Raw genomic sequence first — 57,671 nt, forward strand, 5'->3', positions numbered from 1 at the left:
AAGATTGGATCATATTTTGTCATAAAAAATGCCCTACAATCGTTAGATTTCTTGTCTAACAATTGTAGGGCACTTCATTAATTATAAATCTACTAAGCATTTTTTAATGGAATCCAAAAGTTATGTTGATCGACAGTAAAATCGATATCAAAATTATGTTGACCTAGTTCTTCACCGTCCATTTGCCCATGTTCAGGAACAAAACTAGTTAGATGATAAGTCTTTGCTTGAGTATGCCAGACATTTTTATCTTTCAAGTGTGATCCATTGGTGAAAAGCTCCGTAAATAATTTAATGAATGTTAATCCTGAGATTTTATGAACTACAACTAAGTCCAATTTTTGATCAAAGGGTGTCGCTAAAGGATCAATTGCAACTCCGCCACCAAAGTAAGGATGGTTGGTGGCAGAAACAATATAAGCATCATCAAAATGGTGAATTTTATTATTAATCGTCACATTTAAAGGAAAAGAGTCTTGATTTTTGATAACTGTTACTAGACTTGAAACATATGCTAAAGTACCTAATTTTATCTTATTCAATAAATCTTTTCTTTTGGAATGATTAGTTTCATAAACTGTAAAAGCATCTAGGCCAATACCAATATTATTTAAGAAGTAACGTGTAGAGTTCTTTGATGTAGCCTTGCCAATATCAATTATTGATGGTGTATTCATTGCAAGAATTTTTTGTATTAGTATTATCGGATTTTGTCTCTTAATTTTAATGCCACGGCTGAAGTCATTGCCGGAACCACAAGGTATATAACCTAATGGATTATTGGGATTATTCGAAGATTTAATACCATTTAGTGATTGATTAAGAGTACCATCACCACCAAGAACAATAATTCTTTCGTAGTTAGTTAAATTATTAGAAAGAGTTTTAGCAATCCGTACGCCATCACCATTTTTACGGGTTACATGAACTTGATATTTTATATTATTATTGTCTAAATAACGTTGGATCCTTTTCCAGGTTCTTGTAGCCTGTCCGTTTCCAGCACGTTCATTTAGAATTATTTCTAGTTTACTAACTTTTGCCATTAAACTTTCCCCTCAAAAAAACAACTATGATTCCATTAAATCATAAATTATCAATATGAGTAAATAAAAAAAAGCAGACGTAACAGTCTGCTTTTTGAATGATTAAATTGAAGTTGAAATCAACATTGGTAAGATCACAGGATTTCTAGCTGTACGTTTGTACAAGAATTCTTGAAGACCTTCAATGATTATACGTTTCAATACTGCTTCGGTAACTTTGTTTTCCTCATCATCGAATGCGTTCTTAATTAAATGGAACACACGCTTTTGTGCTTGATTGATCAATTCCCCAGATTCACGCATATATACAAATCCTCTGGAAAGAATATCAGGACCAGCTAAGACAATATGCTTTTGGTAGTCAATTGTTGCTACAACAACAACCATACCTTCTTCTGAAAGAACTTGACGGTCGTGGATAACAACGTTACCAATATCACCAACACCTTTACCATCAACGTAAACGTCTCCAGCAGGGAAATGACCAGCAACCCTAGCTGAATCACTTGTAAGAGCCAATACATCACCATTTTCAAGTAAGAATGAATGATCCATAGGGACATCGCACAATTCTGCCAATTCAGTGTGAATCTTTAACATTCTGTATTCACCGTGGATTGGCATGAAGAATTTAGGTTTCATAAGTCTAAGCATCAATTCTTGTTCAGTTTGACCACCGTGACCTGAAGCATGAATGTTATTTACTTTACCGTGAATAACTTCTGCACCAGCTTCTGAAAGTTGGTTAATCAGGTGGTTAACACTAATTGTATTACCTGGGATAGGATTACTTGAAAAAATAACTGTATCTCCCGGTTGAATTGTTATTTGACGATGAGTACCGTTAGCAATTCTACTCAATGCTGCCAGTGGTTCACCTTGTGATCCTGTACATAAAATTAATGTTTCATTTGCAGGAGTGCGATTTAATTCATGTGGATCAATGATCATTTCATCAGGAATATTTAGATACCCTAATTCACGACCATTAGCAATTGCTTGTTCCATACTTCGTCCGAAGACCGCAATCTTACGTCCTTGTTGCATCGCCGCGTCGACGGCTTGAGAAACACGATAAATATTTGATGCGAAGGTTGCGAAAATAATTCGTCCTTGAATTGTTTCAAATATTTGGTGAATAGTTAATCCAACGGAACGTTCGGACTTTGAAAATGTTGGTATCTCAGCATTTGTACTATCAGATAGCAAGCAAAGTACGCCTTCTTGTCCTAATTGTGCCATACGTTGTAGATTTGGAGCAGGTAAGCCAGCAACAGGAGTTAAATCAAATTTAAAATCACCAGTTTCAACGATGATACCTTGAGGTGTATGAACGGCAACACCTAATGTATCAGGGATAGAGTGAGTAGTTCTAAAAAATGAAACACTAAGTTTAGGGAACTTGATAACAGTATCCTCATTAATAACGTTCATTTTTGTTGATTTAACAAGACCATGTTCTTCCAACTTACCATTGATTAATGCACAAGCTAATGGACCGGCATAAACAGGTATGTTTGGAAGCTGTTGTAATAGGTAAGGGATTCCTCCAATATGATCTTCGTGACCATGGGTAATAAATAATCCCTTGATTTTATCCTGATTTTCTACTAGGTAGCTATAATCAGAAATTACGTAATCAATACCTAGTAGTTCATCTTCTGGAAATTTAATTCCGGCATCAATAATAACAAGTTCATCTTGATATTGAACACCGTACATATTCTTTCCGATTTCGCCAAGGCCCCCGATGGCAAAAACGGAAACTTCATTATTTTTAACTTTTACGGTCATTAACTAAAACTCCGTAAGCTTATAACTTGGACTTTGTTGTTCGTATTCAAGATGCTTCTCATCTAATTCTTGAATAAATTCAATATGGTAGTCCGTATTTTTTTCAACTGCTTGACGCACTTCAATACTTGAGTTGGCATCAACATAAATTGATTTTGTAGATTCTCGACGGGGGTTATCTAGTTCACTTTCTTGATATAAAACTTTATAAATCACTTATAATTTCTCCTTTAATTAGACCACATGTAAGTGGTTATTTTTACTTTAAAATCAACGCAACAAGTCAGTTACGTCTCAGCATTTTCCAGTCCATTTGGTTGAAATATCAACAGTTAGCATAATTTTAACATATATGCAGGTCTAAGTATATTGATAAGAGCACTATTATGAGAGCACGATAGTACTTGGGTCTAGTTCAAATGGTGCCTTTTTATCGATCTTGTCATAGTATAAATGTCCGTTTAAATGATCAATTTCATGCTGGCATACGATTGCGGGGTAATCTCTTACACGTAATGTTTGTGGATTGCCGTCGAAATCATCGTAATTAATAGTAATACGATCTGCACGTGGTACAAATCCAGGAATATCTTTATCGACTGATAGACAACCTTCACCTTCAGACAATGCAGCTCTTTGAACTGAGTTTCTAACAATCACTGGATTAATTAGTGTGATCTTTAGAAGTGGTTTTTCGGGATCTTCTTCGTTAGGTACAAGAACAGAAGCCATCATTTTTGACACACCGACTTGAGGTGCTGCCAAACCGACACCAGCACGTAATTGATGCTTTTCGGCAAACTTTTCATCTTGACTGTTGATAAGATATTCCATCATATCGTCAGCTAATCTTTTGTCTTCATCACTTAGTGGGAATTCCACCTTTTTAGATACTTTTCTTAAAACTGGATCGCCATCACGGACGATATCTTTCATTAAATACATAACTTCCTCCAAAATATATTGATGAATATAGTAAATTAAATAATACAAGTACTTACATTATAAATTAATTTCCAGAAAATTTTGAGTAAATCGAAGAAAAACTTTTTTACAAGCATCATTTTACTGTATTTGGAATATAATGAAACAAAATAATACTGTTCAGGGGAAAAAGGCTATGAATAAGAAATTGTTTTTGCTTGTGGGAGAAGCAATATTTTTCATTTTATTGTTGATGGTTGTATCAATAAAGACACAAGCTTCAGTTATGGATGGTCCTAATTTAGGTAAGTATATTTATGAAGAGCATGAAGTTCTTACGCAGGGTCAATATTCTAAAGTCAATGATATTAATGATCAATTGCAAACTGGAAAAACACCACAGAGGTTATATATAGTTATTCTGGATAACGATCCTGAAAAGCCTGACGGAAGTGACAATATGTATAAATACTTAGGAATTAAGTCAGACGATTATTATGCATCAAATATTTTACAAAAATGGCAAGATCAGGATGAAAAGCAGTCAGGGGATTATGGCCGTGCATCTGATGATGATTTTAGAGATAACATGTTGGTTTTGTACCGTAATCAAGGAAGAATTGGCTTTGTTGGGAATTCTCAAAATTATATAACTGATTATAAATTGTGGAAAATAACTTTTGGTAAAATGCACGGTATAAAATCCAACAATCAAATAGATAGTTTTATGAACATATCTAATAGTTTAGTTAAACCAATTTTATACAGTGTAAATGTAGAAAACGCCAGTAGCTCTCAATGGCGTGATGTAGAAGGAGAATTTATTGCCGGGATAATAATTGCTGGTGTTATTTTTGCAATATTATTTCTGTTACTTCTTTTTGCTTCAAATCCAGCTGGAGCAGATTATTCTCCAGATAGTTATGATAATGGATTTTACGATGGATCAACTTTTTCAAATTATCAAAATAATGATCGAAAATGATATTTTTTAAAATTTTTTATTTTAAGAACAAAGGTAAATTAATATCCTTTGTTCTTTTTTTCACATACAAATTGTTAGGAAAATTGGTTAATAAAATGCTAAAATTTAATTTGTATGTTAGCGCTATCAAAAAAATATGGGAGGCTTTATTATGAAGCTTATTGATTATGGTGTTAGGGATGACGAAAAAGTATACATTGAAGAGTGGTCAAAAGAGAACAGTACAGAAGTAAAAATTGTTCAAGAACTGCTGACTCCTGAAACAGTGAAATTAGCTAAAGGTTTTGATGGTATAGTCGCATATCAACAATTACCATATGATCCAATTGTCTTTGACAAAATGAATGAATATGGAATCCATGTAATTTCTTTGAGAAATGTTGGAGTTGATAATGTCCCATTTGATGCACTTAAGAAGAATAATATTAAATTGACTAATGTCCCAAGTTATTCACCAGAGGCTATTGCTGAATACTCAGTTACGGGATTAATGGCTTTGCTAAGAAATATGAAGCATATGATACGCAAGGTTGATAAATACGATTTTGAATGGGCACCAGATATCGGAAGAGAATTGAATCAACTTACAGTCGGAGTGGCAGGTACAGGTAGAATTGGCCGTGCAGCAATTAAAATATACGAAGGATTTGGTGCTAAAGTAATAGCTTTTGATAAGTATCATAATGAAGACTTGGAAAAGCGTGGCATGTATGTGGACACATTAGATGAATTACTTAAACAATCTGATGTGGTAACACTACATTTGCCTAGTCTTGGTAAGGGAAATACAGTTATTAACGCAAATTCTATCTCAGAAATGAAAGATAATGCTATTGTCGTTAACACAGGCCGTGGTGATTTGATCAATACACAAGACTTGTATGATGCTGTTGCTGAAGGAAAGCTCTATGGTGCGGTATTAGATGTTTACGAAAATGAAGTAGGAATTTTCAATACAGACAGAACTGATCAAGAATTGGAAGATAAATTACTTGAGAAACTCATTCAGAGTCCAAGAATCATACTTACACCACATATTGCTTTTTACACAACAAAAGCTGTAAAGAATATGGCAACAATTTCGTTGAATTCAATGGTAGATGAGTTGAATACCGGCACATCAAGCAATGAAATAGATTTAAATAAATAGTTAAGATTTTCACAAACTTTTCTGAAAATTTTTTTCGTGAAAACCTTTGAATTCCCTTGTTTTTTAATACATCAATGGTAAACTAAATTTATGTGAAAGCCCTTACAGATTTACAAGGGTTAGTTTCTTTATGAAAGGACTGTGGAGAATGGCAAACGAACCAATTGTTGATTTTGAAGCAATTAAAAATGATTTAACTAATGTACCGAAGCCTATTCAAATTTTAAATGAAAACGCTGAAGTTGTAGATAAAGCTGCATTCGATTCATTTTCTGATGATGACTTAGTAGAATTTATGAAGAAGATGGTTTGGGAACGTGCATTGCACGAACAAACTATGAACTTCTCACGTCAAGGACGTATGGGATTCTATGCACCTACTGAAGGTGAGGAAGCATCTGAAATGGGTACAGTGTTGGCAATGAAGGATCAAGATTATTTATTACCAGCATATCGTGATGTTCCACAATTAATTCAACACGGGGCCACTGTTACTGAGGCATATCTATGGTCAAGAGGACATGTAATAGGCAATAAGTTCAAGGCTCGTTCAATGATGCCACAAATTATTATTGGTGCGGCATACAACGAAGCTGCCGGTGTTGCCATGGGTATTAAGAAGAATAAAGAAGAAGATGCTATTGCATTTACATATACTGGTGATGGTGGTACTTCTCAAGGTGATAGTTATGAAGGTATGAACTTCGCTGGAGCATTCCAAGTTCCTGCATTGTTCATCGTTCAAAATAATGGATTTGCCATTTCAACACCTCGTAAGAAGCAAACTGCTGCTCCAACACTAGCACAAAAGGCAGTTGCTGCTGGTATTCCATCTGTTCAAGTTGATGGTATGGATATCTTGGCATGCTATCGTGTTGCTAAGGCTGCACGTGATTATATGGTTGCTGGTAATGGACCTGTAATGATTGAAACACTTACATATCGTTATGGTGCTCACTCAAGTGCTGGTGATGATCCTAAGCGTTACAGAACTAAGGAAGAAACACAACCTTGGTTTGATAAGGATCCACTTATTCGTTTAAGAAAAGTTCTTGAAGATAAGGGACTCTGGTCAGAAGAACAAGAAGATAAATTGGTTGATGAATACAAAGCATCATTTAAGGAAGCTATTAAAGAAGCAGATGCTGTTCCAGCTGATAAAGTTTCAGATATGTTGAAACGTACTTTTGAAATTCCAACTCCAGAAATGAAACAAGAAATTGAAAAATTTGAAGCAAAGGAGTCGAAGTAAAGATGGCAAAGAAAACCTATATTCAAGCAATCACTGATGCTCTAGACATTGTCTTGGAAGACGATCCAAAGACATTGATCTTCGGTGAAGATGTTGGTAAAAATGGTGGTGTATTTAGAACCACACAAGGCCTTCAAGATAAATATGGTGAAGATCGTGTTTTCGATACTCCTTTAGCTGAATCAGGTATTTTGGGCTTGGCAACTGGTCTAGGATTGACTGGTTGGCGTCCAATTCCTGAAATTCAATTTATGGGATTCTCTTTTGAAGCAATTGATCAAATTGTTGGACAAGAAGCTAGAATGCGTTTCCGCTTTGACGGACAAAAGACATCACCTGTAACAATTCGTACACCATATGGTGGTGGTACTCATACTGCTGAAATGCACGCTGATAACTTGGAAAGCTACTTCACAGGTACACCAGGACTTCGTGTCGTTATGCCAAGTAATCCATATGACGCAAAGGGACTATTGATTTCATCAGTTGAAAACAATGACCCAGTTCTATTTATGGAAAACTTGAAGTTATATCGTTCTATGAAGGATGATATTCCTGATGGTAAATATACAGTTCCATTGGACAAAGCAAATGTCGTTCGTGAAGGTAATGATATTACTATTGTTGCATATGGTGCTGAAGTTAATGAAGCTAAGAAGGTTGCAGACAAACTTGCAGATAAGAACATTTCTGTTGAAGTTATTGATCTAAGAACAGTATCACCAATCGATACAGAAACAATCTTCAAATCAATTGAAAAAACTCATAAGGTTGTAATCGTTCAAGAAGCACAAAAGATGGCAGGAGTTGGAGCACAAGTTGCTTCAGCAATCGCCGAAGGTGCCGTACTTTCGCTAGATGCACCAGTTGGTAGAGTGGCTGCTCCAAATAGTGTTTATCCATTTGCTCAAAGTGAAGATTACTGGATTCCAGGTGCAGATGAGATTGAAGAAAAAGTAAACGAGATTTTAAATTACTAAAGGTTACAGATAGAAAGGAAGGAAACCAGCCATGGCTTACAAATTTAAACTACCAGAATTAGGCGAAGGAATGGCCGAAGGTGAAATTGCTAGTTGGCTTGTCAAAGAGGGAGATAAGGTCAAGGAAGATGATTCACTTGTAGAAATCCAAAATGACAAATCAGTTGAGGAATTGCCTTCACCCGTATCAGGTACCGTAAAGAAAATTGTTGCTCAAGAGGGTGACACCGTAGAAATTGGTGCTACATTAATTATCATTGATGATGGTTCTCCAGATACTGATGACGATGATGATGCACCAGCAGCAGATACAAAGGAAGAGGCTCCAGCTGCAGCACCTGCAGAGGAAGCTAAATCTGCCGCTCCTGCAGAATCAACTGCAGAGGCTACTGGATCTGCAAATAAGGATTATTTGGCAATGCCTTCAGTTCGTCAATATGCTAGAGATCAAGGAGTTGATCTTTCATTAGTAACACCTACTGGTAAACATGGTCAAATTAGTAAGGCTGATGTTGATGCATACAAGGCTGGAGCACCTGCAGCAAGTGCACAACCTGCAGCTGAAGCAGCACCAGCAGCTACAAAGGCCGCCGGTCCAGCAGTTAAACCGTATAAGTCTGATGAGCCTGAACTTGAAACACGTGAAAAGATGAGTATGACTAGAAAAGCAATTGCTAAAGCAATGCGTAGTAGTAAGGACATCGCTCCACACGTTACAAGTTTCGATGATGTTGAAGTTTCAGCATTGATGGCTAACCGTAAGAAGTATAAGGCAGTTGCAGCTGACAAGGATATTAAACTTACATTCTTGCCTTACATTGTAAAGGCTTTAGTTGCTGTAATGAAAGAATATCCAGAATTCAACGCATCAATTGATAACACAACTGATGAGATTGTTTACAAGCATTATTACAATGTTGGTATTGCTACAAATACAGAACATGGTTTGTATGTACCAAACGTTAAGAATGCTGATTCTAAGGGAATGTTTGAAATTGCTAAGGAAATCAGTGAAAATACACAAGCCGCATATGACAATAAGCTTAATGCTAAGTCAATGTCAGGCGGATCAATCACTATTAGTAACGTTGGATCAATCGGTGGCGGCTGGTTTACACCAGTTATCAACCAACCCGAAGTTGCTATTCTAGGTGTTGGTAAGATTGCTAATGAACCATACGTTGATGATGACGGTAATATTGCTGTTGGTAAGATGCTTAAATTATCATTAACATACGATCACAGATTGATCGATGGTGCTTTAGCACAAAACGCATTGAATCTATTGAAGAAATTATTGCATGAACCAGACATGTTACTAATGGAGGGCTAGTTATGGCTGAAAATGTTGTTGAAAAAGATACTGTTATCATTGGTTCAGGCCCTGGTGGTTATGTTGCCGCTATTAGAGCTTCAGAATTAGGACAATCAGTTACAGTTATTGAAAAATCAGATACAGTTGGTGGTGTATGTCTAAATGTTGGATGTGTTCCATCAAAGGCACTTATTACAGCAGGACATAGACTACAACAAGCCAAAGACTCATCCACTTATGGTATTACTACAAGTGATGCAGTTATTGACTTCGCTAAGACACAAGCTTGGAAAGATGAAAAAGTTGTTGCACGTATGACAAGTGGTGTTGAAATGTTGCTTAAGAAGCATCATGTTGAATTAATCAACGGTGAAGCTTATTTAGATAACGACAATCAATTACGTGTTATGCCAAGTGGTCCACGTCAATTCATGGATAATGGTGGCGGTCAAACTATTAAGTTTAAGAACTTAATTTTGGCTACTGGTAGTCGTCCAATTGAAATCCGTGGTTTCAAGTTTGGTGATCGCGTTATTGATTCAACTGGTGGTTTGAATCTTCCTGAAGTACCAAAAGAGTTTGTAATCATCGGTGGTGGATATGTTGGTACAGAATTAGCTGGTGCATACGCTGATTTAGGATCACATGTAACAATCCTTGAAGGATCACCACAAATTATTCCTAACTTTGAAAAAGATATGGTATCAATTGTTAAGAAGAACCTTGAAAAGAAGGGTGTAACAATTATTACTAATGCCATGGCTAAGAACAGTGAAGAAACTGACAATGGTGTTAAGGTTACATATGAAATTGATGGTAAACCAACAACTATTGAAGCTGATTACTGCATGGTAACAGTTGGACGTCGTCCTAATACAGATAACTTCGGTCTTGAAATGACAAATGTTAAATTGTCAGATCGTGGTTTAGTTGAGGTGGACAAACAAGGTCGCACATCAGTTGACCATATTTGGGCTATCGGTGACATTGTTGCCGGACCAGCATTGGCACATAAGGCATTCTTTGAAGCTAAGACAGTCGCTGGAGCAATCTCAGGTAAGAATACAGAGAATGACTATATCAGTGTTCCTGCAGTTTGCTTTACAGATCCTGAGTTAGCTACAGTTGGTATTACTCAAACAGAGGCAAAAGATAAGGGTATTGATGTAAATGTTGCTAAGTTCCCATTTGCTGGTAATGCTCGTGCCGTAAGTTTGGATGCTGCAGAAGGATTTGTTAAGTTGATTGCTGACAAAGAAACAGGCACATTACTTGGCGGACAAATTGTCGGACCTGGTGCTAGTGACTTGATTTCTGAATTGAGTGTTGCTGTAAATTGTCAATTGAATGCAGAAGATATTGCATTGACAATTCACCCACATCCAACATTAGGCGAACCAATTCAAGAAGCAGCAGATATCTTAATTGGTTATCCAACACATATTTAATGTTAATGATACATAAGCGATGCAATTGCATCGCTTTTTTTGTATAGTAGATAGTATGGAAGATTTAATTTGGAACAAAGGGGAGACTACTAATGCAAGAGAACTATAGCTATCCGTTGAATAGCGATTGGAATCAAGATGAAATTGTCAAGGTCATTGCACTGTATAATGCGGTTGAAACAGCGTATGAACGCGGAATCAATCGAGAAGACTTCTTACAAAAGTATCGAACCTTTCAACAAGTTGTTCCTATGAAAATGGAGCAAAAGCAGCTGGATAAGGATTTTGAGATAGAATCGGGATATTCTATTTATCAAGTGTTCAAGCAGAGTCAAAAAACTCAGAATAATGGGAAAGTCAGGATTTATGATGGAAATAACAACTGAAGAGATTGATAAATTTGTTGTGAAGATTTTGAGTGAGGTTGGGAGAAGTTTGATTACCGATACCACAAAAAACAAATTAGTTGATACTAAAAAAAATCGTAACGACTTAGTAACTAATTTTGATAAATCTACTGAAAAATTTGTTGTTTCTATGATCAAAGAGGCATATCCAGAAGCCACAATTGTCAGTGAAGAAGGCTATGGGGACGTTGTTGAGAAGATGGATGGATTAGTCTTCTTTGTGGATCCAATTGATGGTACGATGAATTTTGTTAAACGAGGCGATGATTTTGCCTCCATGATTGGTGTATATCTCGATGGTGAACCTTATATTGGTGGAATTATTAATGTCATGCAAAATAAAATTTTTCACGGTGGACCTAACTATGGGGTATATTGTGATGATCAAAAAATTAATAATCCCGAAAATAAAGTGTTACGTGACGGATTGGTCGATATAAGTGCACCAATGGCACTTAATAATTATCTTAATACTCAGGAAGTCGTTAGAAATAGTAGCGGATTAAGAGTATATGGTAGTGCAGGAATTATTTTTGGACACTTATTATTAGGTAAAGAAGTTATGTACATGTCATATTTAGCCCCGTGGGATTTAGCAGCTGGACGAGTATTGTGTGAAGGTGCAGGTTTAAGAGTCTCAAGTGTTGACGATACCCCTGTAAATATGCTAAAATCACAAGTCGTAATAGCTGGCACGCAGAACGTTGTTTCTGAAGTGCTTAAGACGGTTAAAAATTGTGACTGAACTGTGAATTACAATCACAGTTTTTTTATTGCAAGTGATTATTATTGTCGTTTATGGAAGGAAGAAATACTTTGACTGAAAAAAGAAGAGAAGATATTAGAAATATTGCCATTATCGCCCACGTTGACCACGGTAAGACTACCTTAGTTAATGAAATGTTGAAACAATCAGATACATTAGGCGAACATTATCAAATTCAAGATCGTGCTATGGATACTAATGCCATTGAAAAGGAACGTGGTATCACAATCCTTTCAAAGAATACTGCTGTTGATTACGATGGCAAGAAGATCAATATTTTGGATACACCAGGACATGCTGACTTCGGTGGTGAAGTTGAGCGTATCATGAAGATGGTTGATGGTGTTCTACTTGTTGTTGATGCATATGAAGGAACAATGCCACAAACACGTTTTGTTTTGAAGAAGGCTTTGGAACAACACCTTACACCAATCGTTGTTATCAACAAGATTGATAGACCAGGTGCTCGTCCTGAAGAAGTTGTTGATGAAGTTCTTGAATTGTTCATCGAGTTGGGTGCTGATGATTCACAATTAGATTTCCCAGTTATTTATGCTTCAGCTATTAACGGTACATCAAGTTATGATTCAGACCCTGCTAAGCAAGAGCATACAATGAACCCATTGTTTGACACTATCCTTAAGACAATTCCTGCTCCTATCGATAACTCAGACGAACCATTACAATTCCAAGTTGCTTTACTTGATTACAATGATTACGTTGGTCGTATTGGTATCGGACGTGTGTTCCGTGGAACAATCAAAATTGGTGATAATGTTACAGTTATGAAGCTGGATGGTTCTACTAAAAACTTCCGTGTAACTAAGATTTTTGGATTTATGGGTCTTGATCGTGTTGAAGTTCAAGAAGCTAAAGCCGGAGATCTTATCGCTGTTTCAGGTATGGAAGATATTTATGTTGGTGAAACTGTTTGTCCAGTTGATCATGAAGAAGCACTTCCATTGCTACGTATCGACGAACCTACACTACAAATGATGTTCTTGCAAAACAATTCACCATTTGCTGGTCGTGAAGGTACAGAAGTTACTGCAAGAAAGATTGAAGAACGTCTAAAGAAGCAATTGCATACTGATGTTTCTCTAAAAGTTGAAGATACTGATCAAGCTGGTGCTTGGATGGTCTCTGGACGTGGTGAACTTCACTTGTCAATCCTTGTTGAAGAAATGAGACGTGAAGGCTTTGAATTACAACTATCTCGTCCAGAAGTTATTTACAAGAACATTGATGGTGTAAATAGCGAGCCATTTGAAGAAGTAACTATTGATACACCTGATCAATATGTTGGATCAGTTATTGATTCAATGTCACAAAGAAAAGGTGATATGAAGAACATGGAGAGTACTGGAAATGGTCAAACTCGTTTGATCTTCTCAGCACCTTCACGTGGTTTAATCGGTTACTCAACAGAGTTCCTATCAATGACTGGTGGTTATGGTATCATGAACCATACATATGAAGAATACAAGCCAGTTGTTAAGAATTGGGAACCAGGTAGAAGAACAGGTGCTTTAGTTTCAATTAACCAAGGTCCATCTACTACATATAGTTTACAATCAGTAGAAGATCGTGGACAATTGTTTATCGGTGCCGGTGTTGAAGTGTATGAAGGTATGGTTGTTGGTGAGAGTAATCGTGATCAAGATATCGCCGTTACTGTTACAAAGGGTAAGAACCTTACAAATACACGTGCTTCTGGTAAGGATCACGCTGCTGCAATTAAGACACCTAAGGAAATGTCACTAGAACAATCAATCGAATTCCTAAACGAAGATGAACTTTGTGAAGTAACTCCTAAGAGTGTTAGATTACGTAAGAAGATTCTTAACACAAATGAACGTAAGAAGTATGACAAGCAAAGAAAGATGTCTAAAAAAGCTTAAAACGTTTATCAAATACGAATAAAAAGTAAAAGCTGCTTGATCCGATTGGATTGAGTGGCTTTTTTTGTAAGTCTCGTTTTTTACATCTGTAAATTCATCAGTGGTATAATCTTAGTATTAGATTTTAGGAGTAAAAATGTGAAAAAAATAAGGAAAGTAGATTTATGGATCTTGATCCCATATCTTCTCCTTTTGGGCATTGGCGTTGTTATGGTATACTCTGCCAGCTTTTACAATGCTATGTCAACAGGTGGGAGCTCTAACCAATATTTGATCAAGCAAAGTATTTATGCGATTTTAGGACTATTCTTTTGTTTTGTATTTTTTATGCTTAAAGAACGAGTTCTTAAAAATAAAGGCCTTTTGGGATTGGTTATGGCAATTCTTGTTATATTGCCTTTATCTGCATTGATATTAATCGGAAAGTTTCATCCAAGCAGTAAGATTAATGGTGCGTCTGCCTGGATTCCTATAGGACCGTTTAATTATCAGCCACTAGAAATGGCTAAAATAGCTTTGATTTTATACTTGGCCTTAGTGCTTACTAATAAGGAGTCAAAATTACTTGATAAGCAGTCAGTAGGAACTATTTGGAGAGAGATACAAGTTCCTATTGTTACAGTTCTAATCGTTATTTTTCTTGTTCTGTTTCAACCCGACTTTGGTGGTGCAGCCATATTGGGATTGATAACCTTGATATTGGTATCGTCTTCTTCAATACCTGGAAGATTCATAGCAACATTGAATACTTCATTAATTGTTTTCTTTTCGGCTGTAGTGGCTTTTATCGTTAAAGTTCAACCAGCATCTATTGCTAAGACCTATCAATTTCAACGTTTTATGGCTATGTTACATCCTTTTAAATTGGAACAGACGGCTGGTAACCAATTAGTTAATTCATTTTATGCAATCAGTAACGGTGGATTATTTGGTGTTGGTTTGGGAAACAGTATTCAAAAACGTGGTTATTTGCCTGAACCGCATACTGATTTTATTCTAGCGATAATAAGTGAAGAGTTAGGATTAATGGGCGATTTGGTTGTTTTAGGACTTTTAGCATTGATAGTAATGAGGATAATATTGATGGGTATTAGAACTAAGGATACTTATCATTCATTAGTTTATTATGGTGTTGCGGTCATGTTAATGGCACAAACTGTATTGAACGTGGGAGGATTATTAGGATTAATTCCGCTTACCGGTGTTACGTTGCCTTTTATTAGTTATGGTGGATCAAGTCTACTGATTCTGTCAGCTGCGATGGGAATTGTTATGAATTTAGAAGCAACTGAGATTTTTAATAAACAAGAACAAAGGTGATTTTATGTATAAAAAAGTGGAACGTCAGGCAATGTATGTCTGGGTCTACTCTATGAAGTGGAAAAAGAAGCTTCAAAGATTTGGTACGATTCATTATGTTTCGCCAAAAATGAAATATGTATTGATTTACGTTAATTCCAATCGTGCCGCAGAAGTAAAAAAAGAATTAATTTCAAAAAATTATGTTAAGAGAGTTACGATGGCTCATCGTAAGGAACTTGATGAACATTTTGTACTTAAAAGTGATGCAGATAAACTAGATAATTTAGAGGAGTAGTTATTTAATGAAAGTAGTGTCTGGAAAATTTGGAGGTCTAAATCTCAAACCCGTTCCCGGAAATAATACAAGACCAACTTCTGCGAAAGTTAAGGAGGCCATGTTTAGTATGATTTCGCCATATATGAATTATGGTAATGCTCTTGATCTCTTTGCTGGAACTGGTAGCTTGGGTATTGAGGCAGTTTCAAGAGGATATGATAAAGCATATTTGGTTGATAAAGCCTACAAGGCAATTAGTACTATTAAAGAAAATGTTGAAAAAACTCATGTGGAAGAGCAATTTGTTATAACTAAATCTTCAGCAACCGAAGCATTGAAAAAGTTTTCCGAAGATAATGTCCAATTTGATTTAGTTTTTTTAGATCCACCATATCGAATGAAAATAACGGAACAAATAATTAAGGATATGGTTGAAAATAATTTATTAATGGATGATGCCATTATTGTAGACGAAACTGATTATAATGTTGATCTTGGTGATTTCAGTAAAGTTAGTTTTATTAAAGAAAAAGATTATAAAGATACTAAAGTCGCATTGTATAGATTCGGAGGTTAGTATGACAGATAGAGTTGGCATTTATGCTGGAAGTTTTGATCCAGTCACGAATGGACATTTAGATATTATTCGTCGTTCATCAAAACTGTTTGATAAGTTGATTGTTGCAACGATGACGAATACGTCAAAGAATTATATGTTCACTTATGAAGAAAAGAAACGATTTATTGAGAATGAAATCAGTGATTTGAATAATGTTGAAGTTATTAATGGCAATGGGCAACTAACAACTAAGCTAGCCAATAATTATCACGCTAAGTTTTTAATTAGATCACTTAGAAGTGGTGATGACTTTGTCTATGAATCAGGTATTGCTGCTGTTAATAAGACATTAGACGACGATATTGAAACAATATTTTTATTGGCTGATTCTAAATATGCTAATATATCATCATCGATGATAAAGGAAGTTGCAAAATTTAATGGAGATATTTCTCATCTTGTACCACGCACTGTAGCAACTGAATTGACAAAACGATTGCGGAAGGATTAGGTCAATTGAAATTTAATAAAACCAGAAACAAAATAATTGGTGGCATATTTATTTTTGTCATGGTGATTGCTTTTTTCGTGGTTCCGACGGGTTATTATTTGGAAGTTCCTGGTAGTGCCGAAGCAACCTCGCAATTTGTGAAAGTTAATGGCAAACATGATAAGAAAAAGGGCGACTTTTTATTAACAACGGTTGGTATTGTTCCGGGAACCATGTTTACGATGCTTAAATCGATGGGGAATGACTTTGAAACTATATATTCTCAAGAGGATTTAATGGGTAATGAGAGTAATCAGGAATATTCTCGTGTCCAACAGTATTATATGAAGTCTGCCACGAATAATGCTGTACAAGCGGCCTATTCGGCTGCTGGTAAGCCATTCACTAAAAAATATTTAGGTGTCTATGTTATGGAGGTTATGGATAACTCTAAGTTTAAGGGAAAACTTCAAATTGGTGATACTATAACGTCGATCAATGGATACAAGTTTAAAAATGCTGATCAGTTTATTAAATATGTTAAAAAACAAAAAAAGACTTCAACCATTAAAATTAATTTCTTACGGGATGGTAAGGAAAAATCGGCAAGTGCTGGTTTAGTCAAATTAAAGCAAACCAAACGATATGGATTAGGGATAACTTTGACTGACAATACTGAAGCTAAGGGTAACCCACCTACCAACATCAATGCAGGAAATATTGGTGGACCTTCAGCTGGATTGATGTTCACCTTGCAAGTATATTCACAGATAACTAATAAGAACCTTAAAAAAGGACGTACAATTGCAGGTACTGGTACTATCGCACCGGATGGTACAGTCGGACCTATTGGTGGAATTGAGAAAAAGGTTTATATTGCTTCAGCACAGGGTGCTACGATATTCTTTGCGCCAGATGATCCTGTAACTAAGCTAATTAAAAAGTATGATCCAACATATGTTAATAATTATCATTTAGCTAAGCGTGCTGCTAAGAAGATTCATACAAAAATGAAAATCGTTCCAGTAAAGAGCTTAGATGGTGCGTTAAATTATCTCGAAAAAACTTCAAAATAGATTAAAAGGACTCAGATTAAAAATCTGAGCCTTTTTTTTCGTAATTTTTTAAGAGGTGATAAAAATGAATAAAATCATAGACTATATTATTGATAATAAAATTTTGGTGGGTTTAGTGATCGTCATAATGGGATTCAGTTTATATTATGCTTCACATACTAATAAATCAGCTACTAGTACTGCTGGTTCTGTTAAGGTGGAACAAAGAACGCTTACTGATAGTACAAAACAACCTTCTGAAAGTAAAAAGGTATCTGATTCAAATAAAAAAGAGTTTGCTGTGGACATTCAAGGAGCCGTAAAAGTACCTGGCGTGTATCGTTTAAAGCCTAATTCTATTGTACAAGAAGCAATTGGTAAAGCTGGAGGCTTCATCGATGGTGCAGATACAAAATCTATCAATCAAGCACAACGAGTTACGGATCAAATGCAAATAGTTGTTCCCAAGATTGGTGAGACCCAGAACGTATCAGTTGCTAATGGTGTAAGTAAAGATACTAATTCAAATGATAAACAAGTGAATATTAATACCGCAACTGTTGAAGATTTTCAAAAGGTATCAGGTATAGGCCCTAAAAAAGCAGAGAAAATTATCGATTATAGAACTCAAAATGGTAATTTTAATAATCTAGAAGATTTGACAAAGGTTTCTGGAATTGGAGATAAGACCTTGGATTCACTTCGTGACCAATTAACCATATGATAAAAGATCATTTACTATTTCCAGCACTTGTTAGTCCATTGATCGTTTCAATAGTATTTAATTATAGTTATTCCATAGTTCTAATATTTTTAATACTTATTTTAAGGATTTTATTTCTCAAAAATATAAAATTACTAATTGTGACAGGGCTTATTGGTACTGTATTTGGCTGTTATGCGCATGTATTAAAAGCCGAAGACCATAAACTTAATAATGTCGATTTGATATCGTTATCACCAGATAATTTGAAGGTAAATGGTGATAGTCTCACAGGAACTGGATCTAGTAATGGAGAATCCTTTAAAATATACTATCGTATCAAATCTGAAGAAGAAAAAGAATTTTGGCAAAAATTAGAAAATATTGTTGAAGTTAAGGTAAAAGTAAAATCTATTGATCGAACTAATCGTCCAAGAAACCCTGGAGAATTTGATTATGCTAAATACCTTGAACATAATCGGATTAAATACTCGATCTTTATAGATGATATATATAATACTACGAATAAAAGCGACTTATCGTTCAAAGATAAAATAAATGATTTACGAATACATTTAATTAAAAGATTTTCAAAATTACCAAAATGGTTGAGAATACATGCGAATAGCTTGTTAGTTGGATATAATTCCAACGAAGAACCTGATTTTATGCATAACTTGAGCACTCTTGGGATTATCCATTTGTTTAGTTTATCTGGTCTGCATGTTTTGATCTTATTATCATTAATTAGGAAAACGGGTTCTTTTTTTAGGATAACTAGAGAATTTATAGATACTGTCATGCTAGTAATTCTTCCTATGTATGCAATTCTAGTAGGTTCAAAACCTGGAATTTGGCGAGCGGTGGTTTTAGCCATTGTTGGTATATTGATACATAAATTGGGCTTTAATATAAGTAGAAATGATATGTTTGGAATCACTGTAATAATATGTTTGCTTATTAATCCATACTCGATGATGGATTTGGGAGGCCAACTTAGCTTTCTTTTATCATTTGCATTACTTTACTTGTACAGTGAAAATATTATTGTTAGTACAATCAAGATGAATTTAGTTAGTTTGCCACTTGTAATTTATGTTACATATCAGTTTAGCTGGTTAGTTATATTGACAAATATAATATTTGTTCCCATTTTTACCTATTTTATTTTACCGGTGACGATAATTTCTGCTTTTATTACTGATATTTCTATTTGGAAATATGTAAATGAAATATTTGGTTATATGTACTCAATTATTGATAAGATTGCTAATAATACCAAGTACGAATTTGTAACTGGCACTATTCCATTACTTATAGTATTCACTTTAATAATAATCAGTTTATTTATTGCGGAAAGTAAAAAGATTAGCAAAAAGCTAATGGTTGCTTATCTTCTAATTCTGACTTCGTGTATTTTAATAAATAAGCATCCCATTCAAGGAAAAGTATCTGTAATTGATGTAGGGCAAGGTGATAGTATTTTGATAACAACACCGCTTATACGTAAAACTTATCTAATAGACACCGGAGGAAAGGTAGGATTTCCCAAGAAAAAATGGCAGGAAAGAAAATCATTAAATCAAGTTGATCTTTCAACGATTCCTTATTTAAAACAACAAGGTATTAGTAAAATAGACAGAGTATTTTTATCTCATAAAGACGTGGACCACATTGGTAATTTAAATACTTTAGTTAATAAATTTTTAATTAGGGAAATAAGTTTTGGAACCGGATTGGAACAGAACAAAATTATTTCTGATCTAATTGAGAAAAATAATAAAATAAAATTTACATCATTAAAATCTGGGGATGAGTTTAATGAATCTGGTATTAAATGGAACGTTTTATGGCCTCAAAAAAAATCAATCGGTGAAAATGGTGATTCTTTGACCTTACTAGCTAATATTAATAGTAGTAATTGGTTATTTACGGGTGATTTAGATATTGATGGAGAAAAAAAGATACTTTCAAAGTATGATTTTAAGGTAGATTATTTGAAAGTCGGTCATCATGGATCCAAAACTTCTAGTGGCAATGATTTTATAAAGAAAATTAACCCCAAATTGGCTTTGATTTCTGCCGGAGTTAATAATCGTTATGGTCATCCAAATAAAGAAACCATTGAAACTTTAGATAAAAATAATGTAGAACATATGAATACAGCCGATTATGGTATGATTGTTTGGTATTATTATCCATTCAGTACTGAAAATAGAATATCGACTTTTTTAAAGGGTGAAGCAGTTGAAGATAGCAGAACTAAAACATAATTTAAAAGAAGGAAAAATTGATAATGTATATTTTGTAACTGGTGACGAGCAGGTATTTATTAAAGATATTCAATCAACATTTAAAAATTTATTATTACCTGAGGAAAGGGATATGAATTTTTCGACTTTTGATTTAGAAGATGTATCAATTGACGATATGATAAATGAGGCAATTTCAGCTCCATTTTTTGGTGAACGTAGATTAGTATTTGTCGACAGGCCTTATTTTTTAACATCTGAAAGAGTAAAAACTTCTTTTGATCAAAATGTTGATTTACTTACTAGATATATTCAAAATCCTACTCCTTCCACAATATTAGTTATTTTTGCAACATATCCCAAATTGGATTCTCGCAAGAAAATAGTTAAACAATTAAAAAAAATAGCAACAACCATTGATGCCAGTCAAATGGATAGCCATTTGTTGGTAAAAACAATAAGAGAACTCTTACAGTCAGATAATTACAATATTGATAATGATGCATTAGAGTTACTTATAAATAAGACACAAGGTAATTATTCTCAGATTATCAATCAGATGGATAAGTTAAAACTTTATGCTTTACAATCTAAAAAGATTGATATTAAGGCTGTTGAAGAATTAGTTCCACAAAGTTTGGATGATAATGTTTTTGAATTGATGAATCAAATTTTAAGTAAAAATGTATATCAGGCGGAGGAATTGTATCATCAATTCTTATTACAAAAGATTGATCCAATATTATTGGTTGCAATTATAATGTCGCAATTGCGTACATTGATTCAAACAAGGGTATTAAGTAGTAGAGGTCTTACTGAAGCTACTATTGCTAAAAATTTAAAGATACATCCATATCGGGTAAAGATGACTTTAAAGCAGTCTAAGAATATGAATATTTCTCAGTTAACGGAGATGTTTCATTCAATAGTTGATTTAGATTATCAAATTAAATCTGGTCAAGGCGATAAAGAATTACTTTTTGATTTATTTGTTGCTAAATTCGCATAAAATAAGAAAAACACCCCATTACCATTAATATTTTAGTGGCAGTGGGGTGTTTTAAAGTAAAAAAAATAAGCAACATAAGTCGCTTATAATATTTTTATTAGTTCATTTTTGCAAGTCTTGACTTATCACGAGCAGCTTTGTTGGCTTTGATCAAACCTTTTGACTTAGCCATGTCAATTGCACGAACAGCTGTACGGAACATATCTTCCTTATTGTCAGTGTTGTTAGCAGCTGAGGCTTCAAAGTTCTTGATAGCTGAACGCATTGCACTTCTTTGTGAAGTGTTGCGAAGGTTGGCCTTTTCTTGTTGCTTTACACGCTTGATAGCTGATTTAATTTGTGGCATATATTTCACCTCCGATTACCTAGTAAACTTAAACTCAATACATAGAATTATACCCAATCGATACTTTCAATGCAATAAATAGTTTGGTTTTTTTTGAAAGACTTGAAAAAAAGGGAATAGTGTAGTAAATTATTTAATTGTGTTAACCATGCTCTGTTAGACGATTCACCAACGTTTTGCATAGTGTGGCTAAATTATAAGGAAAAGGTGAATGAAATGGCTATTTCAAAAGAAAAGAAAACTGAAATCATTAAGAAGTATGCACGTAAAGAAGGAGATACAGGTTCTCCAGAAGTACAAATTGCTGTTCTTACATATGATATTAACTCATTAAACGATCACTTGAAGGTTAACAAGAAAGACCACCATTCATATGTTGGTTTGTTAAAGAAGATTGGTCACCGTCGTAACTTGCTTAAATATCTTAGAGATAATGATGTTCAACGTTACCGTGAATTAATCAAATCACTTGGTCTACGTCGTTAATAATAAATCAGTTAGGAAGTTCCCATTGGGAGCTTCCTATTTTTTTTACTTAATTTCATTATTGCATTGTGGTGTGATAGAATAAAATCTAGGTATAGCTCAAGTAGTCCACTTTAGATTAGTGACTTAAAAAAACACATTCCAATATTATGATCTATGCTATTTATATGAAATGAGAGATGAAAAAATGAGCGAAAAAATAAAAATCGTCCTTTTAAGTGGTATACGCGAAAATGGAAAAAACATGTATGCTGTTGAAGTTAATGACGAAATTTACATTCTAGATATTGGTTTACAATATCCAGACAATGATTTATATGGTATTGACGTAGTCGTTCCAGATATGACTTATATCAAAGAAAATATTGATAAGGTTGTAGGGATTTTCTTATCACATGGACACGCTGATGCAATTGGTGCACTTCCATATTTGATTGGGGATTATGATATTCCAGTCTTTGGTTCAGAAATGACAATTGAATTGGCAAGAATCGTTTGTTCAAATGATAAAAGAAGTAAGAAATTTGATAATTTCCATATTATTGATGAGAATACTGCAATTGATTTTGAACAAGCTACAGTATCTTTCTTCAAGACGACGCATTCAATCCCCGGTTCGTTAGGTATTGACGTGAAGACTTCAGAAGGTCAGATTGTGTACACAGGTGACTTTAAGTTTGATCAAGCTGCAGTTTCCACTTACAAAACTGATTATGCTAGAATTGCAAAAATTGGTAGTGAGCGTGTTTTAGCCTTACTAAGTGATTCTGCTAATGCGGAATCTCCATATGAGAATTCCAGTGAACGCGATATTTATGAATACATTCTTGATACGTTTAGCTATCACAATGGTCGTATTATTGTGGCACAAGTGGCTTCAAATATTCAAAGAATGCAACAAGTTATGGATGCTGCTGACAAGACTAACCATCGTGTATATTTATCCGGAACGGATGCCGAAAAGATTTTGAAAACGGCAATGAAATTGGGATATTTGAAGATTCCTAATAAGAACTTGTTAGTAAGTACAAAAGAACTTAAGGATATGGATCAGAGTAAACTAGTTGTCATTGAAACAGGACGTATGGGTGAACCTATCAAACTATTACAAAAAATGGCAAACCCTGCCTCTAAGACTAAGTTCCAAATAGAAGAAGGAGATTTGGTATTTATAGCTACAACTCCTTCACATGCAATGGATACTACATTTGCTAAAACACGTGATGCAATTTATCGAACTGGCGCTGAAGTTAAATCCTTAGGAGATGAGAAACATTCCTCAGGGCACGCTAATAAGTCAGATTTACAATTAATGATAAATCTCTTAACTCCAGAGAATGTTGTACCAATTCAAGGTGAATATAGACTTCTAGATGCACATGCAAGAATTGCGCATGAGACAGGTATTCCTTATCAAAATATTTTCCTAACTAAAAAGGGTGATGTTTTGAACTATGAAAATGGTCAATTTTATTTAGGCAAAGGTGTTAATGCCGGCGATACTATGATTGATGGTATTGGCGTTGGTGACATTGGTAGTATTGTACTTCGTGATCGTGAATTGTTAGCCGAAGACGGTGTTTTCATTGCCGTAGCTACAATTGATCGTAAGAAAAAGAAAGTTGTCGCTAAGCCAAAAATCACTGCTCGTGGATTCGTATATATGCGTGCAAGTCGAGATTTGTTAAGTGAGAGTTCAGATATTATCGTTGATACGATTGTTGATTATCTGCAAAATAGTAAGGACTTTGACTGGTCCGACTTGAAGCAGGGTGTACGTGATAAGTTAAATCATTTCTTATATGAACAAACTAATCGTCACCCGGTAATATTGCCAGTGATTATGGAAGTAAACCAAAACAGACATAGAAAATCCAAGAAATAGGTCGACCGAGGTCGACCTTTTATTATAAAGAGGTATTTTTTAATGGACGACTCAAATAACCTAAGACGCATACTGGATCAAGCTGAAGATGCATACGATAAGGGTAATTGGGATGATGCAACTGATTTATATACACAAGCTTATGGATTGCGACAATCATTTGATATCAATCAAGGATTAGCCGCTTCTTTGTTGAACTCAAAAAGAGCTGATGAGGCGGAGGCTGTAATTCTTGATTATTTCAACTATTATTTGAGTGATCCAGAAGCTGCTGGATTAGCAACTGATATTGTGATAGAGAATAACGATTACTTGTTAGCAAATCAAATGCTTTATTTTTATTCGACTAATCCTTTGTCCACGATTCAAAAATCATTTATAGATGAATTCAAAAGTAGAGTAAAACTCTCTGAAAATCGTCATATAAGGTCCTTTAAACCGCGTATGAAGAAAATCGAAGAAGCACTTAATTCAATCGTTACACAGCCTGTGATTGATCAAATTCAACTAATAAGAAGTCTTAGAGAATTTGACATTGAAAATTACTTAAAAAGTGCAAAAGATTTGCTAGGTAACCCGTTACTCCATCCGCTTTTGAAAAGTGAAACTGTAGAGAACTTATTTAAACTAGGTATTGATGAAAACATCGATATTTCGTTTTATGGAGAGAATAAGCAGTTTAATCCCTCAAAACTTAAACCCATATTGTCAACACGAGTTTATTTAGAAATGTGTGATGAGCTTGAAAAGATTCTTGTAGACAGTGAAAATGAAATTCAACTAGAAAATATGCGCAGTGAGTTATCATTATATGCTGCCATGGTATATCCGTTTGGAGAAGATATCATAAAAACGCCAAGTCTCTGGACAAGAGTATTCCTTTTGCGGTATGGTTTACTCGATGAGTCTCAAGTAGGAGACAATCCGGAGCTTCCAGAGGTTAAAAAATGGATTAAACGATTTGATTCTTTAATAAATACCTTTCAACAGTGAAATAAAATAAACTTTTTTCACATATAGTATTTACAATTTTGACCGCGCCCCGTATAATCCAAAGAGTATATTTTTAGTAGGCGAGTTATACTGAATTACTTTGCTTTCGCCACTGAAAGTAGTATAATTTTTCAGTAAAGAGCCATCTAAAGAACATTTTCTTTGGATTAATCTTATGAAATGAAATTTTAGGAGGATTCTTTGTAATGGCAGAAAAAGAACATTATGAGAGAACTAAGCCCCATGTAAATATTGGGACAATTGGTCACGTTGACCACGGTAAGACAACACTTACAGCCGCAATCACTAAGGTATTGGCTGACAAAGGTTTAGCTAAGGCTGAAGACTACGCTGATATTGATAAGGCCCCAGAAGAAAAAGAACGTGGGATTACTATCAACACAGCTCACGTTGAGTATGAAACTGAAAAGCGTCACTATGCACATATTGATGCTCCAGGACATGCTGACTACGTTAAGAACATGATCACTGGTGCTGCACAAATGGATGGTGCTATCCTTGTTGTTGCTGCAACTGATGGTCCTATGCCACAAACTCGTGAACACATCCTTTTGGCTCGCCAAGTTGGTGTTGAATACATCGTTGTATTCCTAAACAAGACAGACCTTGTTGATGATGACGAACTTGTTGACTTAGTTGAGATGGAAGTACGTGAATTACTTTCAGAATACGATTATCCTGGGAACGATACACCTATCGTTCGTGGATCAGCTTTGAAGGCTCTTGAAGGTGACCCAGAGGAAATCAAACATGTTGAAGAACTTCTTGACATTATTGATGACTATATCCCAACACCTAAGCGTGAAACAGATAAGCCATTCATGATGCCTGTCGAAGACGTATTCACAATCACTGGTCGTGGTACTGTTGCTTCTGGTCGTATCGACCGTGGTGAAGTTAAAGTCGGTGATGAAGTTGAAATCGTTGGTTTGAAAGAAGAAGTTGAAAAATCAACTGTTACTGGTCTAGAAATGTTCCGTAAGACATTGGATCTTGGTGAAGCCGGAGATAACGTTGGTGTTCTTCTTCGTGGTATTAACCGTGATCAAGTTGAACGTGGACAAGTTCTTGCTAAACCAGGTTCAATCCAAACTCACACAAAATTCAAGGGTGAAGTTTATATCATGACTAAAGAAGAAGGTGGACGTCATACTCCATTCTTCTCAAACTACCGTCCTCAATTCTACTTCCATACTACTGACGTTACTGGTGTTATCGAATTGCCAGAAGGCGTTGAAATGGTTATGCCTGGTGACCAAGTGACTTTCGAAGTTGACTTGATTGCTCCAGTTGCCATTGAAAGTGGTACACGATTCACTGTTCGTGAAGGTGGACGTACTGTTGGTGCTGGTGTTGTTACAGATATCTTAGACTAATCTCTTTGATTAAATGTTGATAACAAAACCTTTAAAATTGAGTTGAGACTTATGTCTCAGCTCTTTTTTTATATAATTCTATATAAAAACTAGTTAAAGTATCATATAATGTTAGAGTAATGTCTGAAAAAGGCTTAGAATCAGCGTCAAATATTTACAATATCACCATTTTAAGGTAATATTACAAAGTATGAGATCGTGAAATATACCGGAGGGATAAAATGTCTGCTAAGGCTAAATTTACAAAAAAAGAAAAAAATACTGGTGAATTAAAATTTGAAATTGACCAAGATACAATTAAAAAAGGTTTAGATACTGCTTTTGATCGTGTAAAGAAGAGCTTGAACGTACCTGGATTCAGAAAGGGTCGTGTACCTCGCCAAATCTTTAACCGTATGTATGGTGAAGAAGCACTTTATGAAGATGCTTTGAACAATGTATTGCCAATCGCATATCAACAAGCTGTTGATGAAACTAAGGTAGAACCAGTTGATCAACCACAAATTACTGTTGATTCAATGGAAAAGGGCAAACCTTGGGCTATTAGTGCAACAATTACTGTTAAACCAGAAGTTGAACTTGGTGACTACAAAGGTCTTACAGTTAAGAAACAAAAACGTAATGTTATGAAGACCGATGTTGAAGATCGTCTTAATGAATTACAAAAGCAACAAGCCGAATTAGTTCTTAAAGATGGTAAGGCTGAAAATGGCGACACAGTTGTTATTGACTATGTTGGGTCAGTTGACGGTAAAGAATTCGATGGTGGTAGTGCTCAAAACTACTCACTAGAATTGGGTTCAAATTCATTCATTCCTGGATTTGAAGACGCATTAGTTGGTCACAGTGCTGATGAGGATGTTGATGTTAAGGTTACATTCCCAGAAGATTACCAAGCTAAGGAATTAGCCGGTAAAGATGCTATCTTCAAGACAAAGATTCATGAAGTAAAGACAAAGGAGTTACCTGGATTAGATGATGACTTTGCTAAGGATGTTGACGAAGATGTTGACACACTTGATGATCTTAAGAAGAAGATCCATGATGAATTGAAGGATCAAAAGAAACAAGCTGCTGAAGATGCTATTCAAGAAGAAGCAATTTCTGCTGCTGTTAAGAATGCTAAAATCGACGAAGTACCACAAGCTATGATTGATACAGAAGTTGATAACCAAATGAACCAATACTTAGCTAACTTGCGTCGTCAAGGTATCGATCCTAAGTTGTACTATCAAATGACTGGTACAAATGAAGATGACTTGAAGAAGCAATTTGCTAAGGATGCCGAAGAACGTGTTAAGACTGATCTAGTTATTGAGGCAATCGTTGCAAAAGAAGAAATCAAACCTTCAGAAGACGAAATCAAAGACGAAATCAAGTCACTTGCTGATGAATATAATATGGAAGAAAGTGCTGTTAGAAACGCACTATCAGACGATATGTTAGCTCATGATATTGCTGCTAAGAAAGCAATTGAAATGATTGTTGATTCAGCTGAAGAAAAGTAATTTAGATTATTTAATAATTGAGAGGCCGTGAGGTCTCTTTTTTTGTGGATGTGTTATGGTTTAAGTAGGCGCTGTGGTTGGTGTATTTAGTCTGTATAAACTAATTACTTTACTACCAACCACTAAAATGCTAGACTTTCAAAGTATCGGAACTATTGAAGGAGAAAATGCATATGTTTGATAGTACAGAAACTACAGGTACAATCAGTTGTTCTTTCTGCGGAAAGACTCAAGATCAAGTTAAAAAAATTGTTGCTGGACCAGGTGTCTACATTTGTAATGAATGTATTGATTTATGTAAAGAAATCATTGATGAGGAATTGAAAGATAGTGCACCATTAAATCTAGATAATATTCCAACACCAGTTGAAATTAAGCACATTCTCGATGATTATGTAATTGGCCAAACTGACGCAAAACGTGCGCTTTCAGTTGCTGTTTATAATCATTATAAAAGAATTAATAAGATGGAACACTCAAAAGACGGCGATACAGAGCTACAAAAGAGTAACATTGCTTTAATTGGACCTACTGGTTCAGGTAAAACATTCTTAGCTCAAACTTTAGCTCGTATTCTGAAAGTACCATTTGCAATTGCTGATGCTACAACATTAACTGAAGCGGGTTATGTTGGTGAAGATGTTGAGAATATCTTACTTAAATTATTGCAAAATGCTGACTTTGACGTTGAAAAAGCTGAGCATGGTATTGTTTATATCGATGAAATTGATAAAATTTCTAAGAAGAGTGAGAATGTATCTATTACTCGTGATGTTTCAGGTGAAGGTGTACAACAGGCTCTCTTGAAGATTCTTGAAGGTACAATTGCTAGTGTGCCACCACAGGGTGGAAGAAAGCATCCACAACAAGAATTAATTCAAATTGATACAACCAACATCTTGTTTATCGTTGGTGGTGCTTTTGATGGTATTGAACAAATTGTTAAGAACCGTTTAGGTGATAAGACAATTGGTTTTGGTGCTGAGCAAACAGAAAGTATCGATGAAGAGAAGAGTTTGATGCAGCAAATCATTCCAGAAGATTTGATGAAGTTTGGTATCATTCCTGAATTCATTGGTCGTATTCCAATCGTTACAGCTCTGGAAAAACTTACTGAAGATGATTTGGTTAATATTCTAACTAAACCTAAGAATGCTCTAATTAAACAATATCAAGAGCTGTTATCACTTGATGGCGTTGAACTACAATTTACTGATGGTGCGTTAAAAGAAATTGCTAAGATGTCTATTGAGCGTAATACAGGTGCTCGTGGTTTGCGTTCTATTGTTGAAGAAACAATGCTTGATACTATGTTTGACATTCCTGGACGTAAGGATGTTGAACGCGTCAAAGTAACTAAAGATGCAGTTCGCAAAGTAAAAGAACCAGAGTTGATTCTTAAAGATGGAGAGGTTGCCTAGTAGGCGGCCTTTTTTTGTATAATTTATGATAAAATACTTACATTGAGGTGAATTATGCAAGTAAATAATGTATCTATGAACTTGAGTGCAGTAAGCTCAAAGCAGTATCCAGATGAAGGATACCCCGAAATAGCCTTATTAGGCCGTTCTAACGTGGGAAAGTCATCATTAATAAATACTCTAATAAATCGCAAAAGCTTTGCGAGAACGTCCAGTACACCTGGTAAGACGCAAACACTAAACTTTTACAATATTGAAGATCAATTATATTTGGTGGATGTTCCAGGGTATGGATTTGCTAAAGTTTCTAAAAAACAGCGTGAAGAATTTGGCGCAATGATTGAAGAATATCTTACAACACGCCATGTTTTAAAGGGTGTAGTTATTTTGGTTGATGGTAGGCATGAGCCAAGTGATGATGATATCTCGATGTATCAATATGTCAGCTATTATCACATTCCAACACTAGTTGTTGCGACAAAGATGGATAAAATCAAGCGTAACCAATGGAATAAGACTATTAGCAAAGTAACTAAAACTATGCAAATAAATCAAACTGATAATTTGCAGTTATTTAGTGCAGAAACAAAGTCTGGTAAGGACGAAGTTTGGGCATGGATTGAAGATCATATGTAGTGTAAAAAAACGTCACTCTGAGTATTTACTCAAAGTGGCATTTTTTTATGTTTGAATTATAAAAATTAAAGTTATTGCAACTAAATAGATTAAAGTGTAACAAATGATAAATACGATGATATCTGGGTCACAAATAAGTATATTAATGTGTGAAAGGAGAGTGATTTAATGAAAATTAATTTTGAATGGGATGATTCGTATTCGATATCTGAAGTTGGTATTAAACTTAATCCGAAAAAACGTGAATTGAAAGATAAGCTAAAAAACTTCTTATCTGATAAAACACATATTGAAGTTATCAACCCTAAAAATAATCGTCGTTTTTTGCTAAGTTGTTCGCAAATTTTATCAATTGAAGCTATGGATAATTTATCAAAAGTTTACACGACTAATAATGAGATTTTTTATACTAATGTGCGTCTTAAAAAGCTTGAAGAAATTACAAATGCAAATTTGTTTAGAATAAATAATTCTGTCATTCTTAACCTAGCAGAAGTAATTGATTTTAATACTGGTAAGTATGCTCGTTTGGAAGTACATACCAAAGGCAATCAAAGCTTTATTGTTAGCCGATATTATGCTAAGAGACTCAAGGAGGAATTGGGTAATGTTCAAAGAATTGAATAATAAATTTATGCGAATCTTTTTTATAACTGTAATTTGGATATTAGGAATTTTGAATATTATTTTTGGAAGTATAACGGTTAATCTAAATATATTTTGGAATATTATCGGAATCGCAATGTTGTTTGCAACAGTTTTTGGAGTTATTTATCCATATGTGTGGAACTATGGAACTTGGATAGCGCCAATTAATATTATTACGACAACAATTGCGAATCTTTTTTGTGGATTTTTTTCCGTATATTTATTATCAAAAGAAATGTTTGCTCTAATTATTCCATATTGGTTAGCAATTACTCTACTAGATTTGTTTATGCATATTTTGATATTTTACTTTTATCGGAAGTTTGAAAATAAACGCTTAGTTAAAAAACTAAATAGATTATAGTGATGTGATTTAATAAAATATTTTAACGTAATTAAATGAGATGATTGGTTATTGTGCCATTCTAAATTAGAAATATTATACAACAATTAAAACTTTTTAATAAAAAACACTTGCATTATTTTGAGTGTCTGCTAATATAACTTACATAAATTAAATTTCAGCTTCACAAGAATTAATCATTTACCTGGGTGTTAAGAGAATTGACGGTTGGTGCGAGTCATGCAGGGTAGTTTGATGAAATACCAAGTTGAAATTTCGTGTCCGACGTTACAGGAGTAAAGAGCAGATAATTTTATTATCTGAATTTGGGTGGTACCGCGCAATTAGCGTCCCTGCATATAATGCAGGGACGCTTTTTTATTCCCAGCAACTCGGGCAAAAAAATAGGAGGAAATTTACATGAACATTATTGATGAACTTTCATGGCGTGGTTTGATCAACCAACAATCTGATGAAGAGGGCTTAAGAAAGTTAGTCGACGAGAAAGACATTTCACTTTATTGCGGAATGGATCCAACAGGAGATTCAATGCATATTGGTCATTTGTTACCATTTATGACTTTGAAACGTTTTGGTGATATGGGACATCATCCCTATATCGTTATCGGAGGAGCCACTGGTTCAATCGGTGATCCTAGTGGTAAAAAGGCCGAACGTCCAATGCAAACAATGGATCAAGTTAACCACAACGTTGAAGCTCTAAGTAACCAAGCTAAAAGAATTTTTAAAGATTTCACAATGGTTAATAACTATGATTGGACAGAACCAATCGGAATTCTTGATTTCTTACGTGATTACGGAAAGTTATTTAATGTTAATACAATGTTAGGCAAGGAAATCATTTCAAGCCGTTTGGAAGCAGGTATTTCCTTCACAGAATTTACCTATCAAATCTTACAATCACTAGATTTCTTGACACTTTATCGTAAGTACAATGTTCAACTACAAGTTGGTGGTGGTGATCAATGGGGTAATCTTACAGCTGGATTGGATTTGATTCATAAAGCTGAAGGACAAGATGCTAAAGTTTATGCTTTGACAATTCCATTATTATTAAAAGCTGACGGTACAAAGTTTGGTAAGACAGCCGGTGGTGCCGTATGGCTTGATGCTGAAAAGACATCTCCATATGAGTTCTATCAATTCTGGTTCAATCAAGATGACAAAGACGTAATTAATCTTCTTAAGAAATTTACTTTCTTAAATCAAGATGAAATCGCAGCTTTAGCTGAAAAAGTTAAAACAGCACCTGAAGAACGTGTTGCACAAAAGACTTTGGCAGAAGAAGTTACTAAGTTCGTTCACGGAGAAGAAGCATTGAAAACAGCAGAAAAAATTACTGAAGTTCTCTTCTCTGGTGAAATTCAAGCTCTAACGACGGATGAAGTTGCACAAGCCTTCCATGGTGTACCAAGTGAAGAAATCCCTTCAGATGAAATCAATTTGGTAGATCTGTTGATTGCCGCTAATGTCGACAAATCAAAACGCCAGGCACGTGAAGATATTCAAAACGGTGCTATCAGAATCAATGGGGAAAGACTAACTGAAACAAGTACAATGATCGATCCTAAAGATTCATTTGATGGTAAATACATCGTTATCCGTCGCGGTAAGAAAAAGTACTTCTTAGCCAAAATTAAATAAATTTAATTAGGGCGATGAATAATATGAAAAAAGAGAAAAGACTAAGCACAATAGAGAGTTTAATTGTAATGATAGTAATGTTTGGAATTTTGGGAACAATGATGATTGGTTTTGGTATGACACCACAAGTTCCAATTCTATTAACATTTACATTACTTTTGTTCTATGGAAGATTTCGAGGTTTTAGTTGGACGGAGTTGCAAGAAGGAATCGTTGATGGTGTTAAGCCTGGTATAATTCCAATGATAATTTTTGTTATGATTGGTGTACTAGTAGCGTCATGGTTGATTTCTGGAGTTATTCCGACAATTATGGTTTATGGATTAGAAATTCTAAATCCAAATTTTTTCTTATTTACGGTTTTTGTAAGTTGTTGTTTAGTTGGTGTTATTGTAGGTAGTTCATTTACAACGATTTCGACTTTGGGAATTGTTTTTATGGGTATTGGACATGTTATGGGTATCGATGCTGTTTTGACAGCAGGTTCGATTGTTTCAGGATCATTGTTTGGTAACAATATGTCACCATTGTCAGGAACAACTAATTTATCTACTGGTATTGCTGGTGTTAAAAATGTGTTTAGCCATATCAGGACAATCTCTCATACGGCTTTGATTTCTGCCGCAATAACTGCCATTATCTTTTTATTCATCGGCCACAGTAATGGTCAAGTAGATATGAGTTCAGTTCATCATATTATTAATGCTTTGCAGACAAATTTCTTTGTCTCTCCTTGGATGTTATTGCCAATAGTAGTCTTGATTGGTTGTGCGATTATGCAAGTACCTGCCATTCCGACACTTTTAAGTGGATCATTAACGGCTATTATAATGGATGTATTCATTAACCATACATCGTTCAAAACAATCAGTACGGTAATTATGCAAGGATTTAAATTGAATTCATCTGATAAGCAAATTAATGCAATTGTCAGTGGTGGTGGTGTTTCCAGTATGTTGGATAGTATTTCACTGATCTTGGTTGCATTAACACTTGGCGGCGTATTGTTGAAGTTAGGTGTTGTAGAGAACTTGATTGGGAAATTGAGTAGCAAGGTTAATACACCTGGTAAACTTATTAGTGCTTCAATGTTATCTGCGATTGGTGTTAACTTTCTAGTTGGTGAGCAATACATTTCAATTATTTTACCCGGAACGACTTTCCGTGGTAATTTCAAAAAATTGGGAATTCAACCACAATACTTATCACGTGTCCTAGCAAGTGGTGGTGCTGATATTAATGCACTAGTTCCATGGGGAGTTAGTGGTATCTTTATCTCAGGTATTTTAGGAGTAAGTCCGTTTGCTTTTATTCCTTTCGCATTTTATGTTTGGATGAATCCATTATTGACCGTTATTTTTGCTTTTGTGTTTGGTAAGAAGTACACAACAGATGCCGAAGTTGGCAAGAGTATTTCTTTAAAAAAGACAGTATTAAATACTAATAATTAAATATTAAAAATAAAATAAAACGACTTTCAGTGACTGATATAACAATCTGAAAGCCGTTTTTTATTTATTGAATAATTAAACTTTTTCTTGACGATTATTTATAATTAACATATAGTATTTTCAACGAAAACTTTTAAGCAAGTCCTGTGAGGCTTGAAAGGTTACATACAGTTTTCGTAATAAAATTATGAAAAGAATAAAAGAAGACAACTTTTAATCGGATCCAGTGAGGTCCCAAAGGTTATACGAGTAAACTCCAACTTTGGGACACTGAATCTGACAGTGTCCCTTTTAATTTGGAGGAAATAGCAATGAAGCACATACTTTCAATGTCAGAATTAACAAACGAAGACGTATATGGATTAATTGATACAGCAATTGATTTCAAGAATGGTAAGAAGTCAAATATTGGTAAAGATAAATTTGCCATGAACTTATTCTTTGAAAATAGTACGAGAACAAAATCAAGTTTTCAAGTTGCTGAAATGAAGTTAGGTATGAAGGAAATAGCATTTGAGGCATCGACTTCTTCAACAACTAAGGGTGAGAGTCTATACGATACAGTTAAAACAGTTGAAAGTATTGGTGCGAGCGTTGCAGTAATTCGCCATCCACAGGATAAATATTACGAAGAACTAATCAATAACAATGTAAATATTCATATTATCAATGGTGGAGATGGAACAGGTCAACATCCATCGCAATCACTTCTAGATTTAATGACAATCTTTGAACACTATGGACATTTCGAAGGCTTAAAAGTTGGAATCATTGGTGACCTAAGTCATTCACGTGTTGCTCATTCAAATGCTGAAATTTTAACAAGACTAGGAGCAGATGTGAGTTTTGGTGGATTAGATTCATGGTATACAGATGAATTTAAAGCAATCGGAACACATATGAGTGTCGACGAGCTATGCCAAGAAATGGATGTTGTAATGCTGTTGAGAGTACAACATGAAAGATTAAGCTCAGAAGAGAATAAGAGCTTTTCTAAGGAAGATTATTTCCAAGAATATGGATTGGATATGCGCCGTGTAGAAATGATGAAGCCAGATGCTATGGTTATGCATCCAGCTCCAGTGAATCGTGGGGTAGAAATTGCTGATGATGTAGTAGAGTGTGACAAGTCATACATTTTCCCACAAATGACAAATAGCGTTTATATGAGAATGGCCATGATTGAAGCGGTACTCGAAGGAGCAAAAATTGACAGTGAAACTAATAAAGAACGCCAAGCTGTATTACGATAAGCAAATATTAGATAGGGATGTCTTAATTGAAAACGGAAAATTCAAGAAGATAGACACTGAAATAGATGCTGATGGAACGGAAGTAATTGATGCTAACCATAAGTTAGTAGCTCCGGGATTAGTAGATGTGCATGTTCATTTTAGAGAACCAGGGCAAGTTCATAAAGAAACAATCAAAACTGGAAGTTCGGCAGCTGCCCACGGTGGTTTTACAACGGTTGGAACGATGCCAAATGTCGTACCTGTTCCTGATGATGTTGAAAAATTTAAACATCAAATGAAGTTGAATCAGCAATCAAAAATTAAAATCTTGCAATATGCTCCAATAACATTGGAAGAAACATCCGATGAGCTAAGTCCAATAGAAGATCTTCACCAAGCCGGAGCATTTGCCTTCTCAAATGATGGACATGGAATTAACAATGCTAAGACAATGTTTGATGCAATGAGAAGAATTGCACAATTGGATAGCCATCTGGCAGCACATGTGGAAGATCAAAACTTGTTTAATAAAGGTGTTATCAATGCTGGAGATACTGCTACTAAATTAGGACTACCCGCAATTGAAAGAGTTGCTGAAACTTCACAATTAGCTAGGGATTTATTGTTGGCTAAAGAATCAGGAGTTCATTATCATGTTTGTCATATATCTACAGCAGATAGTGTCAATTTGATACGTATCGCAAAAGATGCTGGAATCAATGTTACTTGCGAAGTTACACCGCATCATTTGTTGCTAAGTGATGCAGATATTGTCAGTGACGATGCTAATTTTAAGATGAATCCACCTTTACGTAGTGAGAAGGATAGGGAATCATTAGTTGCTGGAGTTTTAGATGGGACTATTGATATGATTGCTACGGATCATGCACCACATGCAATTAGTGAGAAAAATCAAGGATTTTTAAATAGTGCTTTTGGAATTACTGGTATTGAGACTTCATTTCCACTGATGTATAAACTTTTTGTAATGAGTGGAATGATGAGTATTGAACATTTATTAGACATTATGTCTACTAGGCCAGCCGAGATTTTTGGAATTGATGCGGGTAAAATTCATCTTGGTAAGTCAGCGGATTTTACAATAATTGATTTAGATGATGAATATTATTTTGAAAAAAATGATTTTCTATCCAAAGGAGTAAACACCCCATTTGTTGGTAGTAAGTGGACTTGCTTCGGCAAAATAAAGAAGACATTTGTGAATGGTGAGGAAGTTTATTCAGACTAATAGTATTTGAGGAGGTACGGAGAAGTAATGAAAAAGCCGGTAATAATTGCGTTAGATTTTGCAGATGATTTTGAATGTATAGAGTTTTTAAGCCAGTTTCCTAAAGATGAAAACTTGTTTGTAAAAATTGGTTTAGAAATGTTTTGTCAATTTGGTTATCCATTTGTAAGAAGTTTGAGAAATCGAGGTTATAATATTTTCTTGGATCTTAAACTTCACGATATCCCTAACACTGTTCGTAGAACATGTGAAATGATTGCCAAATGGGATGTTCAAATGTTAACAGTTCATGCTAGTGGTGGTGCAGAAATGATTGCAGCTGCAAAAAAGGGACTTGAAGGCACAAATACCAAATTATTAGCTGTTACACAATTAACATCGTTAGGGCAGGTTGAATTGGCGAATGAGCTACAAGTACCATTACAATCTCAAGATTATGTAACACATCTAGCAAAATTAGCTTATGATAACGGTGCGGATGGCGTTATTTCATCAGCTCTTGAAGTGCCACTTATTAAAGAAGCAACTGGCAGTGACTTCCTTTGCATAACTCCAGGTATAAGACCTAAATCAGCTCAAGTTGGTGATCAAAAACGTGTTGCAACACCCGCAAAGGCAAGTGTACTCGGTAGTGACGGTATTGTTGTTGGTCGTCCAATTACGCAATCGAGTGATGGTTATATTGCTTATAAGAATATTTGTAAGGAGTGGAATAAATAATGGATAAAAAAGAAGTATCAAAAAATATTGCGAGTGAATTATTAGATATTAAGGCAGTGACATTAAGTCCCAAAAATCCATTTGTATGGGCAAGTGGCATTAATTCTCCCATATATACTGATAATCGTTTGACAATTGCTTATCCAAAATTCCGCCAGCAAATCGCGAAAGATTTGGCTAACCTTATTAAAGAGACATATCCAGAAGTAGAAGTTATTAGTGGAGTTGCTACAGCAGGAATACCTCATTCAACGGGAGTAGCAAATATTTTGAATCTTCCGTTAAACTATGTTCGTGCTCAACCTAAAGATCACGGTAAAAAGGGACAGATAGAAGGACGTTGTCAAGAAGGTGATAAGGTAGTTTTAATAGATGATCTTATTTCCACTGGTGGCAGTATTCTAAAAGCAGTTCATGCGGTCCGTGAGGCTGGGGCTGAGGTAATTGGAACGGCAGCTATTTTTTCATATAATTTACCTGAGAGCACAACCAATTTTGCTGAAGCACATACTGAACTAGTAACTTTGACAGATTACCCAACGATGATCGAAGTAGCTCAAGAACAAAATTATGTCGAAGCTGAAGATATGGAATTGCTAAAACAATGGTATAAAGAGCCAGAAAGTTGGGGCAAGTAATGGATTTATATAAAGTTGTACGGCCATTGATTTTTAAAGTTGATCCAGAAGTAGACCACCACTTGGTTGCCAATGGTTTGAAATTGTTTAATGATAATTCAAATATTTTGCGTAGAATTTTTTATACGAAGAAGCGATTAAATTTACAAGTCAAAATAAAGAATCTAACCTTCGACTCTCCGATTGGGATTGCAGCGGGATTTGATAAGAAAGCTGAATTCTATAATAGTCTTGGAGCGTTAGGTGCCGGGTTTGTCGAAGTGGGTAGTGTAACTAAAAATGCACAATCAGGAAATAAAAAAAAGCGTGTTTTTCGTTTGGCAGAAGATCAAGCCATTATCAATCGTATGGGATTAAATAATGACGGCATTGAAGTAACTAAATCACGATTAGAAAAACATCCTTCTAACGTAAAAATTGGTTTGAGTCTGGCCCCTGGCCACGGATTGACTGATGATCAAAAAGTTGCGGAGCTAATTGAGGATGTGAAAGCAATACATGAAGATGCGGACTATATTGCTTTGAATATTAGTTGTCCTAATCAAAAAGGTGTTGCTACATTGCAGCAAGTTGATCTATTAGCTAATTTGTTGTCAGGAATCAAGGATCTGAATATTGAAGAACCTGTATTTTGTAAGTTCGGTAATGATATTGACACTGATGAATTAGTATCAACGTTACATTCAGTTGAAGGACTGCTAGATGGGGTCATTTTGACTAATACTAGTGGGATGAAGCGTGAGAATCTTAAATCTGCTAATAAAAAAGAAAACGGTGGTTTAAGTGGTAAGCCAATTTTTAAAACATCGATAGCTATGACGGAGTTAATTCGTAAAGCGTTTCCTGAAATGCCCATAATTTATTCAGGTGGAGTATTTACACCTGAGGATGCAGAGAAGGCTATAAATGCTGGTGCTACTTTGGTTGAAGTATACACAGGCTTTATATACAATGGACCAACACTGATAGAACGGATAAATCGTTACTTGTCTGAAAAGCAAATGATTTCAGAATTAAAATAAGAGATTGCGGAAAATTCCGCAATCTCTTTTTTTAAAATATTAATAGAAAAATGAAACCAACTATTCCTACGAGTAGGCAATATGTTAATGCAGGGGTCAATGTTTTACGTAAGATGTTTCCTTCTTGTCCATTTAATCCAACTAATGAGCTGACAGCCACAATGTTATGTACGCATATCATATTACCGGCTGCGGCTCCAATAAGTTGTGCAGACAAAACTATTTGTTGTGAAATACTAGCATTATTAGCAATATCTGATTGTATTTGTCCAAATGTTAGTGTTGAAACAGTGGCGCTTCCAGTTACAAATGAACCTAAAGCTCCTAGGAAAGGTGCAATGAATATCCATCCCGAGGAGAAATATTGGGATACGAAATTTGCAATATACATTGGCATGCTTTGAAGCTTAGCGTCGTTGTAATTAGAGTTAGTAAATACCTGTACCATTATTAATGTTACTACTAATGCTATTGCAGTAGATTTCATGGATTTTATAACGTTTATTCCTGTGGGTATAAAGCTTTTAAGTGATTGTACCTGAATTAATAGACCAATAATTACGGCTACCGTTAACAATGTTCCGGGGGAATATAAAAATTCCCAATCAGAATTTAATCCTTTAATCCCCATGATATTCGTCCATGATAAGTTCAAGAAGTGGGTCAGAAAATATTTTAGGGGTTCAATTATTCTTGATAGTAACAAAAGAACGACCACAATAATATACGGGGACCAAGCCTTGACCAGTTGCATATCTGAATGTTCTTCACTTTTGTTAGTTTTTAGTTTCATAGTCCAAGGTGTTGAGAAACTAGATTTTGGAACGAGAAACTTGATTCTAATTGTAATTATGGCAATTATGATTGTGATGAATGGAGATAGAATAGATGTGAATTCATATCCGACGAAAGTGGCCGATATTAAAGCTATGATACTGTAACAAATTCCAATAAAAAGAGTCCAAGGTAAGAATTCTAGCCAATTTTTTAACTTAGTCTTTTTGTTTGTACCGAATAGAAAAACTAGGATAAAAACTAATATCGTTGGCATTAATGATCCAGCGAATAAGTCGATTTTAGTTAAACTTTGTCCAACTGAGTTCAAAAATGCGGGATTATCATTTACGTTACTTAATCCAACCGTAAGTGGTGTACCAACTGCGCCGAACGCTGCAGGTGTTGAGTCAGCAATTAGTGCCAGTGCCACCGACGCAATTGGGGAGAATCCCAGAGCAATCATTAGAGGAGCAGTGACCATAGCTGGTGTTCCAAATCCAGATACCCCTTCAATTAATGCTCCAAACAAGTAAGCAATTAAGATGGTTTGAACACGCATATCGGAAGAAAGTTTTTCAAATCCGATGTTGATTCTAGTGATTGCACCAGTATGTTCTAGAGTTCGCAGCATTACTAGTGCTCCAAATAAAATCCAAATGATAGGCAGAGCCTTATGCATTGCTTGCAAAATAGATGCAAATAATATGTTTGGTTGCATTTTCCAAAATGTTGCACCTAAAATCATAACTACAGCGGCGCTGATTGACATCCCCTTGGTGGCAGGTAGATTCAGTATACCAAGTAAAATCATAGGTAAGATAACGGCTGATGCTGCTACAAGTATCATAATAATTCCCCCAAATTTGTTATTCTTAATTTTCAGCCTAGTTCTAAATTAGTTTAGTGGAAACATCTGACGAAAAATTTAAAATAACTTTATAAAAATTACGCCTCAAAGCAGTTTTTCTAGCTATTTAGTTTAGAAAAATGTTTTGAGGTGTTTAATGTGTACAATCTGTGTTTCTAATATTAACATATAACTTTTATTGTGAAAACTTTGAAGCACTAGCAATGAAAGCGGAAAACTTATTTATAAATTTTAACTTGCTATTGATTATTCTCACATAGCATTTTGTAAATGATTTTTCGTTTACTATAATGGTATTTGTGAGTATATATTTATAAAATATAATGATTTCAGGAGTGAACTTAAAATGAATCTTGAATACAATCAAATTGACGATATTAGTGAAGATGACTATAAGTTATTGTTAGATGCAGATTCTTACAAGGAAATTGTTGATAGTTATATTAGCCGTTCGACAGTTTTTGAAGTTTTAAATGTGGGCAAGTTAGTGGGAATTGTCGTTTTATTACCAACAAGACCCGAAACTTTAGAAATTGTGAATATAGCAGTTGCACCTGAACAACAAAATTTGGGAATTGGAACATTGATTGTGAAAAAGATGATAGAAAGTGCTGGGCTGGCTGGCTATTCTACTTTGGAGATAGGGACCGGTAGTAATTCGTATCGACAATTACATATTTATCAAAAGTTAGGGTTCAGAATGGATTGGATAGATAAAGACTTTTTCATAAAAAATTATCCAAAGAAAATTATTGATAAATATTTAACATTTGACGGATTTGTTTTGAAAGATATGGTAAGACTTAGTATGAAATTAAATTAGACATATGAAAAATAAGCTTGATATTTGTAGCAAAATATCAAGCTTATTTTTATATGTCTATTTCTATGTCTGGATCTTGGTCGTTGTTATCCTTTTTTGATTGTTTATGGATATTGCTATGGCGATATCCATAGCTAAAGTAAATTATTAAACCAAAGGTAAACCAAGTTGCGAAAACTATCCACGTGACTGCTTGTAATTGTGTCATTAAAACCACGCACATAATAAATGAAATTATAGGAATAACTGGATATAAAGGAACCTTGAAGCCGACCGGTAATTCATCATAATTATCTAATCTTCTTAAGAAAACAACTCCAATAGAAACCGTTGCGAAGGCAAATAATGTTCCAATATTAACCAATTCAGCAATTTTATCTAGTGGAATAAACATTGATACTAGACTTGCTAATATGGCGAAAGTATAAGTGTTAAATACAGGTACATGTGTATCTTTATTTATTTTTGATAATGATTTTGGTAGAAGTCCGTCACGACTAATTGCAAATATCAATCGAGTCCCACCATATGACATAACTAGTAATACTGTAGTCATCCCTGCGACTGCACCGAATGAAACGATTCCTGCAACCCAATTTTGATTCATGAGTTGTAATGCATAAGCGACGGGATCCGCCACATTTAATTTTGTGTAGTGTACAACTCCAACTAGTACTGCGGCAACAGCTGCATAAAGGACTGATGCAATAAGCAATGATGAAACTATTCCAATCGGCATATCTCTTTGGGGATTTTTGACTTCTTCTGATGCAGTTGAAACAGCATCAAAACCAATGTATGCGTAAAATGCGACTGCAGAACCAGCCAAAACACCTTTAAAGCCGAATGGAAGTAACGGATTGTAGTTTTTAGGTTTGATATAAAAAATTGCTACGGCAATAAAAAGAACAATTACGATAACTTTTGTAGCAACTAAAATCGAATTAAGTTTTGTAGATTCTTTAATGCCTCTTGCTAAGATAAATCCAATAACCAGTGTTATTAATCCTGCTATTATGTTGATACCACCACTTTTTCCCGGTGTGCCCATTGATACAGATAAGAAATCGGGAAGGTTTATTCCAAAACCGGATAATAAACTTTGAAAATAGGCGGACCAACTCACAGCAACCGATGAAACGGCAAAAAGGTATTCTGATATTAATGCCCAGCCAATTACCCAAGCAATGAGTTCTCCAAAAACCGTATATACATACGCGTATGCACTACCAGCAACAGGAATAGTTGATGCAAATTCTGAATAGCACATTGCTGCTAAAGCACAAACGGCGGCAGATAAAATATAGGCAAACATGGTACCTGGACCGGCATAGTTGGCTGCTAAAATTCCGGGCGTAATAAATATTCCGGCACCAACAATTGCACCAACTCCCATAGCAGTTAAACCCCATGCACTTAGATCACGGCTTAGTTCATCTTCAGACTTAGTATATTTTATTTCAAACTTCTTTTTCGCTAATAACTTTGCAATTTCCATAACGCCTCCTCCTTGAATTTTTTCAGCTAAATTATAATTGGTATAAATTGTGAAAGTCAATAAATATGTTTATATTATATTTTTTGTGTAACTGTTTTCATTTGCCTAGCTGGAGAGAATTATGTATACTGACGTTGGAATTTGATTATGATTATATTGTGAAAATAATATAATTTATAAAAAATGGTATATGAACTATGAGGAGGTTATTCATGAATGATGCAGTACGTATTTCAGTCGCTGGAGCCAATGATCTTAAGATCTTTGAATTAGTGGACAGTTTTCGAGATAATGGAATAATTTTTGATTTGTTCGGAGTAGGTAAAGCAAAATTTCGGTTTGGAAGTAATGTTAATTACGTTGATGCATCTTCTGATGAAGATGTCGCCAAGCTAGCAGTCGATGATGTTTTGAATAGGGCAAATATAATTTTTAAAGGACTCATTCAAACACACACTCTTTTAAAAGAGGTTCTTAAAAAAGAACATGATTTGATCAATAAGAAGTTGTTATCTCATGTTGCAATAATTGAATTGCCATCTTTATCAAGGCCATTGTTACTGACTGATGCAGCAATGAATATCGATCCAGATTTAGATAATGAGCGATTGATAATTGATAACGCAATTAAGGTTGCACATTCAATTGGAATTGCGTTTCCAAAGGTATCGTTAGTTAGTTCAGCTGAAAACTTCAATTCAAAAATGCCGTCTTCAGTTAAGGCAAAAGATTTAACTGATTATTATGAAACAAAACAAGTTGATGCGATAGTTTATGGACCTTTGTCGTTAGATATTTCTCTTTCTAAAGAAATTGCTGAGGAAAAAAAATTCACCGGTCCAATACAAGGTGATGCGGATATACTGGTTGTTCCTAATATTGATGTGGGAAATGTTTTGTATAAGTCATTAACAATGTTTGCGGATGCGAAGGTGGGTGGGATGATCGTTGGAACTAAAGTACCCATTGTATTAACATCTCGCGGAGATTCACTAGAAAATAAAATCTTATCTTTGAAATTTGCCTTAAAAACTATTTAAAGCAGGTATGTACCTATGGTAAAAACGATAATTATTAATCCGGGTTCAACATCGACTAAAATCGCTATGTTTGATGGAGAAAAAAGTATTCTGAATACAAATATTGAACATGATAATGATGAAATACTTAAATTTAATACTTTAGTTGATCAGGAACCATTTAGAGTAAATAAAATTGAAGAATATTTGGATTCAGAAGGAATCGATTTGAATGAGGCTGATGCATTTGTTGGAAGAGGAGGCTTGATGCGTCCCATTCCTGGTGGTACTTATGAGGTTGATTCATTAATGATAGAGGATTTGAAATCTGGAAAGTTTGGAATTCATGCATCAAATTTGGGAGCCATAATATCCAATTATTTAGCTAAAAAATTTAATAAACGTGCTTTTATTGTTGATCCAGTGGTTGTTGATGAGTTTGAACCAGTTGCATATTTAAGTGGTTTCAAAGGCTTAGACCGAAGAAGCGTATTTCACGCATTGAATCAAAAAGCAGTTGCTCGCGAGGCCTTGAAGAGAGTTGGAAAAAAATACGATGAATCCAATGTTATTGTGGCTCATCTTGGTGGTGGAATTAGTATTGGGGCTCACAAAAATGGAAAGGTAATTGATGTTAATAACGGATTAGATGGAGAAGGTCCGTTTTCACCTAATAGAACTGGTCAAGTGAGTGCAATGAGTGTAGTAGATTATATATTCGAAAACCATGCAGATCGTGAAACTATGAGAAAGCTTATTACACAAACCGGTGGACTTGTTTCATATCTAGGAACTAATGATTTACGCGATGTGGAAACGATGATTGATTCAGGTAACGAGTATGCCAAATTGATCTTTGATAGTTTGGTATATCAGATTTCTAAAGAAATTGCTAAGCAAGCGTCAGTGCTAAATGGTGATGTTGACCTAATAATTTTAACCGGAGGATTAGCTTATTCATCCATCTTGACCAGTTCTTTAATACAAGAGAATAAATGGATCACAAAAGTTGAATCCATTCCAGGTGAGATGGAAATGCGGGCACTCAATTTAGGTGCACAGCGAGTTCTTACAGGAGCCGAGGAAGTAAAAAATTATCAAAAAGAATCGGAGGCTTTAGCAAATGCCAAAAGAATATGATTTGGTCGTACTTGGTGGTGGAATCGGAGGATATTCTGGCGCCATCAAAGCGGCAAAAGCTGGACTAAATGTTGCTTTAGTTGAAAGAGATTTGATAGGTGGAACCTGCTTAAATCGTGGTTGTATTCCTACTAAGGCTTATCTAAAAAGTGCTCAAGCAATTAGAGAATTTAAAAATATTTCAGAATTTGGTATTGAGACGAATTATGATTATAAAGTTGATTTTTTGAAAATTAAACAGCGTAAAGACAAGATAGTCCAGAGTCTGCGTAATGGTGTTTCTTCACTGATAAAAATGAATAAAATAGATTATTTTGAAGGTGAAGGTAGTGTTTTAGGTACGTCGATATTTACCCCTAAGTCAGGATCAGTTATGATCAAACCCGATGGGGATGCTGATGAAATTATTTTGACACCTAAGAATGTCTTAATAGCTACTGGATCTAGACCAGCTAATTTACCAAATATTAAGATTGATGAAAAAAATATTTTAACTTCAAATGGAATTTTGGAATTAGAGAAACTTCCTAAATCTATCTCGATTATCGGTGGTGGAGTAATTGGTGTAGAGTGGGCATCCTTGCTAACTTGGATGGGCGTTAAAGTCACAATTGTTGAATTTCAAGATCGATTAATAATCAACGAAAGTAAAAAAGTTTCGGCACAGTTAAAGAAAGAATTTGAACGTCAAGGAATTGATATGTATCTTTCTACAAAAGTGGAATCAGTCGTGTCTGATGACAATGGTGCAAAGATATCAGCTGATAATGACGGAAATGAAATTGAAATTGAATCTGAAAAAGTTTTGGTGGCTGTTGGTAGACGTCCAAATATAGAAAATATTGGATTAGAAGCAGCCGGGATTGAGTTTGATAAACGTGGAATAAAAGTAAATGAATTTTATCAAACTAGTGCAGAAAATATATATGCCGTTGGGGATGTTATTCCAACGCTCCAATTGGCACATGTGGCTGCAGCTGAATCAGAAGTAGCAGTTGACAAGATGATGAAGGAAGATATTCCTCCAATAGATTATGACAACATCCCACGAGGGATTTATACATATCCAGAAATTGCTAGTGTCGGCATAACTGACGGTACAGATGGAAATCAAGATCAAGCAAACCACGGACAATTCGATTTTAAGTTTAATGGCAAATCAATGATTATGGGAGAATCAATCGGTCAAGTAGAGGTCTTCTCCAATAAAAAAAATGATGACTTGATTGGCGTAAGTATTGTTGGACCACACGCCACTGACTTGATCAGTGAGCCTGCTCTGGGATTATACTTGAACGCTACACCCGAGGAACTTGGAGAAGCTGTTCATCCTCATCCATCACTTTCGGAAGCTATTATGGAAGCAGCTCGAGATATCAATGGTAATTCACTTAATAAATAATCGATAGGAGTATAGCTATGAAATTAAAAGACAGTAAGTTAAATAATGAACAATTAATACAAGCTTACCGGATCATCAAAAAGGCACGTATGCTTGATGAACGTTTATGGCAGCTTAATCGTATAGGAAAATCGACATTCAATATTTCTGGACAAGGTGCCGAAGTAGGACAGGTAGCAATGGCCTTGAATTTTGAACCAGATAAAGATTATTTTCTTCCTTATTATCGTGATATGGCAGCAGTTATGGTATGGGGAATGAGTGCTAAAGATATTTTAATGGGGTCCTTAGGTAAGGCAGACGATCCATCTTCACACGGTCGTCAAATGCCGAATCATTATGGAAGTAGGGCTCATAATATTGTTCCGTTCAGTTCCACCGTTACTACTCAGTATCCAGTTGCCACTGGTGTTGCTTTAGCTATGCAGATTGATAAATCTAAAGCAATTGCGCTGACTGCAACAGGTGAAGGATCAACAGCAGAAGGAGATTTTCATGAAGCGTTAAATTTTGCAGGAGTTCAAAAATTACCGATGGTATTCGTAATTGAGAACAACGGATATGCAATTTCGACACCAAATTCAGAAGAGTTCGGAGTTAATGATTTATCAGTTCGTGCAGATGGTTATGGAATGTTTGGAAGACAGGTTAATGGTCGCGATTTTACAGAAACATATCTTGCTTTCAAAGAAGCGGCGGAAAATGCTAGAAACGGTAAAGGATCTACATTGATTGAAATGCTTGTCGATAGACTAACAGCTCACTCATCAGATGATGATCAAAGAGTATACCGTACACCAGAAGATATTGCCAAAATGAAAGAAAATGACTGTGTTGGTTTGATGGAACAGCAATTATTGGATGAAAAGATTTTAAATAAAGATAATCTTGCATCCATAAAAGAAGAATTAGCTGATGAAATCGATAAGGCAACAGAGGAAGCTGAAGAAATGCCTAATCCAACAACTGATCAATTAATGACACATATTTATGGAGAGGAGTGAAAAAAATGTCTGAAAAATCTTATTTAGAGGCTTTGAATATTGCCATAACTGAAGAAATGCAGCGTGATGAAGGTGTAATGATCTTCGGAGAAGACGTCGGTGGAGTTAAAGGTGGAGTTTTTGGTGTAACCAAAGGTTTAGCCGAAAAATTTGGTGATCAACGTGTTTTTAACTCTCCTTTAGGTGAATCTGAAATTGCTGGATTGGCTGTTGGACTTGGAGTTATGGGTCATCATGCAATTGCAGAATTTCAATTTGCGGATTACATTCTACCAGCTGTTAATCAAATAATGTCAGAAGCTACAAAAATGCGTTATAAGTCTGGGGGGGATTGGTCAGCTCCTATTGTAATGCGTACACCATATGGTGGTGGAGTTAGAGGCGGATTTTATCATTCGCAATCCACCGAAAAAATTTTTGCAGGTCAACCTGGATTAAGAATTGTAACTCCATCAACCGTTTACGATGCAAAAGGATTACTTAAATCAGCTATAAGAAGTGAAGATCCCGTTTTATTTTATGAGCATAAAAAATTATATCGTTCAATAAAGGACGATATTCCAGATGATGATTACACGGTTCCACTTGATAAAGCCAATGTGGTTAAAAATGGGGATGATGTAACTGTAATTGCATATGGTATGATGTTGCAATTTGCCCTTAAGGCCGCTGAAGAATTAAAAAATGAGTTCTCTGTTGAAGTTGTTGATTTAAGAAGTTTATATCCAATTGACAAATCTACAGTGTTAGAGGCTGTTCGTAAGACAGGAAAAGTCTTATTAATAACTGAAGATACTAAGGAAGGTAGTGTTATGAATAATGTTTCAGCAATTATTGCTGAAGAAGCACTGTTTGATTTAGATGCACCTATTAAAATTTTGGCAGGCCCCGATTCTCCTAGTATGCCATATGCGAAGGATCTAGAAGATGCATTCTTAGTTAATCAGGAACAGGTAACCCAATCTATTAGAGAATTAGCTGAATTTTAGGAGGTTAAACTTATGTCAGAATTGATTATAAAAATGCCGCCACTAGGTGAGAGCGTGACCGAAGCAACTGTTTCTCAATGGATGGTTAAACCTGGTGATAAAGTAAAAAAATATGACCCCATACTTGAGGCCATTTCAGATAAGGTTGTGACTGAGATACCATCTAGTGATGATGGAGTTGTGACTGAGCTGTTAGTTGCTGAGAACGATGTAGTTCCTATAGGGACAGATATTCTAAAGATGAATACTGATAGTAGCGAATCTGAAACAAAAGAAGAGCCAAAGAAACAAGCAGCGTCTTCAATACTAACAGCATCTAATACTGCAGCTGCAAGATATTCACCTGCAGTATTAAAAATTGCCGGTGAAAAAGGTATTGATTTGAGTCTAGTATCTGGTACTGGAAAAGGCGGACGTATTACTAGAAAAGATGTATTAAATTATCAACCCGAGTCGACTGTTTCACAACCTGCAGAAGTTGTTTCTAAGATTGAAACAACTTCACAGCAACCATTAGAATCACAACCTCAAGTGTCGCAAGTGCAATCATCTAATTCAAATGATGTTATTGTCAAAGCTGGACCAGTTCGTAAGATGATTGCGAAGAATATGCTGAAGAGTGTTCAAGAAATACCGCAAGCATGGACAATGATTGAGGTTGATGTAACTGGATTAGTAAAACTTAGAAATAGTCTAAAAAATGATTTTAAAGAACAAAATGGATTTGGATTATCATATTTCCCATTTTTTGTTAAAGCAGTCAGTGCCGCATTGAAGAACAATCCTAAACTTAATAGCAGTTGGCAAAATGATGAAATTATTCAACATAAGGATATTAATATTTCAATTGCTGTAGCGACAGAAGATGCGTTGTTTGTACCGGTTATCAAACATGTTGATAGACTCTCTATTACAGGTATTGCATCAGAAGTGAGTCGATTAGCAAATGGTGTTAGAAATAATACGTTGAAGGGATCTGATAGTGAAGGTGGAACGATTACAGTGAATAACACTGGTTCCTTTGGATCAATCGAATCAATGGGTATTATTAATTACCCTCAGGCTGCAATTTTACAAGTTGAATCTATTAGAAAAGAATTGTCAGTTTTAGATGATGATTCCTTTGGCATTAGAAATAAAGTAAATCTATGTTTAACACTTGATCATCGAATTTTAGATGGTTTAGCAGCAGGTAAGTTTTTAAATGAAGTAAAGGTAAATCTCGAAGCAATTGATCAAAATACAAATATTTATTAATTTGGAGGAATGAGCCATGAACTTATTTGAAGTAATGACGCACGACGATTATGAACAAGTTGTATTCTGTCAAGATAAGGTATCGGGATTAAAAGCAATTATTGCTATCCATGATACGACCTTAGGACCAGCCCTTGGGGGATGTAGAATGTGGCCTTATGCTAGTGAAGAAGAGGCATTGAATGATGCGCTTAGATTGGCAAAGGGTATGACTTACAAAAATGCTGCTGCAGGTTTAAACATTGGTGGTGCTAAAACAGTAGTTATCGGTGATCCAAAGAAAGATAAAAATGAAGCCCTATTCAGAGCCTTAGGTCGTTATATTGAAAGTTTAAACGGACGTTACATTACAGCGGAAGATGTTGGTACAACCGTTGATGATATGAATGCAATTTACATGGAGACAAATCATGTAACTGGAACTAGTGATGCACAAGGAGCATCCGGAAATCCAAGTCCTGTCACTGCTTTAGGTGTTTACTATGCTATGAAACGTACTGCAAAGGAAGCTTTTGGTGATGATAATTTGACAGGTAAGACTGTTTCAATTCAAGGTGCAGGTAATGTTGCCACTGGATTAGCTAAACATCTGAATGATGAAGGTGCTCATATTATCGTGACTGACATTAATCAAGATGCGATTGATCGAATGGTTAATGATTATGGTGCAACTGCAGTAGCTCCAGATGAAATTTATGATGTAGATGCTGATATCTTTGCACCGTGTGCTTTAGGTGCAATTTTGAATGACGATACAATTCCAAGATTAAAAGTAAAAGCTGTATGCGGTAGTTCAAACAATCAGTTACTAGACATTGAGAAACATGGGCAAATGTTGAAAGATCGTGGCATTGTTTATGGACCAGATTTCATCGTTAATGCCGGTGGTGTGATAAATGTTGCTGATGAATTAAAAGGCTATGATCGTGATCGTGCGTTAGAAAAAGTTAAGACGATTTATGACCAAATGGATAAAGTATTTGCAATTGCTAAGAGAGACAATATTACAACTGCTGAAGCTGCAGATAGATTAGCTGAGGAAAGAATTAATTCTATTCTAAATGTTCGTGGTAATTTCTTGCAAAATGAAAAATCATCGTTAAAAACTGTTTAAATCTTAATATAGTAAAGTGAGGCTGCTAATTCGTTAGTAGCCTTTTTTTACTATATTGAAATAATTACTTTGACACGCACAGTAATTGGTGTTAAATTATACTTATCGAAAGGAAGATAAGATTATGAAACCGATAATTTCGAAGGATATAATTCGCGGCCATACTACGACAATCGTTTTGAATATTCTTAGTCAAGGCGATAGCTATGGTTATGAAATTGCCAAGACGATAAAACAATTGAGTCATGAAGCATATGAGCTCAACGAAGCAACACTCTATACCGTCTTTAGACGATTAGAAAAGAATGGCGACATCCAGAGTTACTGGGGTGATGAGAGTCAAGGTGGCAGACGTAAGTATTACAAGATAACTGAACAAGGTACAGAAACTTTAAAAACAAACGTTAAGGAATGGAATTTTGCCAAGCACGTAATTGATGACTTAATTCTTGGAAGGATCGACTAATTATGAATGAAAAAATTGTAGAATTAGTAAAGGAACAATTATCAGAAATATTTGAAGACTATCCTCACACACCTGATATTCACGAATTAGCTGAGGAATTGAAGTCGGATTTGATTGCTGCAGCTGAGGATAAGGTAGATGAGGGCAAGTTGCCTGAAGAGGCGGTGAAGGAGTCATTTGCTGAATTTGGAGATATCAATGACTTGATCGACGAAGTTATGCAGGACGATGTTGACGATGAACAGCCAGACAATGACGGTGGTCATCATATTGACATCAATCAATCAGGAATTACGGTTGATGGTGGTGATAAGTTAAAAATAGATAAAACTGGTGTTTTTATCAATAAAGGTAAGTCATTTCGTGCCGATGGGGATGGCGTTTCAATTAGTGAAGGACGAATATTTCAAGCTGATGAGAATGGCGTAAAGTTGGGCAATATGACAATTGACGGTCGTGGCATCAATTTCGATCAGAATAAGAACAAGGTACGTGACACTTTTTCGAAGTTTGATGAACAATTTGATCACCATGTCGACACAGAGGTATATGTTGAAACGCTCAACTTAGTCAATGAAGAGTCGTTTGCTATCGAGGATATTGAACGTTTAGATATCAATTACAGCTATGCAGTATTGCGGGTTCTGCCAACTGACGGTGATAAGATTATTTTAAGAGAGTACATGTCTCGTAATAATCCGGATTATTTTGCCAGGACAAAAGCTCAAGGCGGTACTGTCAAAATTGCTCAAGGGCGTTATCCTAAGTTCTTACACTTGAAGGTTAGAACACAGGTGTTGATTCCACGTAAGTTTACTGGTGATATGCGTATTGGTAATATTGCTGGTAACTTGCATGTTACTGGAATCAGTGGCCTGAGAACTGTTAAAGCTACTATTAATAGTGGCAATGGTTATTTTAATAATATTTCAGTTGTGAATCTTTCAGTCAGAGATCAGTCTGGTAAGGTTAAATTGGATAATGTTAAAGCTGAGGATATTCTAGAACTGTCCGCACATAGTGGTTCTATCAAGATTCATAATGTTTTGGGACGTGAATTTGAAATCAACGCACATAGTGGTGCAATCCGTGGTGAAGGGCTAAGCGGCAGTGGCCATATTGTTAGTCATTCGGGAACAGTTGCCTTGAGCATAAATGAACTGACAGGTGATCTAGAGGCTGAATCTCACAGTGGCGCTGTAAAGATTACTATGTTGCCAAAAAACTATAAATTTGATCTTCAGGCAAAGAGTGGCATCGTTAAAGCACCAGAACTAGCTACTTTGGATCACGATACTTTGGATTTCAAGGATGGTCGAGTTGGAAATGAACCGATTTATACCGTTAAGGGCAAAGCATCTTCGGGGACGGTTAAATTATATTAAATAAAGAAGCGTCTAGTTTATTGAAAACTAGACGCTTTTAATGTGCAAATTTGGTTGATATTACATCTATTGTGAATTTTTGTTTTCAATCTATTATTTACAAACTTTGAAGAATTTATTTTAATTGACAGAATGAAATCATCTTATTCAATTACGATTAAAATCACTGATTAATTAGACTATTATTAAATTATCATTAGCACATCATCCAAAAATGTTTATTATAAAGTATTGTAATTTTAAAAAATAATTAGAATATTTTTAATTTACCATTGCAATTTAATCAAAATACTCGTATTCTTGTAATCATTCTACAAGATAGGGGAGATTAATATGCAGGAAACAAAGAGTAAGTGGCATATGCCATCGGCATTTACCATTTTGTTTATCCTAATAATTCTTGTAGCAATTTTAACCTGGATCATTCCAGCCGGAGAATATGCTACTACTAAGGCGGGCAATATCATTGCCGGGACTTACCGAAGCCGAAGTAGCAGTCCCCAGGGTTTATGGGACATCTTCGAAGCTCCAATCAATGGGATGGTCGGTACTGACTCTACAGATGGTGCCATATCAGTTTCACTATTCATTTTAGTTATTGGTGGATTCCTTGGGGTTGTTAATAAGACAAAGACCCTAGATGATGGTATTGGTTCAGCAGTGACTAAGTATGCAGGTAGAGAAAAGATTTTAATTCCATTCTTAATGACATTATTTGCCATTGGTGGTTCAACATTTGGTATGGGTGAGGAAACAATTGCTTTCGTGCCAATTCTGATTCCAGTTATGCTAAGTGTTGGTTATGATACTTTGACAGCTATTTCTATCTCACTGATCGGTTCACAGATTGGTTGTATGGCTTCAACTATTAATCCATTTGCAACTGGTGTTGCTTCAGAAACGATTCACATTTCACCAGGTGCTGGTATGGTACCAAGATTGATTTTCTTTGTATGTACAGTAATTATCTCAATTGTTTACGTCATGCACTATGCAGCCAAGGTGAAGAAGAACCCTGATCAATCATTAGTCTTTGAACGTCATCAAAAGGATCTGGAAGAATTTGTTAAGAATAATGATGGCGAAGAAGATGTCGCCAAATCTTTATCTGGGAAACAAAAAGCTGTTCTGATTGCATTTATTTTGACTTTTGTAGTCATGATCGTCAGCTTGATTCCATGGTCAAGTTTGAATAGTAATTGGACCATGTTTGATAATTTCAATAAATGGTTAGTCAAAGTTCCATTCCTTGGTGCCTTAATTGGTAAGGATATCTTACCGCTGGGTGACTGGTACTTTGTTGAAATCACGACGTTATTATTTATTGCATCAATTATTGTAATGTTCATTTTCCATATGTCTGAAGCAAATTATATTGATGCTTTCATGAATGGCATGAAGGATCTATTGGATGTTGCAATTATCGTTGCCGTTGCTCGTGGTATTCAAGTTGTTATGAACAATGGTTACATCACAGCTACAGTGTTACATGCTGGTGAAGTTGGACTTCATGGTTTATCATCAGCAGTCTTTATTATTTTGACTTATATCTTCTACATTCCAATGTCCTTCTTGATTCCATCTAGTTCTGGTCTTGCGGCCGCAACCATGGGAATCATGGGACCTATCGGTAAGTTCTCTGGTGTAGCTGGTTCATTAGTTGTCACAGCTTATCAATCAGCCTCTGGATTCGTCAATTTGATCACACCAACATCAGCGATTGTTATGGGTTCCTTGGCAATTGGTCATGTTAATATTGTTACTTGGTTGAATTATATGTGGAAGTTGTTAGCGATTTTATTCATCTTCACATGTGTCTTTTTAGCCGTTGCTACAATGTTTTAAAGTACAAAAATAGTCGTTTGCTTTCTATATAAGAAGTAAACGGCTTTTTATTGTATTTTTTTATCTAAGTAACTCATGACGTTCATCAAACGAGCCTGAATGTTCTTGTTGTCGTGTAGCTGGTCCCAAGAGGCATCCAAAGCAATTTTACTGTTTTTTAAATGTAAAACCAGGTTAAGCGGTTTTCTCAACCATGTGAAGATTGATTGTCTTTGGTTTTTGAATGTTGAGATATCCATCGTTGAATATGAATTATTCTCTGACTTAACTTCAAAACTGTTGATTTCTGTGTAACTAATAAATTGATGGTCAGCGTTTTTCCCTTGGATAATCAAGTTTAATTTGGCACGATATGTACTCATATCGTAATATGTGATCCCGTGTTCTTCCAGTGACCAAAAACTGTATAAAAATGGAAGGTAACTAGGATAGTATACAAAAACCATTATTAAAAGTATTATTAGAAAGATGGTCAGACCCATTTTGTAATTAATTAAAAGACCGACACATCCTAAAAGAGCGCTTATTAAAATACTTTTAATTAAAGGACCGTGGTTTATTTCCCGACCGAAGTTTATTGAACCGTCCATTTTATCACCCGTATTTCTTGTTACACTCATTGTAACTTTTTGCAATCGTTTTCACAATAAAAATTAATTTCATATAAATGATGAAAGAAAAGGATAATAATTATTATAAAAAAATAAACTTTTAAAACCGTTGTAATCGCTTAATTTATTGTATATGCTTTACTAAGAACAAGTATAGGGAGGGTACAACATGGAAAAAAAGGTAAAGAAATTTAGTATGCCTTCGGCGTACACAATTCTATTTTTCTTAATTATTGTGGTTGCCGTACTGACATGGATCATTCCAGCCGGCGAATATGCTACAACAAAAGCGGGAAATATTATTGCTGGTACATATAAAGCGCGTGCAAGCAGTCCCCAAGGTATTTGGGATGTCTTCTTAGCACCTATCAACGGTATGGTTGGTACTGACTTGACCGAAGGTTCGATCTCTGTATCACTATTTATTTTGGTTATTGGTGGTTTTCTAGGAGTTGTTAACAAAACTCGAGCATTAGATGACGGTATTGCTACAGTTGTTAGGAAAAATGCCGGTAAAGAAAAAGCACTTATTCCCATTTTAATGACATTATTTGCTATAGGTGGATCTACATATGGTATGGGTGAAGAGACAATCGCATTTTACCCAATTTTGATACCAGTTATGATCAGCGTTGGGTATGATTCGATTACAGCTATTTCTCTTGCTCTAATCGGTTCACAAATTGGATGTTTGGCATCAACAGTTAATCCATTTGCAACAGGTGTTGCTTCACAAACAATCAATATCTCACCTGGTGATGGATTGATTCCTCGTTTTATTTTACTTATTATCACTACAGCAATTAGTATTATTTTTGTTATGCGTTATGCTGACAAAGTTAAAAAAGATCCAAGTAAATCCTATGTATTTGAACGTCGTCAAAAGGATCTTGAAGAATTCTCAACAGCAGATAAGTCAATTGATGACAAGTTATCTAAGAAACAAAAGGGAGTTCTCTGGTTATTTGCTTTAACATTTGTAATTATGATTCTTGGCTTGATTCCTTGGACAAGTTTAAATTCAAGTTGGACATTCTTTGATGACTTTACAGCTTGGTTTACTAAGATTCCATTCTTGGGTGCTTTAATTGCTCAAGATTTTGCACCACTTGGTACATGGTACTTTACTGAGATCACAGCATTGTTCTTCATGATGTCAGTTATCATTATGTTTATGTTTAGAATGAAAGAATCAGATTACATTACTGCGTTTATGAATGGTATGAGTGAATTCATGAGTGTTGCTATTATTGTTGCTGTAGCTCGTGGTATTCAAGTTATTATGAATAATGGATACATTACAGCGACAGTACTACATGCTGGTGAGACTGGACTTCAAAATCTTTCATCAGGTATTTTTATTGTATTAACATATATTTTCTATATTCCTATGTCATTCTTGATTCCTTCTACATCAGGCTTAGCTGCTGCTACAATGGGAATCATGGGACCTTTAGGTAAGTTCTCTGGTGTTGATGGTTCATTAGTTATCACAGCTTACCAAGCTGCGTCAGGACTAGTTAACTTGATTACGCCTACATCAGGTATCGTTATGGGTGCTCTAGCAATTGGACACGTTGATATCGTTACATGGTGGAAGTATATTTGGAAACTAATTGCAATATTGTTTGTTGTTATTGCAGCATTCTTAGTTATTGTTTCAATGATGTAATTTGTATTACAAAAGATTGAAGGGGGTTTCAAAATGGAAACATTTATCACAGATAAGGTTCAAGAAGATGCAATTAAGGAATTAGGCAAGGTTGTTGCTGTTCCATCATATTGCGAAGACGCGGTAGAAAATGCGCCTTTTGGACCTGGACCAAAGAAAGCCTTGGATACTGTCCTAAAAGTTGCTGAGTCAATTGGTTATAAAACATTCGAAGATTCTGAGGGATATTATGGATACGCTGAAATTGGTGAAGGCAAAGAAATCTTTGGATTAGTTTGTCATATGGATGTTGTTCCAGCTGGTAATCTTGATGCTTGGAATACAAAACCATTTGAAATGGTTGAAAAAGACGGTAAATTATTCGGTCGTGGTACTCAAGATGATAAAGGTCCGAGTGTGGCTTCACTGTTTGCTGTTAAATCAATTATGGACGCTGGGCATACTTTTAATAAGAGAATCCGCTTTATCTTTGGTACAGATGAGGAAACACTCTGGAGATGTATGGCACAGTACAATAAGAAAGAATCACCAATTGATATGGGA

54 protein-coding genes (1 of these 54 running past the window's edge) are annotated in these 57,671 nt (G+C 35.2%); 46 read left to right on the forward strand and 8 right to left on the reverse strand.

The genetic code is table 11. The features are described from left to right. Positions 1-92 precede the first annotated feature (92 nt). The 4 genes from EKM79_RS05190 to def form a co-directional block, all read right to left on the reverse strand. A complete protein-coding gene (locus EKM79_RS05190; protein WP_125566586.1) occupies positions 93-1,046 on the reverse strand; it encodes a diacylglycerol/lipid kinase family protein in 954 nt (317 codons plus the stop codon). A 102-nt stretch (positions 1,047-1,148) separates the two neighbouring features. Next, on the reverse strand, positions 1,149-2,840 hold the full coding sequence (rnjA, locus tag EKM79_RS05195; protein ID WP_125566588.1) for a ribonuclease J1: 1,692 nt from the start codon (positions 2,838-2,840) through the stop codon (positions 1,149-1,151). Between the two features lie 3 nt (positions 2,841-2,843). Next, a complete protein-coding gene (locus EKM79_RS05200) occupies positions 2,844-3,056 on the reverse strand; it encodes a DNA-directed RNA polymerase subunit epsilon (RefSeq protein ID WP_125566590.1) in 213 nt (70 codons plus the stop codon). A 168-nt stretch (positions 3,057-3,224) separates the two neighbouring features. Continuing rightward, positions 3,225-3,785: a peptide deformylase gene (def, locus tag EKM79_RS05205; protein ID WP_125566592.1), complete on the reverse strand. Its 561-nt coding sequence runs from the start codon at positions 3,783-3,785 to the stop codon at positions 3,225-3,227. A 175-nt stretch (positions 3,786-3,960) separates the two neighbouring features. Between def and EKM79_RS05210 the strand changes: the two genes are divergently transcribed. From EKM79_RS05210 to holA, 17 genes are all read left to right on the forward strand, one after another. After that, positions 3,961-4,749 carry a hypothetical protein gene (locus EKM79_RS05210; protein ID WP_125566594.1) on the forward strand — a complete coding sequence of 263 codons (789 nt, stop codon included), beginning with the start codon at positions 3,961-3,963 and terminating at the stop codon, positions 4,747-4,749. Between the two features lie 151 nt (positions 4,750-4,900). Beyond that, positions 4,901-5,899 (forward strand): D-2-hydroxyacid dehydrogenase, encoded by a 999-nt coding sequence (locus EKM79_RS05215; RefSeq protein WP_125566596.1) that lies wholly within the window; start codon positions 4,901-4,903, stop codon positions 5,897-5,899. A 148-nt stretch (positions 5,900-6,047) separates the two neighbouring features. Beyond that, positions 6,048-7,151, forward strand: coding sequence for a pyruvate dehydrogenase (acetyl-transferring) E1 component subunit alpha (gene pdhA, locus EKM79_RS05220; protein WP_125566598.1), 1,104 nt, complete (start codon positions 6,048-6,050; stop codon positions 7,149-7,151). A 2-nt stretch (positions 7,152-7,153) separates the two neighbouring features. Then, positions 7,154-8,131, forward strand: coding sequence for an alpha-ketoacid dehydrogenase subunit beta (locus EKM79_RS05225; protein ID WP_125566600.1), 978 nt, complete (start codon positions 7,154-7,156; stop codon positions 8,129-8,131). Between the two features lie 31 nt (positions 8,132-8,162). Continuing rightward, positions 8,163-9,464, forward strand: coding sequence for a 2-oxo acid dehydrogenase subunit E2 (locus tag EKM79_RS05230; RefSeq protein WP_125566602.1), 1,302 nt, complete (start codon positions 8,163-8,165; stop codon positions 9,462-9,464). Between the two features lie 2 nt (positions 9,465-9,466). Then, on the forward strand, positions 9,467-10,894 hold the full coding sequence (gene lpdA, locus EKM79_RS05235; protein WP_125566604.1) for a dihydrolipoyl dehydrogenase: 1,428 nt from the start codon (positions 9,467-9,469) through the stop codon (positions 10,892-10,894). A 92-nt stretch (positions 10,895-10,986) separates the two neighbouring features. Continuing rightward, the gene (locus EKM79_RS05240; protein ID WP_125566606.1) at positions 10,987-11,280 is read left to right on the forward strand and encodes a UPF0223 family protein; all 294 of its coding nucleotides are present in this window, start codon (positions 10,987-10,989) and stop codon (positions 11,278-11,280) included. Continuing rightward, positions 11,261-12,046, forward strand: a complete 786-nt coding sequence (locus EKM79_RS05245; protein ID WP_246005634.1) for an inositol monophosphatase family protein — start codon at positions 11,261-11,263, stop codon at positions 12,044-12,046. Before EKM79_RS05240 ends, EKM79_RS05245 begins: the two co-directional genes overlap by 20 nt. 71 nt (positions 12,047-12,117) lie before the next feature. Continuing rightward, complete coding sequence (gene typA / locus EKM79_RS05250) at positions 12,118-13,968, forward strand: translational GTPase TypA (RefSeq protein WP_246005635.1); 1,851 nt, start codon at positions 12,118-12,120, stop codon at positions 13,966-13,968. 138 nt (positions 13,969-14,106) lie between these two features. Next, positions 14,107-15,288, forward strand: coding sequence for an FtsW/RodA/SpoVE family cell cycle protein (locus EKM79_RS05255; protein WP_125566610.1), 1,182 nt, complete (start codon positions 14,107-14,109; stop codon positions 15,286-15,288). A gap of 4 nt (positions 15,289-15,292) precedes the next feature. Then, the gene (locus tag EKM79_RS05260; protein ID WP_125566612.1) at positions 15,293-15,565 is read left to right on the forward strand and encodes a YlbG family protein; all 273 of its coding nucleotides are present in this window, start codon (positions 15,293-15,295) and stop codon (positions 15,563-15,565) included. Positions 15,566-15,572: 7 nt separating this feature from the next. Next, complete coding sequence (gene rsmD, locus EKM79_RS05265; RefSeq protein WP_125566614.1) at positions 15,573-16,124, forward strand: 16S rRNA (guanine(966)-N(2))-methyltransferase RsmD; 552 nt, start codon at positions 15,573-15,575, stop codon at positions 16,122-16,124. A gap of 1 nt (position 16,125) precedes the next feature. Then, positions 16,126-16,617, forward strand: coding sequence for a pantetheine-phosphate adenylyltransferase (gene coaD / locus EKM79_RS05270; protein WP_125566616.1), 492 nt, complete (start codon positions 16,126-16,128; stop codon positions 16,615-16,617). 5 nt (positions 16,618-16,622) lie between these two features. Next, on the forward strand, positions 16,623-17,672 hold the full coding sequence (locus EKM79_RS05275; protein WP_281273207.1) for a SepM family pheromone-processing serine protease: 1,050 nt from the start codon (positions 16,623-16,625) through the stop codon (positions 17,670-17,672). Between the two features lie 64 nt (positions 17,673-17,736). After that, positions 17,737-18,375 (forward strand): helix-hairpin-helix domain-containing protein, encoded by a 639-nt coding sequence (locus EKM79_RS05280; RefSeq protein WP_125566618.1) that lies wholly within the window; start codon positions 17,737-17,739, stop codon positions 18,373-18,375. Beyond that, positions 18,372-20,627, forward strand: a complete 2,256-nt coding sequence (locus EKM79_RS05285) for a DNA internalization-related competence protein ComEC/Rec2 (RefSeq protein ID WP_125566620.1) — start codon at positions 18,372-18,374, stop codon at positions 20,625-20,627. Before EKM79_RS05280 ends, EKM79_RS05285 begins: the two co-directional genes overlap by 4 nt. Next, a complete protein-coding gene (gene holA / locus EKM79_RS05290; protein WP_246005636.1) occupies positions 20,593-21,615 on the forward strand; it encodes a DNA polymerase III subunit delta in 1,023 nt (340 codons plus the stop codon). Before EKM79_RS05285 ends, holA begins: the two co-directional genes overlap by 35 nt. 97 nt (positions 21,616-21,712) lie before the next feature. On the opposite strand, the gene rpsT is transcribed toward holA, so the two are convergent. Beyond that, entirely contained in the window at positions 21,713-21,961 is a 249-nt protein-coding gene (gene rpsT, locus EKM79_RS05295; protein WP_125566624.1) for a 30S ribosomal protein S20, read from the reverse strand. 216 nt (positions 21,962-22,177) lie between these two features. Between rpsT and rpsO the strand changes: the two genes are divergently transcribed. The 16 genes from rpsO (at position 22,178) to EKM79_RS05375 (ending at position 39,258) form a co-directional block, all read left to right on the forward strand. After that, positions 22,178-22,447, forward strand: a complete 270-nt coding sequence (gene rpsO, locus EKM79_RS05300; protein WP_125566627.1) for a 30S ribosomal protein S15 — start codon at positions 22,178-22,180, stop codon at positions 22,445-22,447. A 187-nt stretch (positions 22,448-22,634) separates the two neighbouring features. After that, the gene (locus EKM79_RS05305; RefSeq protein WP_125566629.1) at positions 22,635-24,332 is read left to right on the forward strand and encodes a ribonuclease J; all 1,698 of its coding nucleotides are present in this window, start codon (positions 22,635-22,637) and stop codon (positions 24,330-24,332) included. A gap of 42 nt (positions 24,333-24,374) precedes the next feature. Then, on the forward strand, positions 24,375-25,325 hold the full coding sequence (locus tag EKM79_RS05310) for a tetratricopeptide repeat protein (RefSeq protein WP_125566631.1): 951 nt from the start codon (positions 24,375-24,377) through the stop codon (positions 25,323-25,325). Positions 25,326-25,531: 206 nt separating this feature from the next. Then, complete coding sequence (gene tuf / locus EKM79_RS05315; RefSeq protein ID WP_125566633.1) at positions 25,532-26,722, forward strand: elongation factor Tu; 1,191 nt, start codon at positions 25,532-25,534, stop codon at positions 26,720-26,722. Between the two features lie 221 nt (positions 26,723-26,943). Beyond that, a complete protein-coding gene (tig, locus tag EKM79_RS05320) occupies positions 26,944-28,230 on the forward strand; it encodes a trigger factor (RefSeq protein ID WP_125566635.1) in 1,287 nt (428 codons plus the stop codon). A gap of 173 nt (positions 28,231-28,403) precedes the next feature. Continuing rightward, positions 28,404-29,651, forward strand: a complete 1,248-nt coding sequence (gene clpX, locus EKM79_RS05325) for an ATP-dependent Clp protease ATP-binding subunit ClpX (RefSeq protein ID WP_125566637.1) — start codon at positions 28,404-28,406, stop codon at positions 29,649-29,651. 54 nt (positions 29,652-29,705) lie between these two features. Further along, positions 29,706-30,287: a ribosome biogenesis GTP-binding protein YihA/YsxC gene (yihA, locus tag EKM79_RS05330; protein WP_125566639.1), complete on the forward strand. Its 582-nt coding sequence runs from the start codon at positions 29,706-29,708 to the stop codon at positions 30,285-30,287. A gap of 168 nt (positions 30,288-30,455) precedes the next feature. Next, on the forward strand, positions 30,456-30,914 hold the full coding sequence (locus tag EKM79_RS05335) for a LytTR family DNA-binding domain-containing protein (RefSeq protein ID WP_125566641.1): 459 nt from the start codon (positions 30,456-30,458) through the stop codon (positions 30,912-30,914). Beyond that, on the forward strand, positions 30,895-31,299 hold the full coding sequence (locus EKM79_RS05340) for a hypothetical protein (protein WP_125566643.1): 405 nt from the start codon (positions 30,895-30,897) through the stop codon (positions 31,297-31,299). Before EKM79_RS05335 ends, EKM79_RS05340 begins: the two co-directional genes overlap by 20 nt. Positions 31,300-31,698: 399 nt before the next feature. After that, positions 31,699-32,943, forward strand: a complete 1,245-nt coding sequence (tyrS, locus tag EKM79_RS05345; RefSeq protein WP_125566645.1) for a tyrosine--tRNA ligase — start codon at positions 31,699-31,701, stop codon at positions 32,941-32,943. Positions 32,944-32,966: 23 nt separating this feature from the next. Then, on the forward strand, positions 32,967-34,394 hold the full coding sequence (nhaC, locus tag EKM79_RS05350; RefSeq protein WP_125566647.1) for a Na+/H+ antiporter NhaC: 1,428 nt from the start codon (positions 32,967-32,969) through the stop codon (positions 34,392-34,394). Positions 34,395-34,705: 311 nt separating this feature from the next. Continuing rightward, positions 34,706-35,647 (forward strand): aspartate carbamoyltransferase catalytic subunit, encoded by a 942-nt coding sequence (locus EKM79_RS05355; RefSeq protein WP_125566649.1) that lies wholly within the window; start codon positions 34,706-34,708, stop codon positions 35,645-35,647. Next, positions 35,610-36,878, forward strand: a complete 1,269-nt coding sequence (locus EKM79_RS05360) for a dihydroorotase (protein ID WP_125566651.1) — start codon at positions 35,610-35,612, stop codon at positions 36,876-36,878. Before EKM79_RS05355 ends, EKM79_RS05360 begins: the two co-directional genes overlap by 38 nt. 27 nt (positions 36,879-36,905) lie before the next feature. After that, positions 36,906-37,598 carry an orotidine-5'-phosphate decarboxylase gene (gene pyrF, locus EKM79_RS05365; protein WP_125566653.1) on the forward strand — a complete coding sequence of 231 codons (693 nt, stop codon included), beginning with the start codon at positions 36,906-36,908 and terminating at the stop codon, positions 37,596-37,598. Continuing rightward, positions 37,598-38,236 (forward strand): orotate phosphoribosyltransferase, encoded by a 639-nt coding sequence (pyrE, locus tag EKM79_RS05370; RefSeq protein ID WP_125566655.1) that lies wholly within the window; start codon positions 37,598-37,600, stop codon positions 38,234-38,236. Before pyrF ends, pyrE begins: the two co-directional genes overlap by 1 nt. Further along, entirely contained in the window at positions 38,236-39,258 is a 1,023-nt protein-coding gene (locus EKM79_RS05375) for a quinone-dependent dihydroorotate dehydrogenase (protein ID WP_125566657.1), read from the forward strand. The genes pyrE and EKM79_RS05375 overlap by 1 nt, the downstream gene beginning before the upstream one ends. Before the next feature lie 31 nt (positions 39,259-39,289). Here the strand turns inward: EKM79_RS05375 and EKM79_RS05380 are convergent, their stop codons facing one another. Then, positions 39,290-40,882, reverse strand: a complete 1,593-nt coding sequence (locus EKM79_RS05380) for an L-lactate permease (protein ID WP_125566659.1) — start codon at positions 40,880-40,882, stop codon at positions 39,290-39,292. Between the two features lie 367 nt (positions 40,883-41,249). On the opposite strand from EKM79_RS05380, the gene EKM79_RS05385 reads away from it, so the two are divergent. Then, the gene (locus tag EKM79_RS05385; RefSeq protein ID WP_125566660.1) at positions 41,250-41,726 is read left to right on the forward strand and encodes a GNAT family N-acetyltransferase; all 477 of its coding nucleotides are present in this window, start codon (positions 41,250-41,252) and stop codon (positions 41,724-41,726) included. 49 nt (positions 41,727-41,775) lie between these two features. On the opposite strand, the gene EKM79_RS05390 is transcribed toward EKM79_RS05385, so the two are convergent. Then, on the reverse strand, positions 41,776-43,224 hold the full coding sequence (locus EKM79_RS05390; RefSeq protein ID WP_125566663.1) for an APC family permease: 1,449 nt from the start codon (positions 43,222-43,224) through the stop codon (positions 41,776-41,778). A gap of 212 nt (positions 43,225-43,436) precedes the next feature. Between EKM79_RS05390 and EKM79_RS05395 the strand changes: the two genes are divergently transcribed. From EKM79_RS05395 to EKM79_RS05440, 10 genes are all read left to right on the forward strand, one after another. Then, the gene (locus EKM79_RS05395) at positions 43,437-44,264 is read left to right on the forward strand and encodes a phosphate acyltransferase (RefSeq protein WP_125566665.1); all 828 of its coding nucleotides are present in this window, start codon (positions 43,437-43,439) and stop codon (positions 44,262-44,264) included. 15 nt (positions 44,265-44,279) lie between these two features. After that, on the forward strand, positions 44,280-45,383 hold the full coding sequence (buk, locus tag EKM79_RS05400) for a butyrate kinase (protein WP_125566667.1): 1,104 nt from the start codon (positions 44,280-44,282) through the stop codon (positions 45,381-45,383). Then, a complete protein-coding gene (gene lpdA, locus EKM79_RS05405) occupies positions 45,367-46,785 on the forward strand; it encodes a dihydrolipoyl dehydrogenase (protein WP_125566669.1) in 1,419 nt (472 codons plus the stop codon). Before buk ends, lpdA (EKM79_RS05405) begins: the two co-directional genes overlap by 17 nt. A gap of 17 nt (positions 46,786-46,802) precedes the next feature. Further along, positions 46,803-47,789, forward strand: coding sequence for a thiamine pyrophosphate-dependent dehydrogenase E1 component subunit alpha (locus EKM79_RS05410; RefSeq protein ID WP_125566671.1), 987 nt, complete (start codon positions 46,803-46,805; stop codon positions 47,787-47,789). Positions 47,790-47,794: 5 nt separating this feature from the next. After that, positions 47,795-48,778 carry an alpha-ketoacid dehydrogenase subunit beta gene (locus tag EKM79_RS05415; RefSeq protein WP_125566673.1) on the forward strand — a complete coding sequence of 328 codons (984 nt, stop codon included), beginning with the start codon at positions 47,795-47,797 and terminating at the stop codon, positions 48,776-48,778. Between the two features lie 12 nt (positions 48,779-48,790). Further along, entirely contained in the window at positions 48,791-50,035 is a 1,245-nt protein-coding gene (locus EKM79_RS05420; RefSeq protein ID WP_125566675.1) for a dihydrolipoamide acetyltransferase family protein, read from the forward strand. A 16-nt stretch (positions 50,036-50,051) separates the two neighbouring features. Further along, a complete protein-coding gene (locus EKM79_RS05425; protein ID WP_125566677.1) occupies positions 50,052-51,149 on the forward strand; it encodes a Glu/Leu/Phe/Val dehydrogenase dimerization domain-containing protein in 1,098 nt (365 codons plus the stop codon). A gap of 124 nt (positions 51,150-51,273) precedes the next feature. Further along, entirely contained in the window at positions 51,274-51,615 is a 342-nt protein-coding gene (locus EKM79_RS05430) for a PadR family transcriptional regulator (protein ID WP_125566679.1), read from the forward strand. A gap of 2 nt (positions 51,616-51,617) precedes the next feature. Beyond that, positions 51,618-53,000 (forward strand): DUF4097 family beta strand repeat-containing protein, encoded by a 1,383-nt coding sequence (locus EKM79_RS05435; RefSeq protein ID WP_125566681.1) that lies wholly within the window; start codon positions 51,618-51,620, stop codon positions 52,998-53,000. Between the two features lie 333 nt (positions 53,001-53,333). Then, a complete protein-coding gene (locus EKM79_RS05440) occupies positions 53,334-54,845 on the forward strand; it encodes a YfcC family protein (RefSeq protein ID WP_125566683.1) in 1,512 nt (503 codons plus the stop codon). Between the two features lie 47 nt (positions 54,846-54,892). Here the strand turns inward: EKM79_RS05440 and EKM79_RS05445 are convergent, their stop codons facing one another. Continuing rightward, positions 54,893-55,291: a hypothetical protein gene (locus tag EKM79_RS05445; protein ID WP_125566685.1), complete on the reverse strand. Its 399-nt coding sequence runs from the start codon at positions 55,289-55,291 to the stop codon at positions 54,893-54,895. A gap of 334 nt (positions 55,292-55,625) precedes the next feature. Here EKM79_RS05445 and EKM79_RS05450 point away from each other — a divergent pair, with 334 nt between their 5' ends. Further along, positions 55,626-57,128, forward strand: a complete 1,503-nt coding sequence (locus EKM79_RS05450) for a YfcC family protein (protein WP_125566687.1) — start codon at positions 55,626-55,628, stop codon at positions 57,126-57,128. Positions 57,129-57,161: 33 nt separating this feature from the next. Beyond that, positions 57,162-57,671, forward strand: partial view of a M20 family metallopeptidase gene (locus tag EKM79_RS05455; protein WP_125566689.1) — the 5' portion only. Its footprint extends 825 nt past the window's final position; 510 of the gene's 1,335 nt are visible here — the first part of the coding sequence; the start codon lies at positions 57,162-57,164; the stop codon falls past the right edge of the window.

Origin of the sequence: Companilactobacillus insicii (assembly GCF_003946015.1) — a bacterium.
Lineage (GTDB): Bacteria > Bacillota > Bacilli > Lactobacillales > Lactobacillaceae > Companilactobacillus > Companilactobacillus insicii.

Bases quoted from the DNA above. Each gene is read 5' to 3' on its own strand.
- EKM79_RS05225 (WP_125566600.1), top strand. From the start codon at position 7,154: ATGGCAAAGAAAACCTATATTCAAGCAATCACTGATGCTCTAGACATT.
- EKM79_RS05450 (WP_125566687.1), top strand. From the start codon at position 55,626: ATGGAAAAAAAGGTAAAGAAATTTAGTATGCCTTCGGCGTACACAATT.
- EKM79_RS05240 (WP_125566606.1), top strand. From the start codon at position 10,987: ATGCAAGAGAACTATAGCTATCCGTTGAATAGCGATTGGAATCAAGAT.
- tig (WP_125566635.1), top strand. From the start codon at position 26,944: ATGTCTGCTAAGGCTAAATTTACAAAAAAAGAAAAAAATACTGGTGAA.
- EKM79_RS05425 (WP_125566677.1), top strand. From the start codon at position 50,052: ATGAACTTATTTGAAGTAATGACGCACGACGATTATGAACAAGTTGTA.
- EKM79_RS05340 (WP_125566643.1), top strand. From the start codon at position 30,895: ATGTTCAAAGAATTGAATAATAAATTTATGCGAATCTTTTTTATAACT.
- EKM79_RS05210 (WP_125566594.1), top strand. From the start codon at position 3,961: ATGAATAAGAAATTGTTTTTGCTTGTGGGAGAAGCAATATTTTTCATT.
- EKM79_RS05410 (WP_125566671.1), top strand. From the start codon at position 46,803: ATGAAATTAAAAGACAGTAAGTTAAATAATGAACAATTAATACAAGCT.
- rpsT (WP_125566624.1), bottom strand. From the start codon at position 21,961: ATGCCACAAATTAAATCAGCTATCAAGCGTGTAAAGCAACAAGAAAAG.
- nhaC (WP_125566647.1), top strand. From the start codon at position 32,967: ATGAAAAAAGAGAAAAGACTAAGCACAATAGAGAGTTTAATTGTAATG.
- rsmD (WP_125566614.1), top strand. From the start codon at position 15,573: ATGAAAGTAGTGTCTGGAAAATTTGGAGGTCTAAATCTCAAACCCGTT.
- EKM79_RS05215 (WP_125566596.1), top strand. From the start codon at position 4,901: ATGAAGCTTATTGATTATGGTGTTAGGGATGACGAAAAAGTATACATT.
- pyrE (WP_125566655.1), top strand. From the start codon at position 37,598: ATGGATAAAAAAGAAGTATCAAAAAATATTGCGAGTGAATTATTAGAT.
- EKM79_RS05415 (WP_125566673.1), top strand. From the start codon at position 47,795: ATGTCTGAAAAATCTTATTTAGAGGCTTTGAATATTGCCATAACTGAA.
- rnjA (WP_125566588.1), bottom strand. From the start codon at position 2,840: ATGACCGTAAAAGTTAAAAATAATGAAGTTTCCGTTTTTGCCATCGGG.
- EKM79_RS05385 (WP_125566660.1), top strand. From the start codon at position 41,250: ATGAATCTTGAATACAATCAAATTGACGATATTAGTGAAGATGACTAT.
- coaD (WP_125566616.1), top strand. From the start codon at position 16,126: ATGACAGATAGAGTTGGCATTTATGCTGGAAGTTTTGATCCAGTCACG.
- EKM79_RS05335 (WP_125566641.1), top strand. From the start codon at position 30,456: ATGAAAATTAATTTTGAATGGGATGATTCGTATTCGATATCTGAAGTT.
- EKM79_RS05430 (WP_125566679.1), top strand. From the start codon at position 51,274: ATGAAACCGATAATTTCGAAGGATATAATTCGCGGCCATACTACGACA.
- EKM79_RS05230 (WP_125566602.1), top strand. From the start codon at position 8,163: ATGGCTTACAAATTTAAACTACCAGAATTAGGCGAAGGAATGGCCGAA.
- rpsO (WP_125566627.1), top strand. From the start codon at position 22,178: ATGGCTATTTCAAAAGAAAAGAAAACTGAAATCATTAAGAAGTATGCA.
- EKM79_RS05305 (WP_125566629.1), top strand. From the start codon at position 22,635: ATGAGCGAAAAAATAAAAATCGTCCTTTTAAGTGGTATACGCGAAAAT.
- EKM79_RS05380 (WP_125566659.1), bottom strand. From the start codon at position 40,882: ATGATACTTGTAGCAGCATCAGCCGTTATCTTACCTATGATTTTACTT.
- EKM79_RS05445 (WP_125566685.1), bottom strand. From the start codon at position 55,291: ATGGTTTTTGTATACTATCCTAGTTACCTTCCATTTTTATACAGTTTT.
- EKM79_RS05285 (WP_125566620.1), top strand. From the start codon at position 18,372: ATGATAAAAGATCATTTACTATTTCCAGCACTTGTTAGTCCATTGATC.
- lpdA (WP_125566604.1), top strand. From the start codon at position 9,467: ATGGCTGAAAATGTTGTTGAAAAAGATACTGTTATCATTGGTTCAGGC.
- EKM79_RS05245 (WP_246005634.1), top strand. From the start codon at position 11,261: ATGATGGAAATAACAACTGAAGAGATTGATAAATTTGTTGTGAAGATT.
- EKM79_RS05395 (WP_125566665.1), top strand. From the start codon at position 43,437: ATGAATGATGCAGTACGTATTTCAGTCGCTGGAGCCAATGATCTTAAG.
- EKM79_RS05280 (WP_125566618.1), top strand. From the start codon at position 17,737: ATGAATAAAATCATAGACTATATTATTGATAATAAAATTTTGGTGGGT.
- EKM79_RS05260 (WP_125566612.1), top strand. From the start codon at position 15,293: ATGTATAAAAAAGTGGAACGTCAGGCAATGTATGTCTGGGTCTACTCT.
- EKM79_RS05190 (WP_125566586.1), bottom strand. From the start codon at position 1,046: ATGGCAAAAGTTAGTAAACTAGAAATAATTCTAAATGAACGTGCTGGA.
- buk (WP_125566667.1), top strand. From the start codon at position 44,280: ATGGTAAAAACGATAATTATTAATCCGGGTTCAACATCGACTAAAATC.
- lpdA (WP_125566669.1), top strand. From the start codon at position 45,367: ATGCCAAAAGAATATGATTTGGTCGTACTTGGTGGTGGAATCGGAGGA.
- EKM79_RS05435 (WP_125566681.1), top strand. From the start codon at position 51,618: ATGAATGAAAAAATTGTAGAATTAGTAAAGGAACAATTATCAGAAATA.
- EKM79_RS05375 (WP_125566657.1), top strand. From the start codon at position 38,236: ATGGATTTATATAAAGTTGTACGGCCATTGATTTTTAAAGTTGATCCA.
- EKM79_RS05355 (WP_125566649.1), top strand. From the start codon at position 34,706: ATGAAGCACATACTTTCAATGTCAGAATTAACAAACGAAGACGTATAT.
- clpX (WP_125566637.1), top strand. From the start codon at position 28,404: ATGTTTGATAGTACAGAAACTACAGGTACAATCAGTTGTTCTTTCTGC.
- def (WP_125566592.1), bottom strand. From the start codon at position 3,785: ATGTATTTAATGAAAGATATCGTCCGTGATGGCGATCCAGTTTTAAGA.
- tuf (WP_125566633.1), top strand. From the start codon at position 25,532: ATGGCAGAAAAAGAACATTATGAGAGAACTAAGCCCCATGTAAATATT.
- pdhA (WP_125566598.1), top strand. From the start codon at position 6,048: ATGGCAAACGAACCAATTGTTGATTTTGAAGCAATTAAAAATGATTTA.
- EKM79_RS05420 (WP_125566675.1), top strand. From the start codon at position 48,791: ATGTCAGAATTGATTATAAAAATGCCGCCACTAGGTGAGAGCGTGACC.
- pyrF (WP_125566653.1), top strand. From the start codon at position 36,906: ATGAAAAAGCCGGTAATAATTGCGTTAGATTTTGCAGATGATTTTGAA.
- EKM79_RS05440 (WP_125566683.1), top strand. From the start codon at position 53,334: ATGCAGGAAACAAAGAGTAAGTGGCATATGCCATCGGCATTTACCATT.
- EKM79_RS05390 (WP_125566663.1), bottom strand. From the start codon at position 43,224: ATGGAAATTGCAAAGTTATTAGCGAAAAAGAAGTTTGAAATAAAATAT.
- EKM79_RS05310 (WP_125566631.1), top strand. From the start codon at position 24,375: ATGGACGACTCAAATAACCTAAGACGCATACTGGATCAAGCTGAAGAT.
- tyrS (WP_125566645.1), top strand. From the start codon at position 31,699: ATGAACATTATTGATGAACTTTCATGGCGTGGTTTGATCAACCAACAA.
- yihA (WP_125566639.1), top strand. From the start codon at position 29,706: ATGCAAGTAAATAATGTATCTATGAACTTGAGTGCAGTAAGCTCAAAG.